A 57,671-nucleotide genomic window follows, 5' to 3' on the forward strand; every position below is an offset into this window, starting at 1 on the left:
GAATCCGCTCCTGGAAGCAGAGACCTGGCATCTGGACTCTGTCCGGTTCACCTGGAGGGCGATGAAAGGGTTCGATGAACTTAAGCTTGATCCCCGTTCTGCGGCATTGGAGGCGCATCACAGCTTCCGGCGGCTGGCAGTCCGGGATCAGGGTCTGGCCCGGCAGTTTCTTGAGGATGGGTTGCGGCTCTTCCGGACCTTGCCGGGCAAAGAGGGGGAGAATGGGGCCAGGGAGCTGCTGCAGGAGGCGGCCAATGAGCCTGAGATGCTGGATGCAGTGCTGAAGCTCGCTGCACGCGAAGGCTTCACCCAGCAGGGAGACTGGCTTTCCACCACCTTGTTCCGGGCCTGGCGTCCCGGGGATCACGTGCCGCAGCCGCAGCGCCTGATCACGTTTTTGGAAGCGGCGGGCGTCCTGGGGAATGCCAGCGATTTTACCCGGTACTGGCGTGTGGATGAGCCGCATGACAAGGGCTTTGTGAAGCGCATCCTGAGCACCTTCGCAGGCCGCCCCAGCGCGGGGAAAGTCTTTCTGCCTGTGTTGATGGCCCAAAAGCCTCGCACGTTTGGCGCGGATGTGCTGCAAGCGTTGCTCAATCCGGTGTATGAGCGGAATCTGACCCAGGTGGTGGCGGAATACCGGACTGAGTTAGAAACGCTGCCTGCGGACCGTCAGGCGGAGCTGGCTCGCTTTTTGACCCTCTGGGTCAGAGATCTGGATGCTCTGGCTCTAGCGGCCCCCGGACTTGCTGCCGGGCTGAAGCTGCATCAGTCAGAGAAGAATGAATCGGCACAGAGCCTGGTGGATCGCATCCTCAATGCCGCGCAGATGAAGGAGCTCTTTGATGGCAGTTCGCCCCACGACATGGAGATGCGCTCTGGTACGGGGTTGCCGTCTGGCCGTTCCGGGGCCGTCATGATCAGGGCCGCAGAGGCCATCGCCGCCGTTCACGCCAAGGATCCCAAGCGGGCTGGGGAGGCTTTCCAGAAGCTGACCCAACTGGTCGAGAGCGGCGACAACATGAACCTGCCTGCCACCACGAAACTTCAAAGCGGCTCCGTGGGGGCGTGGCTGCTGGTCGCGGCGGATCACCCGCAACTCCTGCCGTGGGTGGTGCAAACCGCGAACCGTATCTCCGCCAATCCCGAGTTCATCTGGATGCAGCGGGTGGAGGAGCGCATGTTCCCGGCGGCAGGTTTCCTCGATCCCAAGGCCGCGGTGCGGGTGCTGGAGAAGTATCAGCTGCTGGTGCAGGCTGACCAGTTTTCCCCGCTGGTCTTTGCCCCGGGGCGGCATCAGGCAGAGATGGTGGTGCGGCGCATCCGTGCCTTGCCCCCGGAGACCCGCGCGGCGCTGGCGGTTGAACTTCAGAAACGGCAGCCTGCCACGTTCGGTGCGGACTTCTTCGCCTCGTTGTGCCAGAAAGACCTTGAGGGGGCCTGTGCCGTGTTGAATGGCAGGTCGGCGGACATCGAGCGGGTGGATGGCGGCAGGAAGCAGATGCTGCTGCTTTCCCTGAACAGCGTCTTTCCCGGCCTGCTCAAGGACAAGTTTGAGATGCCGCGCGAGGGAGCGCTGGGTCTGCTGCTGAAGCATGAGGATGAACTGGAGCTGAAGTATCTGGAGGCCTTGCGTGCCCGCACAGCTCCGGGTTCGATGTTGCAACCACTCCGGGGCGTCTCCTCTGTGACCGGCAGGGAGCTCCGCAGGCTGCTCGATGCGGGAGACCGGGCGACGGCGGAGTCCTTCTTTGAAATGGCTGTGATGAGTGGATCCTCCGCGTCCCACGCCGAGCCCCATCGCATGGCAGTGTTCGTGCTCAATCCGGTGCCGGCCTCCATCCGGGTGCAGACGTTGTTGCGCGACGGGCGCGCCCGGATGGCCGGCTTTGTGTGGCAGCGGCTGCATGCCGACACTACGGGGCAGCCCGGCGTTCCGGGTCCTTCCGTGGCCTCGCTGGCGGCAGACGGACTGCATGACTCCTGGCTGGATGCCGGGGGGTGGGCAGACGCGGCCGGGGCGGCCCGCAGCATGGTGGCGGAGTTTGCCTCCGGGTTCAAGGATGCACAGCCAGTGGCGGCGGCACCGGTGTTGGGTAGTTTCATGAATCTTGTGCCTGAGCCATCCCGGAAGGAGATTCTGGCGTGGGCGCTGGCAGACCCGGGAAGCGGGCCGGAGGGCGCGTTGATCCGCGAACTGGCGGTGGCGGGTGCCTTTCAGCAGGCCCTCCAGAATGGCGACAAGGCGGGCATGGCGCGCGGGTGGGCGCACTATGCGGGCAAGCTGGCGGAAGCCCCGCGCCAGCAGCTCGGCCTGGCCGTTTATTGGTGCCAGCAGGCTGCTCCCGGGCAGGTGCCTTCCTCGCTGGTCCTCCCGGCCACACGGACGGCGGTGGAGTGCTGGAAGCGGGGGCACTATCTGCCCGTGGCAGAGTTTGCCGTGATGTTTGAGGCTTTTGCCACTGCATCGGGCGGCGCAGAGTGGGAGGCGGTTGCGCAGGAATTTGCCACGGAGTGGAAGAGCCATGCGCGGAATGCCGTGAAGGGCCGGATCACTTCCATTCAGCCGGACTCCGTGCATGCCACGCTGGGCATCCTGGCAAGGCTGGGAGACACCGCGGCGCTGGACCTGTGTGAGCAGGTGAACAAGTCTCCCTACGCACAGGAATCCTGGCCCGTGGCGGTGCTGGCCGCGCGGGGTCAGCCAGCGCGTGCCGCCGCGCTGCTCAGTGCGGGGTGGCACCGCATCGCGCCCGTCAGCCCCAAGTTTGTGCGCGAGGTCCCGGCCAGCCCGCTGCCGGGCAAGGATGTTGTGGCCGCCTTCGCCAGGGCCTTCCAACCGGAGCAGAGTGAGTTGGCTTTGTTGGGCGAGTTCGCCTTGCTGCAAGACTCACGGCCCCGAGGTGAGCAGAGGCAGGACGCTGCGGCGGCAAAGCAATGGGATGACCTGATGGCAGACTTTGTGAATCGTGTTGCCGGGACTCCGGCGCAGGAGGCCTCCGTGCGCAGAACTCTGCTCGCCCTGATCTTGCGAACCAGCCCAAGGCACCTCGCGCGTCTGGCTCCGCAGATCGCCGGGCAGGCTGAGCTGGCCGTGCCGGGGCTGGAGAAGTACCGGCCAGACGCAGCGGAGGCCTGGCCGGTCGAGATCCTGGCCCTGCATGCCGCGGCACGGCTGCTGGACGGGGCTGAGACCTCGGTTGTTTCCCAGGACCTGCGGCTTGTCAGTGACATGTTGCGCGGATCCAGTGCTTCCACGAGCGCCTCGTCCCGGAGCCGGGCCTCCCTGCACTACTTGATGAGGCTGGTGGAGGCTTTGGCCCCCGCCTGGCCTGATTTGTCCAGCGAACGCCGGAATGCCGTGATGTTGGTCGTGGCGGAGAGCCTGCCCACCTCGTCTTCCGCTATCTCCTCCCCAGAACTTGAGTCACTGAAGTGGCTGGTAGATACCTGGAGGGAGGCTTCCGGACAGCCGCCGCTACAGACCGACGCCAAGCCTTCCACCGGCCGGTTTGCGACGCCTACGCTGATCCGGCTGAAGGAACTGGTGGCCCAGATGGGGGCGGAAGGGAAGTCCCGTCTGCCGGTGGATTTCCGGTTGAAGTGGACGCTTGCAGTGCTCAACCGGCCGGAAATGCAGGTCGATTTGACCCAGCCATCATCGTCACTGTCGGGGGTTCTCGCCTCGCTCTCCCTGATCAGTACCGAGGAGGCGGTGGCCGCTGCGGGCCAACTCGTTGACGGCTTGAACCAAGGTGGTCGCACCGGTTATGATCTCGCCGCCATGGCGTTCGCGACGGCAGGGGCGCAGAAGGCGCTGGAGATGATGGAACTGGCCGGGCGTGAGGCGCAGGGGCCTCCAGGCACCGCACCAGGCCAGACAGTGCCAAGCGGTGAGGCCATGCAGCTGCGCAAGGCTGCGCTGCTGATCAAGCTGGGGCGTGCTCAAGAAGCGCAGATCCTGTTGAACGGAGTGCCGGATACGTCCCCGGTGCCGGGCAAGAAGGGGCTCGTCAATCTGGTGGCCAAGGCACCGCCTTCTACGCCTGTGAAGTGAGCTATGACGGACCGCTGCCGGTGGGGAAGCCGCTTCCGGGCGTGAGTACCTCGCCGGGTTTGGGCTCGCCTGAGGGTTCTGTGGGAATGGCGGGTTTGCTCTCTCCGGGCTCAGGCAGGACGTTGTTGGGCTGGGGTGGCTCAGGAGGCGTTGGGGGCTTGCACTGGCACAGTGCCAACAAGGAGGTGGCGATCACCGCGGAAAGGAGCTGGGTCTTCATGAAGCAGGACGGGGTTCTCTGAGAGATCGTCTTGCCCTGGCTGGGTGGTTCCCTTCCCCATCCATCAGCCCAGCAATGGGGCCAGCACAAACCAGAGCATGAAGGCGAGGGCGCGGAACAGCAATCCGTCGATGCGCCCGGCATGCGGACGCGCCAGATAGTCCAGCAGGCCGCGGGAAAGCCAGCCGGCATGCAACACCAGGGGCAGCGTGAGCCACCAGCCGCTGAAAGGGATGAGGGCCAGGTGCAGCAGGGTGGCGGTCACGGTCATGGCCAGGGCCACCTTGGTCACCGTGCGTCTGCCGAGGCGGACGGCCAGCGTATTCTTGGCCACCGCAACGTCTGCCTCCAGATCCGGCAAACCTGCCAGCAGGATGGCCGGCAGCACGGCAAAGAACAGGGGGGCGGAGAGTGCCCAGGGGATCAGGTTGGTCATCGAACCCGCCTGCGAGGCGTAGCCAATGAGGAGCACAATCACACTGTGGGTGAGGGCCACGGTGAGTTCTCCCAGCCCTCTCGAAGCGAGGCGGAGCGGGGGGGCGCTGTAGCTGAGGCCCAGACCAAGTGCGAGGCCCAGCAACAGTGCGAGCGGACCGCCCTGGGCCGGGCCGGCAAAACAGAGTGCTGCCATGGTCGCGAGCAACACGCCGAGCGCGAGATTCCGGCCGCGCAGCAGTCGCGGGATGCTCATGCGGCCCTCTACCAGCACGCGGGAGCCGCCGGTGAAGGGGCCGTGGTGTTTATTCCTCGAATCCGTGGGCAGGTCGTGCCACTCGTTGGTGAGCACGGAGATGAACTGGGCCATGGCCACCCCCAGCAGGGCAAGCAGCAACGAGCCCCAGTGCAGAGGGGCGGCGTTGAGCTTCGTTGCGGTCAGGGCACCGAGCACCACTGCCAGCGCGGGGAGGAGTTGGAAGTGGAGCCGGGCAATGTCTGTCCAGGCTCTCAGGGCGGGGCGCCAGCCCGTGCGGTGCCAGGCTTCAGCTTCACGTCCACATTGGGCGGACTCATCCAGCCAGCGGGACCGGGTGGCCGGAGTGCTGCCGCGTACGGGGGCCATCAGGATGATGCGAGGGTGCTTGATGCCGCAGAAGCCCAGGGTGGCATCCCGCACAGCCCGCACTGCCGGGGCTCCCAATACGGTGCGGAACACCCATTGTGGGGTGTCCATGGTCATCAAAAGATCAGCAGTGCGTCCGCCTAAAAGACCCTCCCAACCGCCCTCCTCCCGCTCCCGGAAGGCAAACTCCGGCCGGAAGACACGATCCAGAAATCCCTTGAGCAGCGCGGGTACAGAGCCCCACCACACCGGGGATACGATCACGAGATGATCCGCGTCGAGAATCTCCTGCTGCACTGCCTCCAAGGCTGGCTCGAGGGGTTGGCCCCGTTCATTGGGGTCAAACTCCAGCTCATGCAGCCGGATCATTTTCACAGGGTGTCCGGCGGCAAGCGCAGCGTCGGCGTAGGCCTCAGCGATTCCTTCACACAGGCTGCCGTCGCGGGGGTGGCCGCAGATGACGGCCATCCGCATCTTCTCCACCGTGGGAGGGAAAGCCAGCGGCTCGGCGGTGGCAAAGAGGAGATTGGGCTCAGAGAGTTCTGGAGGGGGCTCGGGGGCCAGTGGCGTGTTGAAGGGAGTGGGCAGTTCTCCCTGATCTGTCGCCTCCTCTTCATCAAGGGTGAAGATGCTGGTCGTTTTCAGCATCTCCTCCTCTGGCGCGACGCCAAGCGACGCTTCGCCCACCTCCGCAGCCACTTCGGCGGCTTCCGCTTCATCAGCTCCCGCCAGACGGGGGATGCGGATTTTAATGGGTGGGCTGTCGTCGGTCGCCTCGCTCATGCCTGGGAAGCTATTCTTCGAGGCTTGGGCCAGTTTCGACCTTCACGAACTCCTCCGGGGAATCCAACGGCTTGTTGAGTTCCTCTGGGGGCCAGTCGTCTTTTTCGATATCAATCATGGCAATGTTCCTTGTATGCTTAAGACATCGGCAGCGGAGAAAGTGCTGGATGGGAGTGGAATAGTTTTTGTTAATTAGTTATCAATCATTCAGTATCAACCGGTCCCACCTCCGGATTGCGCAAACTTTAGAACTTTTTGCGTATCACCCGGCGGAGGCTGGACATTCACCTGAAGTGCCGGTTTGCATGAGGCGCAGTCAAACTGGCGGCCTCATTTCCCGCGAAGACCATCCACCCACCCACCGTAGTAAGTCATTCAAGCACAGGCGGTCCACAGCCTGCTTCTCCCCTCAACATGAACACATTGCCACCTTCGTCTCCCGCTTCCGCCCAGGCCCGCACTTCCCGGCGGCACTTCCTCAAGACCAGTGCTGCTGCCTTGCTGGGGGCACCGTTTGTCACCAGCGGCCTGCGCGCTGCTTCTCCGAATGGCAAACTCCGCCATGCGGCATTCGGTGCCAGTGGCATGTCCTATGCGGACATCAGCTCCCTGTCGAAGCACCCGAAGTGGGAGTTGGTGGCCGTGTGCGATGTGGACACGTCCAAGTTCGACCGCATCAAGCAGGAGTTCCCCAATGCGCGTCTGTACCAGGACTGGCGAGAGCTGCTGGCCAAGGAAGAGGGGCAGATCGACAGCGTGAACGTCTCTGTGCCTGACCACATGCACGGCCCGATGATCCTGCCGTGCATCGCCAAGGGGCTGCATGTCTATGGCCAGAAACCGCTGACCCAAAACCTCTATGAGTGCCGTTTGGTCACCGAGAAAGCCAGGGCCAAGGGGATCGTCACCCAGATGGGCATTCAGGTGTCCTCCTCTTTCACCGAGCGCATGGCGGTGCAGATGATCCAGGATGGTGCGATTGGGAAAGTGAAGGAAGTGCACACCTTCTCCAACAAGAAGTGGGGCGATATGGCTCCCGTACCGGAAAATGCGGACCCTGTGCCGGACGCTTTTGCCTGGGACAAGTGGCTGGGCGTCGCTGCTGACCGGCCGTTTATCAAGGGGTACTACCACCCTGGCAACTGGCGCAAGCGTCGTGACTTTGGCACGGGCACTCTGGGCGACATGGGCTGCCACATGTTCAGCGGCTGGTATCGTGCGCTGAATCTGACGATGCCTCTCAGCGTGACCTCCACGGGCACGCCTCCTCCCAACGCCACCAACTGGGCCATCGACGGCAAGGTGGAGTACCTGTATCCCGGCACGGACTTCACGGCAGACAAGACCGTGAAAGTAACCTGGTACGATGGTGATCAAATGCCGCCGACCGAGGTGCAGCAGGCCATTGAAGGCAAGTGGCCGGGCCAGGGCAGCATCTACATCGGCACGGATGGCGTGCTCCTCTCCGCCCATGGAAGCACTCCCACGCTGCATGCCAAAGAGAAGTTCAAAGGCTACAAGTATCCCCGTCTCGAGCCCCGGGACCACTGGGGTGAGTTTGTGGATTGCGCTCTCGCTGGTGGTGGCAAGAAGCCCAGCGCGAACTTTGACTACAGCGGTCCGATGACGGAGGCGGTCTTGCTGGGGTGCCTGGCATCCATCTTCCCGAACAAGACGCTGGAGTGGGATGCTCCCACTCAGACCTTCAAGAACTCGCCTGAAGCGACTGCGTTTGTGAAACGCAGCTATCGTGCGGGCTGGGAACTGCCGGCGTAGAGCTGGACTAGAGAGGGAGTCGATCTGCTGAGGGTTGGCTCCGTCCAATACGGGCCACGGAGCCGCGTTGGTGCGGCACATGGTCAGGCCATGCTGGCTGTGGAAGGACGAGATATCGCGTGCGGCGAACGGTTGCTGTGGCTTGGTGAAGTCAATTCCCGCATTGCGATGCCTCCATGCCCGCTTCATAGGGATGGATGCCTTCTTTTCCCAGACTCGACCAGTTGCTTGCTTCACTTGGCTACGGTACCCGCCGCGAGGTGCGCAACATGGTGGATCGCGGGCTCGTGAAAGTGGGTGGGGTGGTGGCAGAAGACTTTGACGCCCGGGTGGATCCGACGACGGTGACGGTGAAAGGGGAGCCGCTCGATGCGCCCTTTGGGTTGGTGGCGGTGTTTCACAAGCCGGTGGGCTATGTCTGCAGCCATGCCAGCGATGAAGGTCCCACAATCTATGACCTCCTCCCGAAGCGCTGGCCCTTTCGCAATCCCACGGTGACCAGTGTGGGCAGGCTGGACAAGGACACGAGTGGCATTCTGTTGCTGACGGACCAGGGCAAACTGGTGCAGAAGTGGACCTCACCCAAGTCCGAGATGGACAAGGTGTATGAAGTCACGGTGGACCGGCCGCTGGAGGAGCGCCTGATCGGAGTGTTCGCCGAGGGCACGCTCCTGTTGGAGAGCGAAAACAAACCGTGCCTGCCGGCGAAGCTGGAAATCGTGGATGCTCTGCATGCCCGGCTGACCCTGCAAGAGGGGCGTTACCATCAGGTGCGCCGCATGTTCGCCAGCCAGGGCTGGCATGTGGAGGCCCTGCACCGGTCGCGGTTTGGTGAGTATGAGCTGGAGGGCTTGGAGGTGGGGCAGTGGCGGGTGCTGCCGGTTTAGGGCGGTGCGTCGGTGCGTCGGTGCGTCGGTGCGTCGGTGCGTCGGTGCGTCGGTGCGTCGGTGCGTCGGTGCGTCGGTGCGTCGGTTGGGGTTCGAGGTAATTGTGAGGGTTTGGGGTGTGATGGGGAAGTGCGATCCTGACCGCGTAAACGCGGAACTCCAACCCTGCTGTTGGGACGGAGAGGGTTGGAGTTCCGCATTTATGCGGTGAAGCTCTTCAAAGAACCTGTGGGATGCGTAAGCCGATGGATGTCCTTGAATCTCAGGACATCCATCACCTTGACCTCTGACGCACCGACGCACTGACGCACTGACGTACTGGCTACTAAGCGAGCGCCGCGCGCAGCTCCTTGAGCACGTCCAACGTCTGCTTGATGCCGTCCATCTCGCTGGCTTTTACGCCTTCGTGTTCGATGCCAATGTAGCCGTTGTACCCGGCACCGATCACGATCTTGAGGATGCGCTCAAAATCGAGCGTCAACTCACGACCTTCGCGACGGTCTTCGGTGTAGAATTTCCCTGCGCCGGTGTTCCAGTCGTAGGCTTTGGCGCTGACGGCCTGCTTCACCCAGGGCATGAATTCACGCATGCCTTGGTAGGGATTGTAGAGCTCGCCGGCATCCCGGTTGGTGTAGAAGTTGCCGAAGTCTGGGAGCACGCCTACGCGCGGGTGGTTGACCGCTTTCATCACACCGGTGAGCCACTTGCCGTTGGAGGAGGTGCCGCCGTGGTTTTCCACCACGACAAAGAGGCCGCGCTTGTCGCCTTCCACGCACAGGGCGTGCAGGCCGTCTGCGGCCAGTTTCATCTGCTCCTCGGCGGGCAGCTTGGGGTTGCTGGCGGCATTCACGCGGATGCTGTGGCAGCCCAGGAAGGCGGCGGCATCCAGCCACTTGAGGTGGTTTTCCACCGTCAGCTTGCGCTTGGCCTCATCTGGATCGCCCAGATTGCCTTCGCGGTCGCACATGATGAGCAGGCCTTTCACGCCCTCGCCTTCCTGGCGCTTCTTCATTTCGCCCAGGTAGGCCTGGTCCTTGGCCTTGTCGAAGAACATCTGGTTCACGTACTCCACACCATCAATGCCGAAGCTGCGGGCCACCTTCGCGAAGTCCAGGTGGTCCAGCGGCTCTTCCCCGCCGCGCTTGAGGATGCGCTTGTTCAGGGACCATTCGGCCAGCGAGATCTTGAAGAGCTCCTTCTTGCCCTCGGCAGCGGAGACCACGGGGGCGGCAGCCAGAGCAGCGGCGGAAGCGGTCGCCAGTTTCAGAAAGGAGCGACGGGACGGGGAGGGACGATGCGGTGTCATGCGACCTGCATTGAATGCCAGTCGCGGCAGGGATGCAAGCTTCCACCGTGCCCGGGCACGCCTGGCTCGTTGTCAGGACATTGCGGCGGGTGGCTCAGATTTCTGTGTCCAGAATGCGGGAGATCGGCTTGAATCTGCGTCCCTCGCTCTCGCGTCAGACCGTCATGCCCAAGCCCCCTCACAAGACCTACCTCGACTTTCTCCGAAAATCGTTTGGCCGGCATGATGTCGTCCTCAAGCATGCGAGTCCCCAGGGCGGGCGGGAGGTGTCTGTCTATGTCTTCCGGAACTTTCCGGAGCCCGGCATGATCACGGGTGTGACCTACGGCTTGAGTCAGGAGGCGGCCCCGAATGAGGAGGTGGGGCAAGCGCGGCGGGAACTCATGATCTCTGTGGAGTCAACCGACACCCTCTGGGCCTGGAATGCTGCTTATTTTGCGGCGGAATTTCGCGGGCAGCGCGGTTTTTTGAACGGGGAGATGTTTTTTGCGGATGAGCCGCTCGCCAGCGATACCCGCATGGATGGCCTGCTGGTGTATGCGCCCAGCATTCTGCGTGCGGAACAGGCGAGGGTGAGGACGCCGCAGGGCGTGATCCAGTTCACCCAGCTCTATCCCATCTACCGGAGTGAGCTGGTGGTCTATGAGCGCTACGGTCTGCCCGCGCTGTGGAATCATCCGGGGTTCGAGATCTACAATCCCAAGCGCGAGCCGGTGGTGATCTGAAAAACGGCAAACGCCGCCGGGGTCACGGCGCTCGCCGGAGGCTGCCCCTGACGGCGTAGTAGGTGGGGAGTTCCAAGTCGCCCACGTCATCCAACCGCTGGATCTGGGCCAGGCCGGGATTCAGCGTGCAGGCGGCATCCCAGTCTAGGAGAGTGGCTTCCCAGCGTGTGCCCGGCTCCAGCCCATCTGGCGCGGCGGGTTTGCGATCCCGGAGGTGATCTGAGTACAGCAGGGCCTTTTGCGCCGGCAGGCCCGGCGCTGGGGCGAGCTCGACCACGAAAGACCTGAGCACCGCAGGGTAAGGGGTCTCGTGCGGGGCGCTGGCCCTTGAGGTCTGTAGAATCTTGAACCTGCGGTTCGAGGAGGGGCCGGACTGGGGGTGTGGCGGAGCCGGTGATCCGGGCTCCCCGGCAAAAGTCAGCCGGTCCAGATGCAGCGGCGGCCAGGCCTCCAGCGGCAGCAGCAGGCAGCGTTCTGCAAACACCATCAGCACTGTCTGGCGGCTGGCACCATAGCCGGGCAGCATCTGGCAGCGACGGATGAACTCCCGCCGACAGGCGGCCGGACCGCCGCCGCTGATGGTGATGACATCCACACGGTGCCCTACGGCGCGTGCCACTTGCGAGGGGAAGCCCCCATGCACCCTGGCCTTGGAGGAAGGGGCCTCTATGGCATCAAACTCGTCGATGCCGTTGCTGTCGCAGAGCAGGGTCGAGGGGTTGCGGGCTTCCACCGGGTTTTGGGAAAGTACGGAAATCTGGAGGAGTGGAGGCGGCGTAATGGCATGCCGGCTGGGGGGCATCCACTCCCGGATGAATGCCTTGTCCGCAGGCGTGAACGATCCGGCCTTTGGGGCCAAGAGGGAGGCGACTGTGGCGGCCCCCACCTCTGCCCCCAGGGGCGTCCAGTGACTGTCGCCGTGGAAGTAGCACAGGGTGCCCTCTGTAGCGGCCTGACCCAGGGGACGGCTGAGATCCACAAACTCGATCCCGGCGGCACGCAAGGCCTCACCGAAAGCCCGGAGCTGGAGTGAGGCGTCACCTGGTTGTGGGCGGGGACCGGTCTCATCCAGCCCTGGCACCCGATCGGGGTGGATCGCATAGGCTGCGGGCACCGGCATGAGAATGAGACGGATGCCTCGTGCCCTGAGGAGCTGGTGAAACTCCACGAGGGAGGCTGTTTTTTCCAAGTACCGTGAGGTCGGGGCATTCAAGCAGGAGAGGCATTTTTTGTAGAGGCGGAACTCCTCTGTGGCCGGAATGAAATCCTCTCGTGGCCAGAGATTGGCGCGCAAGAGCGCAGCGCTGCGGGCGCGCAGGGCATTGATCCCGGCGAGCTGGGTGGGGGACAGTGTTTTGACAACCGCCGCGAGGTCAGGGTCCTGCTCTGCAGGAAGGTGGGCGGACTGCAGCCAGAGGGTGCCCAGCTGTCGCACCGCCGGCCATTTCCAGATGACGCCGGCAGCCAGCACCAAGAGCCCCAGCAGGAACAGCAGGCGGAGGGGGGGCGGACGCTTTCGGGAGCCGGGACTCATGTGCAAGAGCTAAACCCGGCTGGGGCGCTAGCGCAATGCGCCAGACAAAACACCCGGCCAGGAACAAGGTCCTGACCGGGTGCGGGTGCAATCAAACCCGGAGCCACCGGATCGGAAAAGGGAGGTGGAACTTAGAACTTCCAGGTCACGCTGGCACTGACGTTGAACGGCTTGCCGGGGAGCACGTACAGGGCGTCATAGGCGCCTACGAAGTGCCGCTTGTCGAACACGTTGTTGAAGTTAACCTGCACACGGAAGTCATCGCGCTCGTAGTAGAGGGCGGTGTCCACGATGCCGTAGCTGGGGAGGTCAAACGTGTTGTACGTGTCGCCGGACTGGCTGCTGTAGTAGCGGCCGCCCACGCCCACGCCGAAGCCCTTGAGAGGGCCGTCCTGCACGGTGTATTTCAGCCAGGCATTCACGGAGTGTTCCGGCACGCCCTGGAGCGGGGTGCCCACCGGGATGTCGTTGTCCTTGGTGACCTCGGCATCGATGTAGGAGTAGGCGGCGCTGAGCGTCAGTCCCGGGGCCAGCTCGGCCGCGGTTTCGAACTCGAAGCCACGGCTGCGCTGCTCACCGCTAACAGTGGCGTCGAAGAGATCCGGGGTGGCGAGGTTCGAGGTGGCGACATTCTCACGGGTCAGCTGGTACACGGAGAGCAGGCCGGTGACGCGCCCTTCCAGCAGGTTGTACTTGATGCCCGCCTCCCAGTTTTCACCTTCCTCGGGATCCACGGCAGAGCCGGTGGCGTCAGTGGAGAACCACTGCGGCTTGAAGGAGCGGCTGTAGTTGGCATAGACGGCAAGGCCGGGGCTGAACTCATAGGTGAGGCCGGCCTTGGGGGTGAAGGCGTCCTTGTCATCCTCCACTCCGGCACCGGTTTCATACCAGGCCTTGTCATAGCGGCCGCCGAGCGTCAGCGTGAGCTGGTCCGTGAGCCTGGCGTGCTCCTGGATGTAGAAGCCCAGGTTGGAGTACTCCGTACGGCTGGCGGTGTTGAAGCCGTAACCGGGGATGGTGCCCTGGTAAACGGGGCGGAACATGTCGATCGCGAAGTACGAGCCGGGATCGTCATAGTTGATCTGGCTGGACCGGTCCCGGGACTCAGACCAGTAGTAGTCCACCCCCAGGGTGACCGTGTGTTTCACCGAACCCGTCTCGAACCGGGCATCGAGCGCCGTATCCACGGCGAAGCGGTTCATCTTCTCCGAGTAGTCGTACGGGTACTGGTAGAGGGTGCGGCCATCTGGATCGAGATGGGAGTTGTAGAGCATGTCGTTCCAGTCCTGCTCCATGCGGCTGTACACCAGGTTCTGGCGGATGGTGAAGACGTCATTGATCTCGTGCTCGAAGTCATAACCCACGCGGTAACGGCGGAAGTCGAACTCGTTGGTGCCGTTCCCGGGGAGGCCAAGGTAGCGGCTCACAGGCACCTCGCCAAAGGGGCTGTGCAAGACGGTGCCTACGGCGGGGAGCGGCATGGCGTTGTTCCCGGTGTCCTTCATGAAGCTGGCCAGGAGGGTCAGGCGGGTGGTGTCATCCCACTCGAACGTGATGGCGGGGGCGATGAAGACGCGCTCCGTGTCCACATGGTCCACATACGAGCCGGAGTTGTTGTACAGAGCGGTCAGGCGGGCGTAGATGCCCAGGCCGGAGTCCGTGGTGGGAGCGGCCACCGGCTGCACCTGCTTGGCCCCCTTGGCCGCCGGGGGAACGATCGCATTGCTGGTGGGGACCAGGAGGGGGATGTTGATATCGAACGTGCCTTCATACCGGTCCCAAGTGCCACCGGAGAATCCCAGTTCGCCAAAGAACTCGTGCTTGGGGCGCTTGCTGACCAGGTTCACCAGACCGCCCAGAGGGGCTTGCCCGTAGAGGGTGGAAGCTGGTCCTTTGATCACTTCCACCCGCTCCAGGCCATAAAGCTCAGGGCTGCGGCCGTAGTCGTTGCGGAGACCGTCCCAGAAGGTGTTGAAGGCGGAATCGAAACCGCGAATGCGGTAATAGTCCCAGCCTTCGTAGGTGCCGCCAACGGAAACGCCCGCGACGTTGCGGATGACCTCCTCCAGCTTGGTGGCATCTTGATCCCGGATAATGGCCTCAGAGAGGACTGAGACGGCCTGGGGTGTCTCAAGGAGAGGGGTGTCAGTTTTCAGCCCGCCGGTGGCGCTCACCGGAGCGGTGTAGGTGACGGCGGCGTCGCGGGTGGCGGACACGGTGACGGTGTCAAGTTCCGTGGCTCCTGCGGCAGGTGCCGGGGACGTGCTTTGTGCCAGGGCGGGAAGGCCCAGCAGCGCAAAGGCCGAAGTGTAAAGAAGGTGTCGTGGTTTCATGCGTGTTGTTGACTGGTGGTTGCCAGTGGTACCAGCAGACCCGCGATGGGGAGTTCGAGGCTGCCAGGTGCAGATATTGCGTCTGCGTCTCAGCTTCAACATAAAACGCGGGGAGGAGTTGTGCGGAATTTCCGTCTTCTGCCTGCAATGGGGAATTGCTGTTGAAAATGAGGCATTTGCATCGACTTGCTCTCTTGCTGCGGACTTGCCCGGCGTTGCCATTGGTGCCACTTTGATGAACATGGATGCCGATTCCGCTCTGGCGGTGCTGCCTGCGCCTACCCCCGAAAATCTGTACCCGCCCTGTCGTCACGCGGGTTTTTTCGCCTACGGGGAGAGCTACCCCTTCCAGTCAGCGGCGGCGGATTTCAGTCTGGTGAATGCCTCCTGGCTGGCAGATGCGTCCCTGCTGGCGTATGACCCTGAGGAGGGCTACCTGAGTGAGGTCTGGGGGCAGGCAGGGTTTCGTCAGGTGCAGGTGCTGGATGGCCGCAGCTCGAGAGTGGTGGTTGCAGCGGGGCCGGATGCCATCATCGTGGCCTTTCGCGGCACCCAGGTGTTTTGGCCGGGGAGGCCCGCCGCCTTTGGTGCGGTCATGGCGGACTGGCTCACGGATGCACGCACCGGCCTGGTGGCCAGCGGTCACGGTGGGGAGGTGCACGAGGGTTTCAAGGCGGCGCTGGATCAGGTGTGGCAGCCACTGCACGAGGTGGCGGAGAAGCTCTGCAGCGAACATCCCGGGCGCACCCTCTGGGTCACGGGTCACAGCCTGGGTGGAGCGCTGGCCTCCCTGGCGGCGCAGCGCTGGGCAGAACGGGTTGCAGGAGTTTACACCTACGGTTCGCCCCTGGTGGGGGACGAGGGGTTCAGCCGCAGGTTCGCGGCCCCCTGTCACCGGTTTGTGCACCAGGCGGACCTCGTCACGGAGGTGCCGCTGTTTGGGCTGCGGCTGGCGCTTCCGAGCGGTTGGTCGCGCTACGCGCACGTGGGCGTCCGCCATTGGATCGATGCAGGCGGGCGTCTGCATGTGGGGCATGTGGAGGACTCCGGACCGCCGACGTCGCTGGCGGAGGAGGTGACGGCACTTTTCCGTGACAAACTCACCGGCACGGCACTGGCCCTGCAGCACCATGCTCCGCTGTACTACGCGCTCCGGCTGCGTCAAAACCTCGAACTCAGGAGGTGGCCCGCATCGGGGCTGCCGGCTCCAGGGAAAGATCGGATGCAGGGACCTCCACCCTGAGGCCGCTGGCGGGGGAGCTGCACTCGATGGATTCCACCGTGGTCTCGATGGCCACGAAGCCGGGGCGGTGGGAGTATTCGTTGAGGAAATAAGTGTGGGTCTTGTCCTCCACGGAACTCCAGACATGCTTGAGCGTGGCCGGATCCTCGATGATCCGGGCCTGCCCCCTGAGATGCAGGGTCATGCTGAGGTCCTTGTTGAAGAACATCCAGCTCACCCGCGGGTTGTTCCGGATCTGCTCGACCTTCCGCGAGTTTGCCGCAGTCAGGGTGTGGAAGACGGGGAAGTCACCAAAAGACAGGGTGGACATCCAGCGCATCTGCGGCTGGCCGGTGTCATCCGTGGTGGCGAGGACGCCGGGGTGCTGGCCGTTGATCAGGCTTCGGACGAGGCCGAGGAGGTCGCCGCTGTCTTCGATGTCGAAAGAGGTTTCATCGAAGCTGAAATCAGGGGACGTGTTCATGGCGATGAGGGAGGTGTGGCACCAGGGGCTGGGGGAGACCCCGGCCTCTGACACCAGCACCCTACCTCAACCCCTCGCTTGGTGATGCCCGCGCCTTGCGGAAGGGGCGGCAGATCTTGGCTTCAGGTGCTCCGGGGCCGCCGGTTTCCCCGGGACAGGGGCAGCAGGGCGCCGGCCGTCGCCGCCCGCCCAGCGGGGGGCGGGGCATGACGGTGCAAAACCGGGACGAGACGCGCTCGGGACTCTCCAATGAACGGTTGTTTAAAGGCATTCTTGAGCGCGAAGAATGGACGGCAGGTCCGGGATTCGATAAACATGTGATCAGAACTGATTGGAAAATGCGTATTCATGAATCCAACGCCAGCCTGACCTCCAGCATGTCCAACCGCCCCGGCCCCTCTCCCCAAGAACTGGAAACTGAACAGGCGGCGGAGGTGATCACGCCCGAAGCGGTAAAGGAGTGCCGCGAGATCTACTCAGCCATTCAGAAGGAGCTGGCGAAGGTGATCGTCGGCCAGACCAAGGTGGTGGAGGAGATCCTCATCTCCATCTTCACCCGCAGTCATGCCCTGCTGGTGGGCGTGCCGGGGCTGGCGAAGACGCTGCTCATCTCCACTCTGGCAGAGACGCTGCACCTTTCCTTCCGCCGCATTCAGTTCACGCCGGATCTGATGCCGAGTGACATCACCGGTACAGAGGTGATCTACCAGGATCAGGCCAGCGGGAGCAAGCAGTTCAAGTTTCTGGAAGGACCGCTCTTTGCCAACATCATCCTGGCAGACGAGATCAACCGCACACCGCCCAAGACGCAGGCAGCCATGCTGGAAGCGATGCAGGAGCGTCGAGTGACCGTGGGTGGCGTGACCCGACCGCTGCCCCAGCCGTTCTTTGTGCTGGCCACGCAGAACCCCCTGGAACAGGAGGGCACCTACCCGCTGCCAGAAGCGCAGCTCGATCGCTTCCTGTTCCTCATTCACGTGGGTTATCCCAGCGAGGAAGAGGAGCTGGAGGTGATGAAGCGCGGCTCAGGGGTTCAGACAGAGAAACCTCAGGCCGTGCTGGACGGGGACACCATCACCCGGGTGCAGAATGTGATCAAAGCCATCCCGGTGGCGGACCATGTCTTCCGGTATGCCCGGCAGTTGGTGCGCAGCACGCGCCCGAAGGAGGAAGGGGCTCTGCCATTCTGCAGCAAGTATCTCACCTTCGGCGCTGGCCCCCGCGCCAGCCTGGGACTGATCACGGCGGCCAAGGCGCACGCAGTGATCAACGGTCAGGTGTACGCCGGGTGTGAAAACGTCGCGGCGGTGGCCCCCTCCATCCTGCGGCATCGCATTGCACCGAACTTCTCCGCGCAGAGCGAGGGCATCACGCCGGATGTGGTGATTGCCAAATTGCTCGCGGAGACTCCCAAACACGAGGCCTGATCTTTTTTTACTTTGCATGAGCCGGGAGCTGCTGGATGCGGAGGCGGTATCGCAGGGTGAGTCGCTCGGGCTCATGGCCCGGCGCATCGTCGAGGGCTATCGCGTGGGGGAGCATCGCTCTCCCTACCACGGCTTTGCCATCGAGTTTGCCCAGCACCGGGAATACACCGCCGGAGATGACACCCGGCACCTCGACTGGAAAATCCTGGGGCGCACGGACCGCTACTACATCAAGCAGTACGAGCAGGACACGAACTTCATCACCCATCTGGTGGTGGATGGCAGTGCCTCCATGAACTACCACTCCCCGGCCGCTGATGGCAGCCGCCGGCTCAGCAAGCTGGAGTATGCCAAGGTCCTGGCGGCCTGCCTGGCCTATGTGATCCTCCACCAGCGGGATGCGGTGGCGCTGGCGCTGGTGGATCGCGAGGTGAGGGAATACCTGCGCCGTACGGACAGTCTGCAGCGCCTGCCACTGATCCTGGACCGGCTGGCGCGATTTCAAGGGTCTAAGGAAACCAGCCTGGGTGTGGCCCTGGATCAAGTGGCCGCCGAGGCCCGCCGACGCGGGATCGCCATGATCTTCAGCGATCTCTTTGATGATGAAGAGGCGCTTTTCAAGGGCATGGAAAAGCTCTCCTACAGCGGCCAGGAGCTGGTCGTCTTCCACGTGCTGGATCCGCACGAGCTGACGTTCCCCTTTGACGGCACCTGGCGTTTTCGGAATCTGGAGGGGGCCGATGAGATCCAGACGTCTCCAGCCGATTTCAGGGAGTCGTACTTGAAGAACTACCAGGCCTTCCGCGACCGGATCAAGGCCGCCTGCGACCGTTTTCAGGCCCACTACGTGCTGGTGGACACGAGCCGGAGCGTGGCGGAGACGCTGAGCGGTTACCTGGCCTTTCGCAGCTCGGTGAGGAGGAGGAAGTAACCTGCGCTCATGAATTTCCTCGCTCCCCTCATGCTCGCCGGGCTCGCGGCGGTTTCCCTGCCGGTGCTGATGCACCTCATGAACCGCTTCCGCGCCAGAACGACGGACTGGGCGGCCATGCGGTTCCTGGAAATCAGCGTGCGGCGCAATGAACGGCGGGTGCGGCTGGAGGATCTGTTTCTGCTGCTGCTCCGCTGCCTGCTGGTGGTGCTGGCGGTGCTGGCCTTTGCCCAGCCGGTGTTGAAAGGGCCGCCTGCCGCAGGGAGCGATGCAAAGGGGCCGGTGGCGGCAGTGATCCTGCTGGACCACTCTGCCAGCATGGCCCAGAGCACGGGGGCGGAGACGCGCTTTGACCAGGCCCGCAAGTCGATCCGCTCCTGGCTGGACGAGCATGAAAGCGGCTCGATGGCGGCGTTGTTTTTGGTCTCGAACCGCACGGAATCGCTCATGGCCCGGCCGGAGCCCCAGTTTGCCCTGATCCGGAGCTTGCTGGATCAGGCGGAGGTGACGGACCGGGGCAGTGAGTTGGTACAGGGCATCAGACTGGCGTGTGAAGCGCTCCAGGGGGTGTCCGGCCTGCCCCGGGAGGTGCACGTGTACACGGATGGGCAGGCCACGGCCTGGCTGAAGTCTGAGGAACTGCACCGCGTGGCGGAGGCGCATCCGGACGTGCTGATCAAGCCGGTATGGATCGGCGGCGCGGCCGCGGGTAATCTGGCAGTTGTTTCCTTGAAAGCAGAAGGGGGCATGCCCGCGGTGCGGCAGCCCTGCCGGTTCCTCGTGGAGGTGGCCAACTATGGGGCGGCCCCGGCGGAGAACGTGCGGGTGACCCTGGCGCTGGACGGCGGCGCGCCGGCGGCGGAGGCCATGATCCCCCAGATCGCCCCCGGAGGCACGCAGGCCGTGGGCCTGGTGCTGACCTTCCCGGAGGCGGGCTATCACTCCGTGGCGGCAGCCATTCCTCCAGATGCCCTGGCGGCGGACAATACACGGACGGCGGCCATCGAGGTGGCGGCACAGATGAACGTGCTCATCGTGGAGGAGGATCATGCAGGACCCGCCATGGACCGGGATGGTTATTTCCTGGCCAACGCGCTGGTGCCCACGGCGCGGGAGAGGGCGGCGCGCTACTATCTGGGGGCGGAGTTTGTCAGTCCCGCCAGCCTTGTCGCGGAGTTGCAGAATGAAAACAACCTTGCCACCCAGGCCGTGTTTCTCTGCAATCTGGGGCCGGTGTCGGCCAGCGTCACGAATGCGCTCCGCCAGTTTGTGAAAAGTGGGGGCAACCTGGTGGTGTTTCCCGGTCCACGGACCTTTGTTGAGGAGTGGCAGGCCAATGCGGCGTTCTGGGATCTGCTGCCTGCTGCATTGGAGGCTCCCGCGGCGGATGACCCGGCCCGGCCCCCGGTGGCCTGGCAGTCCAGCGGGCTCACTCATCCCGTGACCGCGTTTTGGAATGACAGCGCCCAGGGAAATCTGGGCGGCATCAAGTTTCATCGATACTTCCCGCTCAAGCTCAAGACACCCCGCACGGAGGCTCCGGAAAAGTCTGCGGCCCCAGCGACTGCGGAGGAGGAAAAGGTGCCGACGAGCGAACCGCGTGTGATCAGCCGGCTGGTGAACAACGAGCCATCGGTGGTGGAGTGGGGCTTTGGTGAGGGGAACGTGGTGCTGTTCAACAGCACGGCCACGCCAGACTGGAACAACCTGCCGTTGCACCCCGCGTTTGTGCCCTACCTGCAGCGGCTCATGGGCCACTTCAACCGGAAGAACGAGTCGCGTCTGGTGCTGGCGCCCGGGGACACTTTCCGCAAGCCCGTCGCCATAGAGTGGGACGGCAGGGAGTTTGCCGTGCAGGGGCCTGGTTTCCGCGAACCGCGGTCCGCCGGGCGGGTGGTATCGGACGACAGCGGGGCCTTTCTCCGCTTCGCTGGCACGGACCGCGCGGGAGCTTATCGGGTGACGGTGGCTGGCGAACCAGCGGCGATGTTCGCCGTGCAGATGGCCGCGCAGGAGTCGGATTTGCGGCTGGTGGACCAGGAGAAGATCAAGACGGCGCTGACGGTCACGCGGGCCCCCGGTACGCCGGTGCCCGCCACACAGCTGGTGGTGAAGCAGGAGTTCTGGACCCCGCTGATGTGGCTGGTGGGGGCCTTTTTCCTGATTGAAGCCTTTTTTGCCCATCGCCTCAGCCGGGCCCGATCAGCATGAGTTTCCCTTCCCCCAGTTTTGACTTTGCCCTGGCCGCAACTGCCCCGCAGTGGACGTTGGGGTTCGAGGGTATCTCACCCGGGCTGGCTGCCGGATTGTTCCTGGTGCTGGCGGTGGGTTGCGTCTGGGCCTATGCCCGCTGGTCATCGGGTGTGGGCATGGGGCGGCGTGTGGCCATGGTGATGCTGCGCGTGCTGGCGGCGCTGGTGCTCTGTCTGCTGCTGGCGCGTCCAGTGCTGCGGCTCTCGCTGAAGGAGCGCGTGCGGCAGCCCCTGCTGGTGCTGGTGGATTCCTCGGAGAGCATGCAATTCCCCGATCAACGCCAGCAGCGTGAAGACCTGCAGCGGGCGGCCATTGCCACTGGCATGGCTTCACCTGAAGGCGGTCTGGGGCAGAGTCTGCCACCGAGTGCGGCTGCTGAACTGGGTGAGGTGAGCCGGTGGGACCTGCTGCAGAAGCTGGCGGCCAATGATCGCCTGGCGCTCTGGCAGCGGCTTTCCGAGCAGGCGGATCTTCAGTTCTACCAGTTCGGACGCTCGGCCTTCGCCCCGGCGCAAGCTCCAGTGATGGATGATGGGCGACTGGGCACCCGGGAAGCGTCAGCTTTCTTCAGCCGGATGAAGCCGCAGGAGCAGGCCACCGCCATCGGTGAGTCCCTGAGACAGGTGCTGCAAGAGCCGCGGGCCCAGGCCCCGGTGGGCGTGCTCCTGCTCACGGATGGTGGAAACAACACCGGCACCTCGGCCATCGAGGCCTCGCAGATCGCCCTGGAGCAGAAGGTGCCTTTGTTCATCTACGGGCTGGGGGTGACCTCGCCGCTGGATCTCCTGGTGAAGGAGGTGCATGCACAGAAGCTCGCCTTTGCCGGGGAGCGCACGGAGGTGAAGGCGCATGTGCTTTCCCAGAGCCTGCCTGAGCAGCGGGTGGTGGCCGTGCTGAAGGCCAATGGCGAAACGGTGGATGAACAGGAACTCACGCTGGGAGGTGACCGCGATCTGGAGGTCGTGTTTCACTTCATCCCCCGCACGGCGGGCGAGCTGAAGCTGGAGGTCTCGGTGCCGCTGCTGCCCGGTGAGGCGGGGAAGGGAAACAACGTGGCGGCCAACACGATGCGGGTGACGGACACGAAGTTTCAGGTGCTGCTCATCGAGCAGGAGCCCCGGTGGGACTTCCGTTATCTCCTCGACTACCTGCAACGCGATCCGCGTCTGGAGGTGAAGTGCGTCATGATCGATGGCGAACCCGGCCTGGAACAGGCCCCGGGCTCGCCCTTCCTCCCCAAGCTGCCGGAGGACCGGGAGACGTTCTTCAAATCGCACGTGATCATCCTGGGCGATGTGAACCCGGAATCGCTGGGCCAGCAGCGCATGGAGATCATGGCCGAGTGGGTGGAGGCGGGCGGAGGCATCATTTTCCTCACGGGCTCGAATCACAACCCAAGGTCTTATGTGGGCACGCCGCTTGAGCCGCTCTTGCCGGTGGTGCCGGACACGGTGTCGCCGCGTGAGTGGGTGCGGCAGCGTGCGCCGGAGCCTTTCAAGCTGGAACTGACCCGCCCAGGCCGGGAGTCTGCCTACCTGCAGATGGACCCCAATCCTGAAGTGAGCCAGGAAATCTGGAGCCGCTTCCCCGGGGTGCGGTGGACGGCACCGGTGTCCCGGGTGAAGACCGGAGCGGAAGTGTTATTGGTGGATACCCGGCCGGATCGTGAGGGCCGCTACGGGCAGCTGCCGGTGTTTGCCATGCAGGGCTATGGCGCGGGACGGAGCGTTTACTTTGGGACCGATGAAACTTACCGCTGGCGGAGTCGCACGGGGGAAAGGTACTACTCCGTCCTCTGGGGGCAGATCATGCAGACGCTTTCCCTGCAACTGCTGGAAGGGGCCTCGCCTCTCACGCAGTTGAAGAGCGATCGCAAGCAGTATGTCGTGGGGGACCGGGTGGTGATCAGCGGCAATGCCTATACCGAAGGATTCAGCCCGTTGATCCAGCCCTCTCTGGATGGGATGCTGAAGGTGGAGGGGGCGGAGGGGCAGCAGCCCTTCAGCCTGCATGCGACGGAGCGGAATGCCTTTCGCGGTGATTTCGTTGCGGAGAAGCCCGGACTCTACACCTATGTGACGCAGCGGGATCCAGACGGCATTGTGAGTTTCGAGGTATTGGACGCCCGCCTTGAGCAGTCGCAAACGGCGCTGAATGACAAGCTGCTGAAGGCGATGGCGGATGCGGGTGGCGGGAAGTTTTTCCGTGAGGAGGATCTGCACACGCTGCCGGACCTGGTGGCATCCCGTGCGGCCACCGTGACGTCCTTCAAGAAGCTGGACCTCTATCACTCCGGCTGGTTCCTCACAGCGCTGCTGGCCTTCCTGTTTGGGGAATGGCTGCTGCGACGCCTGAGCCGCCTCAAGTAATATTTGAATACTGTCCTTTCCGAATGAGCACTGAAACCGCACCGCAACGACCCACTGCTGCCAGCAGGCCTGAGCTGCCCGTGGCCATCGGTCGCATGCTGGACCGCGTGCGCTGGCGGGAGGCCGGGCTGCAGGCGGCGGTGGGGCCGTTGTTGGTGCTGGCGGTGCTCGTGCTGGGGTGGGTGATTCAGGTGTGGGTGGACCGGCATCTCGATCTGTCCCTGCCGGTGCGGCGCTCTCTGTTGGGGCTGGAGGTGGTGACGGCGGTCATTGCTCTCTATTTCCTCGCTCTGCGGCCGCTGATGCGTCTGCGCTCCCGGCGGCAGGCAGCACACCTGGTGGAGGGGTTGCGCCCGCAGTTCCGCTCGTCGTTGATTTCTGCGGTGGAGCTGACCTCACCGCACGGCGCGGTGGAAACGGCTCCCCAGTCCCGGGCGCTCGTGGCGCAGATGTTGGAGGACGTCTCTGTAGAAGTGGGGCGGTCCGATCTGGCGGGGGAGCTGTTTCGAACCGACCGGGTGAAGCGGTGGGGGTGGGTCTTGATGGCCGCGTTGGTGTTGGCTGGTGGGCTCTGGCTGACGCAACGGCCGCTATCTACGCTGCTGGTGCAGCGGCTGTTCCTCTCCAGCGTGGTGTTGCCTGGCGATACCACGGTGGTGTCGCTTACTGGGGACCTGCGCCTGGATCCGGGTATGGATGCTCGACTGAGTGCCCGGGCGGAAGGCCGCGTGCCAACGGCGGGACGGCTGGTGGTGATTTATCCCGGTGGCCAGCAGGATCTGGTGGAGGTGCCTGCCTCTGCGGAAGATGGAGCCGTCTTCACCCACACGGTCAAAAATGTGCGGGGCTCGTTTCACTACCGGTTTGAGCTGAATGACGGCGTCGGTCCGGAGCATCGGGTGACGGTGGTCATCCCGCCCGCGCTGAAGGAGATCCGCTTCACCCAGATCTATCCTGCCTACACGGGGCTGCCAGAGACGCGCATGGCCCCCTCTGCCTTGCGACTGCTGCACGGTTCCAAGCTGCGCTTGGACGCGGTCGCAACCCTGCCTTTGGAATCGGCGGTTCTTGAAATAACGGGCGCAGAGTCGCGACCGCTGGCTGTCACGGGAGAAGATCGCACGGCCCTGACGGTTGAGCTCCCGGTGCCGGCCCGTGGCTGGACCGGGCTGAGCCTGCACCTCGAGAGCGCGGATGGCACCCCGTCCGTGAACGATCCGGTGTGCCGGGTGGAGATCGTGACGGACCAGCCTCCGATGGTGGCGCTGCTGCAGCCGAAGAAGGACCGTTTGAGTTTGTTGCCCCGGGACAAGGTGCCGCTCGCGTTTCGTGTGACGGACGACTACGGCTTGAAGCGGCTGGTCCTGCAGTACCGCATTTTCCGCCCGGGCCTGAGTGAACTGAGCGTGGCCACGGAGAAGGGCAGCGTGGAGGTGGAGTTCCCTGAGGGCGAAAAAGCCTTCATGCACAAGCTGGAGTGGGACCTCGGCCGCATGGTGCCGCCACTCACTCCGGGATGCCGGGTGACCTGCTGGATGGAGGCGGAGGACAACAACACGGTGACCGGACCTTCCGTTGCGAAGAGCCTCGAGAAGCTCATCGACATTGTGACCGAGGAGCAGAAGCGCCTGGAGCTGCTGGAACTCCTGGGTGAACGCGCCCGCGCCATTGAGAAGCTCTATGACATGCAGCGGGCCACCAATGAGAAGACGGACCAGTCCATTCGCTAGAGAGCGCCCGAAGAAAAGTCGCCTGCAGCCCCGTATTTATCCCCACTCTGAACGCCATGAAACCGCATCCCGCCCTGGCCACTGCGTTCGTCCTGCCCTGCTGCCTCACGGGCACTCTGCTGGCGCAGACCACCCTGCCGCCTCGCACGGCTGCTTACCAGCGCAGCGTGTCCCAGGAGCAATTGCGGCTGGAAACGCGCCGACAGGAGGTGGAGATGCTGGAGGTGCTGGGGGAACTGGGGCAGTACCAGTTCACCAAAAGCGAGCATGGCGAGCTGAAGGACGTGCTGGGCCAGCTGGACGGTGTGGCGGAGAAGAACATGCCTGAGGTGGTGCGGCTGCTGCGTGAAGCCAGCCGTCAAGATCAGGTGGATCAGACCAAGTCCCGACTGGTCTCTGCCAGCACCGGGCAGAAGACCATCCAGGCGCAACTGCGCGCCATGGCAGACCGCCTGCTGCTTCAGCGTGATGAAGCCACCCTGCGGGAGCGGCTGCGGGCGCTGGCCCTGCGGCAGAAGACCAATCAACGCGAGACCGAGCGGCTGGCGAAGCAGCATCACCGCCCTGAAGAACTGCCGGCGGAGCAAGCGGGGGCCCTGGCGCTCACGAAGTCAGAACAGACTGGTCTACAGGAGGAGTTGCGCCTCATGAAGGAGTCGCTGGACCGTCTGGCCAATCATGCGAGCCCCTCGCGAGATGCCTTCCGGGAGGCGCTCAATACGGCCAAGGGACGGGGTCTGGAGAATCTGCCCCGTGAGGCGGTGGAGAAGCTTCAGCGCAATCTCAACGAGGCCGCCCACGTCGAGGACCGCATTCATGAAGGGCTCATGGCGGTGATGGAAAACCTGGATGCGCGGAAGCCCAAGGAGCAGCAGTTGCAGGAGCTGGCGAAGGACTTGCGTCAGATGGCGGCCCAGCAGGAGCGTCTTGCCCAATCCACGCCGAAGGCCCAGACGGCCGACCAGCAGAGTTTGAAGAAGGAGCAGGAGAAGCTCTCCGATCAGATGGAGCTGGCCAGAAAGGCGCTGGAGAAGCTCGATCAACAGGCCGTGAGTGAGGCGAAAAAGATCGAGGAAACTTCCAACCAGCTTTCTGAGAAGCTGGACACCCAGGATCTGCTGTCCAAGGCCGACAAGGTGGCGGAAGTGGCGGACACCCAGCAGGCGCTCGCGGACAAGATGGAGGCCCTGGCAGAGAACCTCACCGCGCAGGCAAAACAGATTGCTGAGAATGATGCCTCACAGCCAGAGCGCCAGGCCCGGGCGCTGGCGGAGAAACTCCAGGATCTGGCCAAACAACAGGACGACCTCGCCAAAGCAACGGCGGAGGCCACCGGGGCCAAACAGGAGGACCTGAAGAAGCAGCAGGACCAGCTCGCGGCCCAGGTGGAGTCCGCGCAGCAGGCGATTGAAAACCTGAGCCCCGAAGCTGGCCAGAAGACGCAAGAAGCCGCCAAGGAATCCAACCGGGCGGAAGAGATGCTCGGGCAGCAGAATTTCCTCGATGCCCCGGAGAACAAGCCGCAGGTGGCGGATGCCCAAAAGAAGGTGTCGGAGCAGTTGCAGTCAGCCAGCAAGGCGCTGCAGGACAAGGCGCAAGCGCTGGCAGAAGCCCGTGCCCAGCAGCCGGATGCAGCTCAAATGGCGGAGCAGGCGGCCGCCGCGGCAGAGAAACTGAAATCGCTGGCCCAGCAGCAGGAGCAACTGGCAGAGGCGGCGGAAGAAGCTGCTGGTGCAGAGGCCCAGGCGGAGCTGCAACAGAAGCAGGCTGCTTTGTCGGAACAGATCCAGCAGGCGCAGACGGAAGCCACCAAACTCAATCAGGCTGCGGGGGCCAAGACGGCTGAGGCGGCCAAGGGTTCGCAGTCAGCTTCCGAGCAACTCAAGCAGCAGAACATGCTGGCTCAGGCAGACCAGAAGGCGAAGCTCGGCGAAACGCAGCAGCAGGTGGCGGATCAACTCAACGCTGCCGGTGAGCAGTTGCAGGCGCAGGCTGAAGCGATGCTGCAGTCCCAGCAGGATGTTGCCCAGCAAGCCCTGGCATCTGCGGTGAACGAGGTGATGAATGCCCGCAGTCAGGTGCAGCTCGCCCAGCGACAGACGGAGCAGGGGACGCCTGCGGAGCAGGTGCAGGAGCGCCTCGGCAAAGCGGCAGAGGCCTTCGACAAGGCGAACCAGATGGCAGCGGCTCTGGCCAGCCCTGTGCCCAAGAGCGTGGGCGAGGCTCTGCAAGAGGGCAAGGAGAACGCCGGTGAAGCCAAAGCGGGATTGGACAAGAACACTCCGCAGGCTCTGCCATCGGAAAAGGTGGCGGAGAAGACAGCAGAGGCGCTGCAGAATGCAGACCAAGCCCTGGCTGGCCTGCAAGAGGCTGCCGCCCAACTGGCCGCCCAGCAGGCGGCGGAGGATCAAAAGATGGCCCAGAACGCGGCCAAACCGGGCCAACAGCAGGGGAAGAGCCAGCCTTCATCTTCCAAGAATGCGAACTCGCGGGGCGAGTTCATGGAAAGCAGGTCAGAGGTGTCGGACTTCTCCGCGATCTCGAAGCTGCGTGGCGGCCAGCGGGATGCCCTGGATCTGCTCAAGCAGGAAAAGGTCTCCCCCGAGTACGAGGCGCTGGTCCAGCAGTACATTCGCAATCTGGCAGATGGCCAGGTGCCCACGCCCTGACAGCAGCGCATCAATGAAACAACTTTTGAGCCACCTTTTGATCGTGCTCGTCCTGGGCTGCTGCGTTGTCTCCAGGGCGGCAGAGGAGGATGAGATCCTCTTTGGCAGCAAGGAGAAGGATGCTGCCGGGCTGATCGCGATCATCTACGACCTCAAACAGACACAAGCACGCAAGCCGTCCAATGTCTCTGCGGGCGAGTATCCTGATGTCATCAAAGAGTTCCTTCAGAAGGGCTGGGATGAGCTGGTGCTGAACCGTTTCTTCCGCATCACCCGGCCGCTCTACTCCACCCAGATCTTCATTCCGCAGATCTCGGCCAACGTGGCCCCCAAGGCCTATGGCGTGGACAATGTGATGCGTCCCTCTGCCTGGGTCATCCACTACAAGGGACAGGTCTCGCCTCCGGAGGACGGCACCTACCGGTTCGTTGGTTATGCCGATGATGTGCTGGCGGTGGCCGTGAACAACAAGACGGTGTGCATTGGTGCCCGCCCCGACATGGAGATGAAAAGCGTCTGGAAATCCTCCGATCCACAAGAGGGGGCGAATGCCTTCAACGGCAATCTCGTGTATGGCGACTGGGTCCCGATGAAGAAGGACGAGCCTGTCGATCTGGATGTGCTGGTGGGCGAGCGCCCGGGCGGGGAGTTCGGTGCCTTCCTGCTCTTCCAGAAGCAGGGTGTAACCTATGGCAAGGACCGCCACGGCAAGCTCGTGCTTCCAGTGTTCCAACTCGCCCGGCAGAATATTCCCGGCAAGGACGATGGCCGGTCACCACCGTATTTGAAATCAGATCTGCTGTGGAAGCAGCATCGGTAGGGAGAAGACTTGAATTAACCACAGAGGCACAGAGACTGATTTTCAGACAGAATTAACAAAATTAACAGAATTCTGGTTTTAACTGCGAACAGGGGTGCGCAGACACGGTGATCCAGAAGTTGAACCCTAATTCCGTAAATTCTGTTAATTCTGTCTAAACCTCATCTGCATTATCTCCCTCTGTGTTCTCTGTGCCTCTGTGGTTTAACCGAAATTGCCGCCACATGAATCGAGTCCTTCTCCTCATCTTTATTTCCTTGATGCCCCTGGCCGTCCCAGCGGTTGTCGCGCAGGAATTGGGGCCGGCGGCGTTTGGTTCATCCGAGAAGACCGACGGTGCCATGATTGGCATCTTCTATGACTTGAAGCAGAATCAGAAGCGGGAGTCTGTGCCCAATGACTATCTGAAAACCTTGGGCGAATTTTTGGACAGCGGCTGGGATGAAAATGTCTTGAGCCGGTTCTTCCGGGGCACCAAGCCGGTCTATGCCACCGAGGTGTTGATCCCCACGATGAAGGCTGCGGCAGCTCCCCAGGCGTTCCATCTGGAGAACGTGGTGCGGCCTTCCAGCTGGTTCGTGATTTACAAAGGGCAGGTGTCACCGCCTGAGGACGGTACCTATCGCTTCGTGGGCGTGGCTGATGATGTGCTGGCGGTGGGGGTGAATGGCCGCACGGTGCTGGTCTCGCATTTCAGCGGCATGACGGATCACAGTCACTGGGTGGAACCGTCGCCCAAGGAGCGTATCCCCTGCTGGGCTGGCGTCATGAAGCGGGGCGACTGGTTCGAATGCAAAAAGGACCAGATCATCGATCTCGACATCCTCGTCGGTGAATTCCCTGGCAATCTCTTCGGTGCCTGGCTTCTTATCGAAAAGAAAGGGGAGACCTATCCAGTTGTGAAAGAATCAGGAGGGAATCCCATCCTCCCCCTCTTCCAGGTAAAAGCCCGTCCGGACAACGACAAGAAAAAGGACGTTCCCTTCAGCATCAATGGGAAGCCCTGGACGTGTCACCGGTAGGGATGGGTGAACAAGACGCTGGAGTGGCACTCGATCATTGCGAGATGACGGGTTGCCACAAACTGCGAAAAGCAGTTGAATTCACGACAGAGAATCATCATGTGCCAAAAGACCCCATAAGTTGATTGAACCATGAGAAGCTATATCAAAAATCTGATCATGCTGGTCGTGGCTCTGGCGATCCGTGGTCCTTCGCTCGCTCAGGAGTCAGAAGCATCCCACCGATGGGCTCCAGTGAGAGATCATTGGGTGCAGTTCTCCGAAGTCTTGGTTGAGGGAAAGGTAGTGCGCAATCTTACGGTCACATTTTACAAGCAAACCGCAAAACTGGAGGATCTGGATGTTGCCCTGTGGAAGCAAATAGTTGCTGACCGCGCGGTGCCGACGCCGCCTGAGCATAGAGTTATGGACTTGCACCGGGGAATGGTGCTGGTCGTTGCTGATCGTGTCGGCTACCTCCTGGTTCTGGGAGAGCATGATCAGATCAGTATGTTTGAAGCAGATTTTAGAGGTAAAAAGGATCCGGTGTACATGCCTAGTCTGGATGAGAAAAAGGGTTGGCACTTTCGCTCAGTGGAAGGAAGCAAACTACTTCTGGCCATGCCAGGGGTGGCGTTTTCAGCCGCCGAGATGGAACCTTGGAAGGTTGAAGCTGGTAGGAAATAGAAGTTGGCACTCCCCCCAAGAAAGGATGCCGCAAGCTGTAGCGTCATGAATGGACTTCAAAACCTATTTGGCGATGTGCGTGAGAAAAATGAAGCAATTTGCCGCTATCTAATTGATCAATTGGCCACCGCGGAAGATGAGGTGCCGCATCAAATTGTCCATCCGCCGCAGGAATGCATTCCGTCGCATATTCCTGCATTGGCCAAGGGAGTCTACAAGCCTGTCTCTCCGATGTTGCGCTGTTTGTACAGCTACACCAGTTGTTGGGAGCATGCGATTGTCGGCCAGATGATTCTTTCACCCTCGCAAATGGAAGGGCTGTGGTGCGGTAGCCCATGGATTACTGCGATTGAGATAAGAATGGACAACTGGCTGACCTCGCCGCCAGCAGAGCGTGAATGGAATCAGCTAAGCTTGTTTGCCATTGACGTTGAGGCGCAGGAAGAAACTTATCTGATCTGGCATGATGAGTCCGAAGAGCCTGGCGTCGTGAGCTATCAGGCTGGACTGGCAGAGGCGTATCCCAGCATCAAGGAGCTGTTTGAAGCGTACGTAGAGGCTCCGCTGTAGAAGCTCTCGTCACTGCCACTTGCTCAATGGCCAGTCCTCTGGCACATTTGTCCTGCGACATGCAATTACTATAGGAAAGTAGCTATGAAAGATCGTTTGTTGCTGGTTTGGCTTTGGCTGTTCGCGATTCCGGCACTGCTGATTGGCAACGTGGCATTGGAAAACTTGACTGCGTGGACTTCTCAAGTGCAACAGGCGCTAAAACTGCATGCAGGAAAGGATGCTCCAGATGTTGCGTTCTTGAGGGATGGAGTGGGTTGGTCATGGATCGCGGTGCGTTGGCTCTTGATGGGCACTCTCGTGTTTGGCTTGGTAGAGGCGATTCGAGCAATTTCTAACAGGGGGGCGTTTGGTGAACATGCCTCCCAGCAGAATGCCGGGGAATAGCTGGTTGTTCCCTCAAAACTCTCCTGAACCTACGAGGTGGCTGATCTCGAAATAGCCTGTCCTGTGGCATTGTCCCCTTCAGCATCAACGATAAGCCCTGGACGTGTCTTCGGTAGATGATCCAGTTTTGGACTCAAAAGCTGTAAGACCAGCTTTTGCATGCCTGACCCCACGGTCACGCGCATAGCGAGTTCAAGGAAATTGAAATATAAAAAACCCGCAGCTCGTGCTGCGGGTTGGGCCACCGGAAGGGGGGACTTACTTGCCGTCCCGGTCGGCATCACCTGGCAGGGCTCGTTCCGCCCTGTCCCACGCAGCTCGTGAGGCGTGTCTGGCTTTTTCCCACGCGAGCCGGGACTTGCCTTTTACGGACTCCCAGTTTCGCTCGAGATCTGTTTCCGCCTCGTCATATGACGCATACTGGCCCGAGCGATAGCTTTCGTATCCAGTCCGGTAGGCCGGTCCCAGATCATCATAGGTGGTGTCGGCATCCACGTATTCCTCGTTCCGGTAATTTTCGTTCCAGTAGGTGTCCTCAACGGTGGGATCCACCGCTTCTGCGACGCTTTTGCCCGCGAGGCCCCCTGCAACGGCACCAATTGCCCCGCCTACGATCACGCCTACCGGACCTCCGACCGCGCCAACCGCCGCTCCCACGGCGGCACCGCCGGCTGCACCTACTCCGGTGCCCACGGGATGGGAGCCCGGTTCACCCGTAATAGGGTCCTCGTTCCGGTCGCCCTCGGAAGGGTTCTGTCTCTGTGTTTGGGATGTGCTCATGGGAATTTTTTTGGTTTGATGTTCGTGTGCAGTTTTGATTGGGCTAAGCCATCCGGCGTCTGCCTGTCACCATCCGGTAGAGGACCAGCAGTAAAACAGCCCCGATCACGGAGGCGATGAACCCCACCGGTTCACCTTCATTGTACCACCCCAGCGTCCGGCCCAGAAAGCCAGCGAGAAAGGAGCCCACGACGCCGATCACCATGGTGATAAAGATTCCGCCGGGGTCTTTGCCGGGCATGAGAAGCTTGGCGACTGCTCCTACGATAAGGCCGATGATCAACATCCAGATGAATGACATATTTTTAGGTGGTTGAGTTTATGCGGGCGTGGGCCCGGTGCCATGAGATCGGCATGTTATGGCGGACCGCGCCTACATTATTTCCGCCAAATGAAGAAAAGGAGGGTAGGTTCATGGAACCCGGTGGAGACGGATGTCCCGCCTGTCAGCTGTTGATGGGATGCGGTGCGCCATGCGTGGCGTATGGATGGGTCAGCCCTCTGGGAGACTTTGGGGAGAGAATGATGTTGGAGCAGCCATCGTGGGAACGGGCACCGATCAGCTGGTGCATACGGCCTTGCTTCAACATGATTCCCACTCTGATTCTCCAAACCTGGCTCCTAAGTTTGATGTCCCTGGGCATCGTGGGGGCCGCCGCCTATTTCGGGTACAAGTGGCAGCAGGCTTGCTGGGGCTGGGATCCGGTTCTGTCCGTTTCCGTGTTCACGCCCAACTGGGGCTTCAATGGGCAGACGGCTTTGCTGCTGGCGGCAGTCTTGATGCTCTTACTGACTCTATGGGGTGGTGGAATCATCGGGGCAGTGCTTCGCGTGATCCGTCCCGCAAAAGGGAATACCGCGAAGGACCCGAGAAATGCGCCCATACCCCTAGCGCAACATCATCTGAAAAGGCCGGACGGTTCGGGCCTGTATGTGGAAGTGCACGGTACAGCAGACGGGATCCCGCTCGTGCTCACGCATGGGTGGGGACTGCACGGTGCGGAATGGAATGATCTCAAGCGTGATCTGGGAGATAGATTTCGTTTGATCGTGTGGGACGAGCCAGGATTGGGACGGTCGAGCCGACCTTCGAACCGCGACTACTCGATCGAAAAGCTGTCCCATGATCTGCACGCGGTGGTAGAGTTCGCTGGAGGCGGCAAGACACCCGTGGTTCTCGTGGGTCACAGCATTGGGGGAATGATCAATCTGACCTTTTGCCGCCTGTATCCTGCCTTTCTGGGAACGAAAGTGATGGGGATCGTGCTCACCCATACGACCCCTACAAATCCGACACGCACCACTTCCAGAGCGGCTTTGTACACTGCCCTGGAGACCCCCGTTTTGAGGCCGCTGATGTATCTTACAATTGCCCTCTCGCCTCTTCTTTGGATCCTCAACTGGTTGGCATACCGAAACGGACTGGCCCATCTCTCCGTGATGCGTGGATCTTTCGCCGGGACAGAAACGTGGGAACAGGTGGACTTTGCAGCTGGTTTCCAGACACAAGCATCACCGGCCGTCGTTGCACGTGGGATGCTTGGAATGATGAGTTACGACGCGCTCCCGACTCTGCCGGCCATTGGCATTCCTGCCTTGATCGTGGCGGCCGACAAGGACTCAACCACCCTGCCTGAGGCAAGCAAGGTCATGGAGGCGAACATCCCCAACGCTCGAATGATGACCCTCTCACCTGCCAAACACCTGGGGCTGATCGAGCACCATCAAACCTTCGCTCTCGCGGTAAGCGAATTCGCTTACATGTGCCGGGCGAAGTGGTCCGGGGGAATTGAAAAACAATGACCCATCCGCGGCCCTGTTGGGCCAGAGCGCCTTCCATAGCCGACGATACGGGCGACCTTGAGTTCGGGAGGGGAGGGCAGGAGGCAGACCTCCCATCCTTGAATATCACGAGTTTGGAGCCTTTGGATTGTCAGACCGACGGATGAGATGCCCATCGGGTGGGCAACGAATTGGGGCCAGGCAAAATCGCTTCTGCGATCACAAGGGTATGAAGGCACTTTGTTGGCATGGAAAGTCGGACGTACGGGTGGACACGGTTCCCGACCCGAAAATTTTGGAGCCCACCGACGCGATCATTAAAATAACAGCCACGGCCATTTGCGGCTCAGACCTGCATTTGTTCGATGGTTTTATGCCCACCATGGAGGCTGGAGACATCCTTGGGCACGAGCCCATGGGCGTGGTTGTGGAAGTGGGGGCTGGGGTGAAAAAACTCCGCCCCGGTGATCGGGTGGTGGTGCCCTTCACCATCTCCTGTGGAAGCTGCTTCTTCTGCAATAGAGGTCTGTACTCCTGTTGCGACACCTCCAATCCCAATGCAGAGATGGCCCGCAAAGTGATGGGGCAGTCGCCTGCGGGCCTTTTTGGCTACTCTCATATGTTGGGGGGCTTTGCCGGTGGTCAGGCGGAGTATTTGCGCGTCCCCTATGCGGATGTGGGGCCGGTGAAGATCGAATCCGACCTCCCGGACGACAAGGTGCTTTTTCTTTCAGACATCTTCCCCACGGGCTACATGGCTGCGGAAAATGCGGAGATTGAGCCGGGCGATACTGTGGCGGTCTGGGGCTGTGGTCCTGTGGGCCAGTTCGTTATCCAGAGCTGCTGGATCATGGGGGCGGGCCGTGTGATTGCCATCGATCGCGTACCTGAACGACTGGCGATGGCAGCGGGTCACGGCAAAGCGGAGACGCTCAACTTCGACCATGATGACATCTACGAGTCCCTCATGAGCATGACCAACGGCCGAGGGCCGGACCGGTGTATTGATGCCGTAGGAACGGAGGCCCATGGAACGGGTAGCTGGGATGCGATCATCGACAAAGCCAAGGCGGCTGTCATGCTGGGGACGGACCGGCCTCACGCATTGCGGCAGGCCATCCAGTGTTGCCGGAAGGCAGGCACCATCTCCATCCCCGGCGTCTATGTGGGATTGCTGGACAACATGCCCTTCGGTGCTGCAGTGAACAAGGGGCTGACGTTCAAGATGGGGCAGACCCACGTTCAGAGGTATCTCCGCCCCCTGCTTTCTCGCATTGAGAGTGGAGAAATCGATCCCTCCTTTGTGATCACTCACCGGCTGCCTCTGGAGCAAGCTCCGGATGCCTACAAGATGTTCCGCGACAAGCAGGATGGCTGCGTGAAAGTGGTGCTGAGCCCATGACGGGGAGACTTTTGCAAAAGGCCCGTTCCGGTCACCTGGTCAATGCCTTGGCAGGTTTGTTTCATGAAATCTGGGCACGTTTCTTCACCCAGGCGCAACCGGCCTTGACCGATGACCCTGCCGCCATTCTTGCCTTCCCCGCGTGACTCCGGCCGTGGTCGTGGGGGAAGGGCTCAAATTTGCCGCGCCAATGCTGCAGCACGAGTGATGAGATCGGACCCGGGACGAATGCCGGTGTAGAGCACGAACTGCTCGACCGCTTGCAGGACGATGACGTCCGCCCCTGAAATGCACGGTTTGCCAAACTTGCCTGCAAGCTGGATCAGCGGTGTTTCAGCGGGAATCGCGACCACATCAAAAACGGCTTGTGCCGTCCGCACTTGTGCTTCTGAGAAAGCCAGTCGCGCAGCCTCTGGGCCGCCGGTCATGCCGATAGGCGTGACGTTGATGAGGAGGCCTGGAGTTTCATCCCCGAGTTCCTGCTTCCAGGCATAGCCGTATTGGGAGGCAAGCGCGGGCCCCGCAGTTTCATTGCGAGCCACGATGATGCCCTTGGCAAAACCAGCATCGCGCAGAGCACAGGCCACGGCCTTGGCCATGCCTCCGCTTCCGCGCAGGGCAAAATCAAGATCGGTAGAGATGCCGCGTGACTTCAAAAGAGAGAAGACAGCGGTGTAGTCCGTGTTGTAGCCTTTGAGCACCCCTACAGTATTGACGATCGTGTTCACTGACATGATGCCTGCGGCGGATGGTTCCAGCCCGTCGAGGTATTCGATGCAGTCTTCCTTGAAGGGCATGGAGACGGCACAGCCCCGAATGCCCAAGGCTCTGATTCCCGTGATCGCCCCCGCGAGGTTCCCCGTGGTGAACGCCTTGTAAACAAAGTTCAGCCCCAGCTCCCGATAGAGGAAATTGTGAAACCGCGTGCCGAAGTTTCCCGGCCGGCCCGAGAGGGACATGCAAAGCTGGGTGTCTCTGTTGATGTAGGATTCCATAAGAATCGGTTGCTGGGTTTGTTGCTCCGTCGAGTCTTCGGGCTCAACGTTAGGCCTTGGTGAGTTGATTTGAAACCTCCCTTCCGGAGGTTAAGGCCGGCAAGTCCGTGTTGTTTGCTTGTTTGGGGCCTAGTCCGTCTTCGATAAACTTGGCGCTTGCCAGTTTGACTGACCTTCGGGTGGTGATCGTGCACTCACCTACGAAGTCGCTGCCATTTGCTTTCAGGAGGCAACGGGTGCCACGAATTCTCAGGTGCAAGTTGCCTGCCTGCACTCCCCAATCGCCGGTCTGATTGCCTGAGGGATCTGCGACCAGGCCGGTGGATTGCAGCGTTACAGTTGTGCTCAAAGCGTTGGCTCTTTTGCTGATGCCGGAAATGGAGAGGGCGTAAAGGGCGTCCTTACTGACTGCACGGTGGATCTGGTCGTCTCCATCTGAACGCTCCGATAGAAGTGAGCCATGAAACTCGCCTTGTGTGACCCCTTGCCAATCTCCTTGAGCGTCGTCAATGCAAGCAAACTCCCAAAAGGCATGATCGTGAGTCTGAAGTACAAGCCGTGACCCGTGGGGGTGCCACCAACGAAAAGTTCCTGAGGGGTCATCGACCTCGCCATCTTGCCGAAAGCTGAGAAAGTGGCACCCACCATTTTTCGATTTGAGCGTGCAATGCTTTCCCTCTTCGAATTGACGAAGGATCTTTTTTTCTCCGTCATGCTGTCGGCGATGAAGGCGTTCGACCCCAGTGGGCCAAAGCTGACGCAATTCCGACAGGTGGGTCAGGCATTCTTCTTCAGCATTGAAGCTGTGAATTCTTGGGTTGTGGCTTATTCGCCACTTCGCCCCGTGTCGGTGCTGGAAGAGAAGCTCGCCGGTGGTGGGGTGGAACTGGATCATCGTCCATTGCTGTAGCCTTTGCATGGGGTGTGGGGCCATGGCGAAGGGTTCATTGAGCAACTTCCACGCAAAGTAGAAGGACTCCTTGTCCCCATAGAACAGGCGGTAGTAGTAGTCCGAGTGTTCATTGAGGTGCATGGCGAGGTTGAGCGCTCGCCAATGCCTTCCTTTGTTGACCAGCACCTGGCCACTCTCGACTTCCCAGTCGTCCTCCGGTGGAATGCCGAAAGCTCGCCAAGCGTTGCGTCCCCGCGCATGACGGTTCTGATCGGGCCAGAAAAGCGCTCCTCGGTCCAAATAGGCAGGGTTCTGGAACACTGAGGTCGGATCGACCATGGGTACGTTGTCGGCATCCAACAGCAATACCTCCTTGAAAGAACAGTGTAGCATCGCGAACACCTTGAGTTCCCATCCCTTTAGGATCTTCACAGGGTGCTTTTCACGAACAGCAAACGCGTCAATGAGCGTGGTGAAAGGAAATTTTTCACTCAGCAGCTTTCGTATGTCCCCCGGCATCTCGTCCTCTCCCAGGTGCCATACTTCCACAGGCAACGAGCAACCCGTGGCTCGGAGTCTGTGCAGGAGCACCCACAGGCACGGGAGCAAGGTGTCCCCACCGGCGGCAATCACGATTCCTTGGCCGGAAAAGTGGGAAGGGCAGGGGGGGGATAACCTCAATGAATTGCCGGCGGATGTCCGCCATCGCCTGTATTTCTGATTCCTCGGCCGCACTCACGTTGAAGATTTTAGGATGGATTTGGCGGAGTTTTTTTGTGAGCCGCCTAGTTGGTGCCAAGTCGCGAAAGCGACTGCCTTCGACTGCGTTGCCCCAAGGTTCGCGTGATCGCCTCAGGAGAGGTCTGATGTGGTTTGCCATTCACCACGGGTACCAGGAGATTGCCGTGTTTTCTCTGGTGAGCAATATCGAAGCCCTGCGTGACGTCATCAGGTCTTACCCCCTGCATCAGAGTAATCATCCTTCCGTTGCTGAAGTGGTAGTACACCACCTCCTTCAACCATTGCTCGTCGAACGGATAGTAGGGATAGCATTTGTGTCCGACGCGTTCGTGCGGGAGGGGGCCAAAATGCCCGCGTTGGCTGCGTTTGGACAGCGGTTCGACCTTGGCGTCATCTCTTCCAGCAACAGGTTCGTGACAGAAGTTTGTGAGACGATCCTCGTGCAGAATATTCAATGTGATGTACCCGAGAATGCTTCGTGAGCAGTCGAAGTCGACAGCGGCGGGGCGCACAGCAAAGTCATTTCCCAAGATCAATGCCATTTCGCCATTTTTAGAGGTGAATTGCAGGGGTCTTGAGATGGCTGCGTTCGGTCTTAGCTCAAAAAGTTTGATCAAACGCTCGGCACGTTGAGCTTGGAAAGGGCGGTCCGTGTCCTGGAGATAAGTGTATTCGCACGGCAAGTTGAAGCTCAAGTAGCGCCACAGTGCACCAGGACATTCTGCAATGCTTTCATGCTTCATGCGTATCACAACGAACCCCGCTTCGCGCAATTTCGGCTCCAGATGGCGAAGGTTGCTGGAGAGATAGAGGACTGGGACCCAATCGCGGAAGTCACTCTCAAGCACGGGGTTGAGATAGTTCTGGAAGAACGTGCGTTCATGACGGTGTGAATTCTCCCAGATGGGGTGCTGCACGCGGTTGAGCTCCGACTCAAGGATCTGCCCTTCGTGGTCGGTCTGAGGCTGCACTTTACGCCTCGCAAAGTTGGACGGTTTGAAGAAAAGGGACATGGCCACGATCTTCCTCCCGCGGATGCGATCCAGATCCTCGGGGGACAGCGGCTCATGTTCGAATGAGCTGAGAAGGTGGTAATCCAATCGTCCAGTTCTTTCCAGATACTTTGAAGCCTCCATCAGATAGTCTTCATACATGACTTCCAGCAACTTTTTGGAGTAGCGGGGATACACATGTTGGATTTGCTCAGGACAGAGTGTGGGGTGATGGGTTGAGATCACAAGTTGGCTCCTTGGTGCAGGGTGATGGAGGGATGGATGTGACTCCAAGAGTTGACAGGCGAAATTGCTTGAGAAGACGTGCTGATGGCAGATGCAGCCAGATCAGGCCGAGGCTTCAGGTGAGGGAAGCAGACGCAGACTGATGTGATGACCCCGTGGGGTGTGCGTAGTCGCAGGTGATGGGCGCTCTGGTAGGGCGGGCAATCCACATAGTTGTCAACTGGGCTGTCGCCGGGGAATGCTCCTGTTGAAGGGTTGCTCAATTGGGATGCAGAAGCATGCTCACCATCTGGATCCAGCCATTCTCTGACTTCCAGCAAGGTGCGCGGGGGAGGGCCGTTGCGAGAGTTCGCTGCGATTTCGGCAGGCTCAATCGATACGTCAAACACGAGAACCGCCAGCAGACAATGCGGTACGGTGGCGGCAAGTTGATCAAGGCATTGGGTGTCACCGCTGCTGCTGTGGCGCTTCTTAAAGGGGTTGTGCCAGATGATGACCGTGTGTTCCGGATCATCATTTTCTTCCTCCGGGATGGCACCACCCGAATCCCATACTCGCACTCTTTTTTCGAACACCTGCCAAGGGGTGATGCCCCTCCGGTTGAATTCCCGCTTTGCGCTCAGAAGCTTGTTCCTCCGATGGCTTGGAGGAAGATCGCTCCAATCCTGATCCAAGGCACACACCACCTCCAGCTCCAGATTCGCCAGCCCGTCCACCAACGAGTCGTCTGTGGGGCTTAGGACGATGATGCGATTTAGGTTCTGGCTTACCTTCAGATGCTCCACGAGGAGGAGCGTGGTGATCACCTCCCATTGGCGGCGATGATATCGGCTCTTTTCGCGGATAGCCTTGCACCAGCGTTGAAAATCGTCAGACTCCCAGTCTCGGTGCGACGGGAAAAGCATCCCTGACATCGCACGAGAAACAAGCGATGCTGGTGATTGCTCCGTCGAGTGAGTCCGCAGGGGACGCAAGGTAATGACGGGTTCTTTTTCATTGATCCAGGCACCTTCCCAGAAGCCGGCTGGATTCCAGGTCATGCGGGTGGTGAGTTGATCCCAATTCCGAAGATGCAGAACGGTTTGTCCCTGCTCGTCAGTGAGCAGTTGCCAGTACATTTCCATGTGCCCGGCACCTTCCCCGATCACACCGTCCGCCCGTAGCGTCAGGCTTCGTTGCAGGCGGCCCTCGATACGCAATGCCCATGGTTGGGAGATCAAGGAGCGATACGCGGGAAGCGTGACCTCGCTGTGGGGGGCCTTCCGTATTTGGGAAACACCGATGCGCTTGCGATCTCCGCCAACGGTGCAGATTCCGATCCAGTTGCCTTGAGGGTCCTTTTCCAGTTCTGCGACGGGACCTTTCTCGGACGAAAGCACGAGCCGAGGGCGGTTGATGGCCTTCTTCATATCCCAGTAGAGAAAGCGGGCGGACGAGGGGTGGGAGACGACGCGTCCCTCAGCGTTCAGCTTAACCATGCAGCTTTCCCCGCCTTCATGGTACAGGTGCCAGGCTTTCGACTGGAGAGCTGCGGCAAACGCATTCATCATGCGTGTGCGGTCTGGATGCTCATGCCAGCGGGGAACGGTCGCAACCCTTCCTGGCCACAGCGTCTTCAACTGTTGAAGGCTCTGTAGCGCTTCGGTTTCCAGCTCAAATCCCGGGATGGGAGTGTTCCTGCCATGAAGAGACCACTTGGCGAGATTGCGGTGCTGGAAAATGCGTCGACCTGAGAAGTCATGCTGGCACATGGTTTTGTTGGCCAGATTCTCGATGGCAAATGGAGGCATCGAGTACGGCACCTCCAGGTACCTGAAGGCAAAGTGGAAGGTTTCCTTGTCCCCGAGGAAATAATGACGGAAGAAGGCGGCGTGCCGGTTGAACCAAAGAGCAAGCTGCAGGGGTCGCCAATGGCGGAGCTTGTTCACCAGGATCTGTCCGCTTTCAAACTCAGGTTCGTCGCGGTAGTCTACACCGCAGATCTTCCAGATGGGGTCATCTTCTACGAGGCTGGTGTAGTCGGGCCAGTAAACGGCGCCAGTGTCCCGGTAGTGTGGATCATCAAAGAGATATTCCGGATCGCGCACCGCCATGTTGTCGGCATCGAGAAAGAGCACTTCCTCAAATGTGGAGTAGAGAATCGCCAGCGGCTTCAGTTCCCAGCCGCTACCCACTCGAGGCAGGCCCAGGATGTCCATGTGTTGATGAGCATCGATGCAGGTGACGCCAGCGTCGCCTAGTAGTTGCTTCATCGTCGGATCTACTTCACCAGGAAAGTGCCAGAGTTCCACCGGCAGCTGGCAGCTATGGCGGCGCAGCATCTGGACATTGACCCAAACTGACGGAAGGTAAGAAAGCCCTCCACCACAGATGACCACTCCTCGCTGTTCCAGGTGTTTGCCTGCCACGGGTTGAGGTAGCTGTTTGATAGCCTGCGTTAGCCTTGCGGGAACATTCGCAGGGGTCAGAGGGGCTTCACCGTGGGCCGTGCCAGTCCATCGAGTGTCATGCGCATGGGTGCGGGATCGGCGAAAGCGCAACTCTCTGCGGTCCCATCCCATCGGGCCAGCCAGTTTGTCGGCCTCGTCCGGAGTAAGGTATCTCCATGGGCCACCCGCATGGAAGTAACTTTCGATCTGGGCCACCACCTGCTCGGGAGTAATGATGTCCATGCAGCGTGGAAGGTTGCCAACCACGTCCAGGCAAAGGTTCTGGGGTAGGTCTTTCTCGTCCCCGTCGTTCAAAGGTATAGTGCGGGAGCGCCAACAGCCGCCGTTGCTGCAACATGACAGAGCTCCCATGGTATGGATGAAGCGATGTCCGGGATAGGCCTCCCAATGGGGAGGCTCCCTCCCTCCCGCCACCACCACACAAGGTCGGGTGAGTTCTGCGGGCCGAGTTTCAACGGCGGCAGCCAGATGCATCAACGATGTCACGGGGCAGAGCACTCCCTGCGCATGGTGGACCAAGCGAACCAACTGGCGCAGGCAGGTCTTGCCTCTGAGATCCAGCACGCCACGAAGCGGCGGGTGATGGTGCCCTTCTTCACCTACCTGCACAAAATGAATGCGTCCCTGAAATCGGTCCACCACCTCCTGCCAGCGGGGAGTGTCCCACCATTTGATGGTGAAGTCCTGCTTGCCGCCTGCCGCGATAATCCAGAACGGGTGGCTGCTGCCGGTTATCTCAGCGACCTGTGATGCCCATTCCCGCTCGAGGTTGCCGAGGTGGATGTCGCCTTTGAAGAGAGTGGGTTCAATGGGCAACCCTAGCGCTTCACCGAGATGTTGGGTAAATCCATGGATGAAGTGGTAGGGCGCGGAGTTGCTCCGGTGGATGAGAGGGTAGCGGCATTCAATCCGGCGGACCCCTCTTTCATTATCCCGGATGGGGGTGATGTACGGATTGCTCGCCCACAGGGCCGGGCATGGCGTACGCACATCGGTGAGAAAGCGTTTGGGGTACGCACGGTGAAGATCCCGCACCGCGGCCGTCATCATGACGATGTCACCCGGAGCGAGTGGATTAGACAGGATAAGCTTTTCCATTATGGTCTGATGCCCATGATGAGCCGTATGCTCCTTTATTTCAGATAGAAACTAGAGAAAAGTTTAATTTTCACAAAACATGTTGCGTGAGGCAAGATTATGTTTTGTAGTTTAAATTCCCAATTTTAGATAGGCGTAAAACGCTAAGCAAAAACCCTATGTCATCTGAAAATTCCTCCAGTTCATCGAGTTCGTCATCGCGCAGTTCCAAAGGGCCGACTGATCCGACTGATGAAAAGACCAAGCCATGTGGATGCGATTCTCCTCCGTACGAAGTGTGCGTGAATGGCCTGACGGACAAGCCCGTACAATATGCGACGGGTGCGCTCCGTTTGACCTCGGTAGATCTTGCGTCTGATGCCTTTGGGCTGCCGTGGGGGCATACCCGCAGCTATACGAACCTGCTTTCTGTTCCCAGTGGCGGTGTCAATGGGGCTGGTTGGCTGGTGCGGGAGCAGAAATACTTGGTATTTGTCGACTGGACCCCTGGTCCGACGCAGCCTGAGGAGATCGCAGTGGTAGTTGGTGGAGGCCAGAGCCTCTGGTTCGTGAAAACACTGTCTGGCGGCTACGAGCCCCAGTTTGGCGGTCTGGAGCAATTGGCATGGGATGAAGCGCTGCACGAATACGTACTGACCGACAGGCGCGGGTGGCGAACCACTTTCTTCGATCACACTACAAGCGCCGCGGCGGGGCTCGAGGGGAGACTCAAGCAAGTGATCGATCCGGCGGGACGGGTCACCAACGCAAGCTACGACAGCAACGCGTTGATGACCTCTTTCGAGCAAGACCAGGAAGGGCAGAAAAGCGGTTACTACTATACCTACACTACCGCATTTGGTAGTCCTGTCATCTCAGAGGTACGGCTGGCTATAAATGGTCAGAATGTACGTCGTGCGGTGTTCAGCTACTACGGCAGCAGTGTCCCCTTCGGCTCCACTGGTGACCTGCAACTTGCAACAGTTGAGGAGTATGATGTGGGCGGGGCAGTTTGGCGGGCGGTTCGTCGTCAGCACTACCGATACTACAAGAGCGGCCAGCCCAACGGGTTTGAGCATGGGCTGAAGTATGTGGTGGGCTCAGGTGCCTATGAGTTGATGGTGGCTGCTGGCCTCAATCCTCTGACGGCTTCAGAGGCGGAGGTCGCCAACTTCGCCGACAACTATTTCGAATATGACAGTCAACGGCGAGTGACGGTGGAACGGGTGTATGGTGGGAGGGAGACAACTTCGTTGGCCTATGTCGCCAATCCAACGGATCCTGGAACTGAGGAGGTCAACGTCTGGGCCACGAAAACCACTGAAGTCCGCCCTGATGGCAATGAGGTGCGAGTCTATACAAACAAGGCTGGACAGGTTCTTGTTAAGATTTTGGAAGAAACTGCCACAGGAAATACGTGGAGTGAATACTGGGAATATGATGAGGGCTTCCGGCTCCTCTTGCAGGCTTCGCCCTCGGCAGTCGAGAGCGTGACAGAACCGTCTGGTGGGAGCACTGATCTCATTGTGGTGCTCCGGGAGAACGAGGGGTTGCTTGAAGTCTGGGAATACTATGCGGATAGCGATCCCGAAACCGGTGCAGTCGAGGGCCGTCTGTACAGGCGGGGTGTGCAAAAAGGAAGTGAGGGAGCCGTGGAAACCAATCTCAAGCTTCAATACACGACGCAGACTGTAGGGGGCACTTCTATCAATCCAGTTGCTGCTAAGCTTGTCTATCCCGTTTTAGGTGCTCCAGACGAGGAGGCATCAAAGACTGCGTATGGTTACACATGGTATTTGGACGGACTGGGGATGCCAACGTTTCAAATCTTGCAGCAAACCACCACTTTGCCGGAGGTTTCTGAAGCTCAGAACGGCACAGGCGAGTCGTACGTTGAAAAGACAGTGTATGATGTCTTTGGTCAGCCGGTGTGGTTAATGAATGGTCGCGGGGTGATCACCTATAAGGCGTATGAGGAAGCTACTGGTGCCTTGCGGCAGGTGATCCAGGACGTAGACACCACCCGGATGACAGGGGTGCCATTGGGATGGGAAACACTGCCCGGGTTCGGGTTGCACCTCGTGACGGACTACATCTCGGACAGTCTCGGCCGTGTGGTGCAGGAGCGTGGGCCGTGGCACGAAGTGCAGATCGATTTGAGGGACACGTCGGCCACACCGGTGCGGCGTGTGCAGTACACGGTGTACAATGACGTAGCTCACGAGGTTCGTCGTGCGCAAGGGTACATGACGGGGCAGGGGGTGACACCGGATCTGCAGGTGGTGGGTGGCGTGTCGTTGACAAGGCTGGGTGCCAATGGCCAGGTGACGGACGAGATTGTCTCCTCGCGCACCTGTGGTTGCGGACCATTGAGCAACTCCGAGGCGCTTCCCCAGGAGAAGTGGTCAAGGTGGGCGCACTTCATGTATGATGCGTGGGGGCGCAGTGTCGGTATACGTGTATATCACTCGATCCCTGCAAGCGGGGAGGGGGAGATGGGGACCAACTATCTGGAGACTTCTGTCAGTTATGACATAATGGGTCGTATCAACCGGACGGTGGACGCTACTCAAACGATCGACCGCCGAGTATTTGATGTCCGTGGTCTGGTGGTGGAGGATTGGGTGGGCACCAATGATGCAGGGGCGACGGAGAGTGATCCCGCGGGAGGTGGTGCTGGGGGCAACAACATGCGTCAGACCACTGCCAATCAATACGACAACGGGTTGGACGGGGGCGATGGCAACCTGACCGAACTGACAGTAAAGGTGGATGCTGACGCGAGCCATGACCGGATCTCTACGTTTGGGTATGACTATCGCAACCGTCAGACAGCGGCTACGGCCGGCGATGGGGCTGTAGTATTTATCAGCGCATTGACCTATGACAACTTGGACAAGCCGCTGCAAACGACGCGTTATCACACGAGCGTGGCATCGGGCAACCGGACGGCCCAGTCTCGGGTGGTCTATGATGCTATGGGTCGGATCTACCGAGATGAAAAAGACGGCGTTGATCTGGCCACGGGCGATGTGACCCAGACGTTGGCGGCGCAAAGCTGGTATGATGGGGCCAACAACGTCATCAAGGCCTCTCAACAGGGTCAAAACTCCTTCACCAAGACTGCGTATGACGGTCTGAACCGGATAACGGCAACATACATTGCCTGCGTGCCGGGGACGATAGGGGTGCCGTCCGGCGACACTAACGATGTATCGGCTGACACGGTGCTTGAGCAAAAAGAGACTGTCTATGATGCCGGAGGCAATGCCATCGTGCAGACGGAGCGCAGGCGTCTGCATGATGCTACGGGAACAGGGGCGCTTCAGGGGCCCACAGGCGCGCAGCCGCAAGCGAGAGTCAACTGGGTGGCGAACTGGCCGGACGTGATCGGGCGGGAGCGGGTGGTGGCCAACTACGGAACCAACGGAGGGGCGGTGTTGAACCGTCCAGAAGTAGCACCTGAGCGATCTGAAACCTTGCTGGTGACAACCACGCTGTACAAGGACACTGGGGAATCCAACCGGGTCATTGATCCGATGGGGCATGAAACCCGGTGGGACAATGACAACGCCGGGCGCCGCGTGCGTGTCATCAAAAACTATGTGCCCGGATGTCCCGAGCAGTCGCAGACCAGCGAGTATGCCTGGCATGCCAGCGGGCAACTTGAGCGTCTTACGCTCCTCAACGAGGTCACTGGCAACCAGGTGACGCGATGGATCTATGGAACAACTCTGGCGGACTCGGACCTGGCGAGCAACAATCTGCTGCGGGCGAAGATCTATCCTGAGTCTGATGACCGGCCTGCCCCGTTGAATGCCGGGCCGGACGGCATCTACGCCCGACTGCAGTATGGTTACAATCGACAGGCACAGTCAACAACGTTTACCGATGCCGATGGCACGGTGCATGAGTACGTTTATGACAAATTGGGCCGACTTCTCGACGACCAGATAACCACCTTGGCGGCACATCTGGATGGAGCCGTTCGTTGTATTGGAAATGGGTATGATCTACGGGGTCTTCCAGCCAAGGTGACCAGCTATGATGCGGCGAGCGGTGGCAGCGTAGTCAACGAGGTGGAGTTTGTCTACGATGCGTTTGGAAACCTCAAGGAAGACTGGCAGAGTCACTCAGGGGCGGTGAACGGCAGCACGCCCAAAGTGGGTTACACCCGGACCAACGGTGCCAACAATACTCTAAGACTTACCCGGCTGACCTATCCCAATGGAGAGACCGTGGATCCGCATTATGGGCCGATGCATCAGGCGTCTTCGCACTTCAACCGGGTGGAAGCGCTCAAGGCACCCGGAGACTTCGGAGACATGGTGGAGTACACCTATGCTGGGGTGGGCTGGCAGGTGGAGGCGATCTACAATGGTCAGTTTGGCGATGAGATCTGCCGATTGACCTACAAGAAACTGGCGGGAGAGCCCACTGGAGATGCCGGAGACATCTATAATGGCTACGACCGGTTTAATCGGACCGTCGACATTCGCTGGCGCAAAGATGATGAGGATGTTGAACGTATCCAATACGGGTTCAATGCCAACTCGTGGCGCACCTGGCGTCGCCGCAATCTGTCCCAGTCCTGGGATCAGTACTTTGGTTATGACGGGTTGGGACAGGTAACCCAGTCACAGCGCGGTGACCTCAACTTGAATCTCACTGCGGTGGGGGCGATCCCGCAGCAGGCGGAACAGTGGCAGTACGATCCGACGGGCAACTGGCAGCGGTACCAGACCTTTGCTGACGGCATTGGAGTGCTGGACCAGCCACGGGTGTATGACCGGGGCAACCGGTTGATGCAGGTGGGTGATGGGGCTGGCGAGATCCGTGTGGACCGTGCCGGACGGATGCTGGAGTTGCCTCCAGACGGTGCCGGTGACTGGGCGCAGTCATTGCAGGTGAAGTGGGATGCCTGGAGCCGGATCGTTGAAGTCAAGCAAGCGGGGACGACCCTGGCGAAGTATGGGTACGACGGGCTGACCCGGCGGATCACGCGGGAAGTGGATGGAGTGGTGTGGCATTGCTATTACTCTGACCAGTGGCGACCGCTTGAGGAGAGTGAGGATGAGGTGGGGAGCCCGACCATCCAGTACTATTGGGGCGCTAGACATCGAGACGATCTGGTGAGGCGCGATCGGGCCACAGTGAGCCCCGGAGACCTTGACGAGAGGCGCTATGTAATGATGGACTATTACAGCCCGGCCAGTATCGCGGACGAGAGTGGAGCAGTGACGGAAAGGTACGCGTTTAGCTCATTTGGCATCCGGCAGATTCTTACTCCGACGTTCGGCGAGAGGAATGATAGCGAGTGTGCCTTTGAGTTTGCATTCCAGGGGCAATTCCTGGATGCGGAGAGCGGGTTGCTGGACTACGGACACAGGTACTATTCTCCGCAATTGGGAAGGTGGCTGAGTAAAGATCCGATTGGGGTGAAGGGTGGATTGAATCTATATGCATATGTCCGTAACAATGCCGTTAACCTTGTTGATTTTCTGGGATTTGTGGATAACGGTATTGATCCAGGCTCAGGCTTGCCGCTAAATGCCATGGGATGGCCTATTTTGCCTCCACCTGGTCAAAGTGCCGAAGAATGCCTTTGCCTTCAAAGGGGGGGGAAGTTTTTAAGTCTTGCACAACGTAGTTTTAATGGAAGCGTCCTGGATTGCATGAATAGTCAGAAATCCACCCAAGTGCTACCATCTGTGTTTCTTGCTGGCTATGGCTACGGTGTTGGCTTGGTGCACGCTGAAGCGGGCGCTGGCGTGGGATTACTGGGTATTATGGCCGCTTTCACCGAATGTTCTGCTGGACGTTGCTGGTATGAATGAACGTAATAAAGTTGCATTAATTGCCGCGCTTGCCGGACTGACGGCAAGTCTCTCAATTAAGTTCTTCTTGCTACAGAAGCATTACTTTCTTGGTGCTATATTTCTGTTTTGCGTGGGTATAGCTGCGTGGGTTTGGACGAAAAACAGGAAGAAATAAGCATTCCATATACTGCATCGCTTTTGGAATAAGGTTCTGAAGGCGATGTTTGTAGGCATTTCAGGATTGAAATTTCTGCATGATACAATTTAAAGTCAGACCAATGGCGGTTGTCTGGGTTTGCTATGCCGGTGTTTGGCTGACAGTCTCCATATTTAATTTTTAGTTAAAATGCTGGATCAATGATATTTAAAATCGTGTCAAGCCTTTCGGTATAATAGTAGTTTGATCTAGTTTGTTGGTTTCTTAAGGTAATATTAATGATGCGCGACAATGCGAACACTTCAGCTTAATGAAAAATAAGTGGTGTTATTGCTTGATCGGCTTCAGATTTAGGGATGAGAGGGTGCGCATGTAGTGTTTAACATTGCCTGTGGCTAATTTTAAGGCTGTCATACTACAGTTCAAAGTATGCAAACATATCGGTCAACTAATAGCGTTTTTATTCACAATTCAATCCTTGTTCATCGTCACTGATGCCTCATTCTTTTCGGGGGCTTCTAGTGACGGTGGAAGTTGTTCGACAGATGTGACGCCAACTGAGGTGACAATTTGAATGAGCGGGAGCTTATCCCTAGAGACGATTGCAATGCACGTTGAGCTCCGCAATACAAAGGATGGTGAAATCGCAGATGAATCTGCTGCGAGCAAAGATGGTGGCGCGTTTGTGATGACAATGTCTTCTGAAGCTCCAAATGAACTTATTTCCCGCATGGAAAGGTATACCCAAGGCCACGGGCACCATTTCGTTACATGCGAACCTGTGTCAGGTGTAACGGGCGATTGGATAGCCTGTTGCGCGATAGAGCGACTACTTCAATCGTATACGTGCGTTTTTTGGATGCCTAGACAATGTGTGATCACTAACGCGGGAGTTATGCTGCAGGAGATAGCGGATTTGAAGTCAAATGAGCCAATGCACTTGGTGCGATCAGCGGCTTTTGGCAGCGTGGAAGCCTTGCCAGACAAAGGGCTGCTTTCTGATTGTTTGGCAGTACGAAGATGTCCGGAAACAATGCGCTTTTTCAGTGAATTGCTCGCGCTCAAACATTGGAGTGGCGTGACTGGCGGGGTTGACCGTGCGGTGGACGAACTCATGACGAAGGATCCCAGTTTGCGGAGTTTGGTAAGGTGGGCATGGACTCCCAAGCCCAAGTCATTCCGATCTGCGGTAAGCTCTCCGGAAAAAAACAAGGAAGCGAGTGTCAGGCAATCGTGGAAGTATGGCGACTTCATTGCCCGTCTGCCGAAAGGCGTGGATGATGCTTGTGCGCCCGAGGTGGAAAGACTCCTTTCGGCGGTTTCGGATCACGGCATTGCCTGGCAGTCCAGAAAGCTGGCAAGTCGCATTGGCCCCATGGCCACCGACAAAAGGCACATCGGCTGGATGCGTACTTTTCTGCTGTCGAAAAAGTGGAGGACTAGCCTGGAAATCGGCTGTCTCGGTGGAGCATCCTCGGTAGCCTTTGTAGACGCCGTCAATGAGCAAACCTTGCTCCACGCGCATTTTTGCGACAGGAGATTCACCCCAGAGTTTCGGGAGGTGATCAACTCGTGTCGAGGTGCCTACACTTTACACGAAGAGGACAGCTGTGCATCTTTCTCCCGTTTCGGCAGGCATGAACTGGAGTTTGTGTATGTGGATGGGGATCATTCACTTGAAACATTGCAACGGGAGTGCCATCAACTGGCAAGACTGAAGCCTGCCGTGGTGGCAGCGCATGACGTGGTCGGGGATGAAGGGCCTGGATACTTGATGGTCCAACTTCAGCGAGATGGATACTACTGTTTAATCGACTTCAAGCGGAGGAAGGGAGAGGGCACGCATCGAGGGTTCCTTATCGCCTGTCGCGAATTCGAAGATTATCAACTCGCCCTCGAAGCCTATAAACGACACATCTGGTAATAGTGCTCCCATTCATGACTCCTCCCTTGTTCATTGTTGTCACAGATGCTCACTTCTTCCCGGGGGCATTGGTCGCTGTGGCGTCGATTCTTGCCTATCATAGCACTGCTCGCATCGTGGTGGTGGAGAGTGGGATTTTGGGCAAGAAGCTCAGTGGCTGCCAAAAGAGCATGCTGAAGGCGCTGGGGGCTGAGGTAGACGAGACTGGTGTCTATGGTCAAGGTGACCGCAAACAAGGGGCGTGGGAGCTCAAGGCCTATGCGGCCGAACGCTACGCGGACCAAGCACCTGTCATCGTTGGAATTGACGCGGATTGCACCCTCTGCGGGCCGGTGGACGACATCCTGCTGCAGTGTGAGCGCACGGGTGAGTTCCTAGGAGGCAAGGATGGCGATGGGGTGGTGTACGACAAGTCTTACGAACCCTATGGGTTCCCGGTGCCTGCCCGAAATGACGCCTACATGTCAACTTCACTGTATTTCTGCAAGACCACGCAGATCGCGAAGGAGGTCCTCGCTGAATGGGCAGATTGTTGTGCGAAGTCCGTCTTTGGCTCCAATGGCATCTTTCATGGACATGGAGACCAGGGGGTGCTCAATGCGATCCTTTACAAGCGGCGCGCCGACGTCTCAGTCAGGCTGTTGGAAAACGATCTGTGGAGTCAGCACTGGGTCTATTGGCAGCGGCCGCTGGAGATTCGTGATGGACGGCTCTTCAATCTGACTCTTCAAAAACATCAACGATCACTGCATGGATCAGGGGGCGAAAAGCCGTGGGATCTGTCATATAGGGCGAGACTTGAAAAGTACCCGCATGTTCAAGTCAGCTATGCCTGGTTTTTGGCGTTTCTGGAGCGGGCATGGAAGATGGCGGGGACTGACCCGGCAAAAACCTTGGAAGTGCAGAGCCAGCACCTGATTCGTGACTTGGACCTCTACAGAGGGACAATTGAGCAGTTGGTGCTTGATGGACCTTTGCCTGTGCTGCCGGGGCAACCGCTGGTGAAGCGGGCTTTTCGTCAGGGGCTGTCAAAGAAGAAGCGGGTAGATGAGCAAGTTCAGCCGGCCGCCCATGAAAGTTGACTATGTGTGCTTGAACCTCTTGAGGCGGCCAGATCGTCGATTTTTGGTGGAGTCGACGCTCCCCCAGGAAATGGCTGGACTGCTGCGATTTGTTCCAGCGGTTGATGGGGGGATGATTCCGTCCTCACGTGTGCGGCGTTGGAAAATTGGAAACACCGGGTATGCCGTCAACTTGAGCAAACGCCTTGTACTGCGAGAGTTCTTGCGGGGCGATAGTGATGTCCTGTTCTTCTTTGAAGATGACGTGAAGTTCGAACGAGACTTCTGGGAAAAGTATCAATGGATGCTTGCGAATGCGCCGTCTGATTGGGCCATGTTGTTCTTGGGGGGAGATCATTCTCAAGCGCCGCAGTCCACAAGTGTATCCGGGATAGTGAAGTGCGTCAGGACGCATCTGAACCATGCGTTGCTCATCAAACGTGATGCGGCCCGGGAAATTCTCCGCGAGATCAACCGCAAGCCGTTCCGCCATTGCTTAAGTGACCAGACGATTGCCTGGCTCCAGGATAAACTGCCGACCTATGCGCCGGCCAAGTTCGCTGCGGGTCAACGAAGGAGTCGGAGCGACAACAATGGGGGCGTGAAAGGCGATCAACTTTGGCGTCCGTTTTCAGACTGTGCCACCAGGATGGACGACGATGAATTGGCCGTTCTGTATGGATCAACTCGTCCGGGTTCGCGGATTACACAATGGGGGGCGAGCGGTGCCACCTTGCTCCTTGCCAGATGGGTGGGGGATGCTGGACTGGTGCACTGTTTCGAGAATGATCACCGCGCGAGCACTTCAGTACAACAGGCGTTGGCGAAGGAAGGACTGACGTCCCGGGTGAAGTTCCATCAGACCTCGTTGACCTTGGGAGTCCGCCCGCGGCGTCCGATGAGAGAAGGGGCGTTCACTTCTTACCCACTTCGTTGTCTGGAAGCGGCAGGTGGTAGGGTGTTTGACATGGGCATTGCAGACGGGCCGTACCGGGTGGAATGCGCGAAGATTGCTGCAGCCTTTCTTGGTAGTGGGTCGCTGTTCTTTTTGCCGGGGTGGAGGGCTGACGAGGCGGGCCGACATGCGAGACGGCAAAGAGAGTTGGAAGTGGATTATCACTTGAAGTTTGAAGTCCTTCATACACCTGGCACTATGGCCGTCTTTGAACGTCGCTGAAGTAGCGGAAGCGCGAGAAAATTTGGGAGGAAGGTTTGGGTGCACTTGATCCCTAGTTGGGTTTATGCACTTGTTCGAGATCTTTCCACGTGTACCCAAGCTGCTGCATGAGCCGTTCATCGAGAATTTCCTTCACATTCTGAAGCATCTTCGGAGTGTATTGTTCCAGGTATCGGCGCTCCCAGTACTTGTGGGAATCCATGGGGGCGCTTGAGCTCGAGCAGTTGTTGGTCATGCGGTTGGCGACCAGCAGCTTGTCGACTTCCACCTCCATAAAGGGATCATAGTCCGACAGCAGGTTGTGAAACGTCTTTGACTGCAAGGCCAGGGATTGGAGCATTTCTGCTCGTACAATCGTGCCCGATCCAGTTTCGTGAACACGGTTCAACCAATGTTGGTTCATGACATTCCATCGCTCAGCTGGAGAGGGCCAGAAGTAGTGGGGGCGGCGGAGGAACTCCTCAAAGGTCCAGGTGGGGGAGAATTGTGAACAAATAGTAGTGTCCTTGCCATGCTCACGTACGAAATACTCGTAGCAGGCCAACATCCAATCCAGAGGATGCCTGACGCAGATGATGATGAAAGTGTTCCCTAGCGCATTGGACGAGGGCAGCCATCCGTGTTTCCAGTAAACACTGCCAAAAAACTGAGTTGTACGGGGAGCATTTAGCTGTCGGCTGAATAAGAATTCTATCACATTCGTGCAGGTCCTTTGAAGACCGTGAACGAGGTATCGACGACGTGTATCGTGCCGTTCGAGCTGCCATGGCGGGGTGCATGAGTCAACGAAAACGCTCCCTTCCGGTCGAAGAAGTGCAGTGAGACCGCGTTCGCCCAAAAAGGCCAGTTGGCCTTCCGTGATGGTCCACCCTCTGAAACGAGGACTCGATCCAGGACCGATGGAACCGTCCGAAGACAGGGACAATGGCAACGGGGTGTCGTCGCCACGACTCAGTCGATAGTGCGGCCTTAACGTAAGTTGCTTGGTGAGGAGATCATCGGAAGGGTGGCTCGGCATCAATCTGATCATGCTGGCGCTGCCCCGCTCGACAGAGATCCAATGGCCGGGGTGGGCTTTGTCTTTGGCCAATTGTCGGGTATGTCCATTGGCCCAGCCCAGGTGGAGTTTACCGTTGAGGACGTGCCATCCTACTACGCCCGCATAATTGGTCTGGGTGGCATGTTCCTCCAGTAGGACTAGACGGTGGACCGACGCCCCGGTGCCCGCTAGCTTGTACACACTCTGGCCGATCAGTAGTTGGGCTAGTTGGGCATCTTCCTCAGAAATACTAGCAACGGGATCGTACAGCATGGGTTTCCAGGCTGCCGCGAGTTCGAGAAGATGCTGCAGGCAAGTTGCTCCGTTGGTGAGTGCGGCACGGGAGGAGGATTCGTCTAACAGCCAGGGGCGAGACGAGAGATCATTCCATGGGAAGGATGTTTTTTCATCGCTGCTTTCTCCTTCTGTCCCCCGAGGGGGATTGGTATCAATCTCATGAAACGGACTGTCCGTGGAATACCATGCCAGATTCAGAAGCTGTGCCTGAGCGGGGATGACTTTCTCAAGTTCTCTCGAGTGGTCGCAAAGATGTTTGCAGAAATACAACGCTTTCCAGTGCCGGAGCCGGTCAATCAATGCCGGAGCCGCCAGCGTGTCGACGCCATCGCGTGGTGCGAGGTCTAGTGTTCTCCAGATGAGGTGATTCTTGTTCCATTTGCGCGCCCCCCGCCAGAAAACGGCGCCAGAAGTGCGGAAACCTTCTGTCTCAAACAGTGTTTCCGGGCAGGCGAGGGGAGTGAGGAAAGGTGTGACGACCAAAACCTCATGGAATTTGGTATTGAGTAAAGCAAAAGTGTGCAAGTCCCTTGTGGTCGTCAGGACTGCAGGAAAGGTTTTTCGTATCGCTGCTGCGTCGAATACTTGCACATTGGGGATTCGAGCCAACAATTCTCGCATGCGGGTGGTGAGAGGACTGATCGCGCTGCAATACCATACCTCCACTGGCAAGGTGCTCCCCAGTCTGCGGAGTTCGCGCAATTGTACCCAAAGTGAGGGAAAGCTCTCCAGGCCGCCTGCGATGACGACAAGGCCCCGCCCTTGTGCAACTGGACTTGTGGGAGGGACGTATTTTCGGAGGAAGCTATCCCGAATGCGAAGGGGTGAAGATGCCTGGCTGGTGGAATTTGGTGTGGCCATGCAGATCGGTACTAGGGATGGAGAAATCTCGCCGGCCACTCTTAGCGACCGAGGTATTGAAACTGTTTGCAAACAACGGGGCCGGCGCGGAGTGGGAGACTCATTGTGGATAGGGGTTGGGGATTGGTTGCGCCGCACTGCGGCAGTCGCGGATGTGAAAACTGACGGATGCGATCGCCGGGTGAAGATGCTTCTTGTGCATCAATGAATGCCCAAATAGTATTTCTTGGCCACAAGAGCAACTGCAATCAGAATTCTTCCATGCGCGATCTGTTTTGCTTCATCTGGGGAACGTCAAGATCTGGCGATTTCGTTGCGAAGCGAGAATCGCAACCTTCGCCAGACAATGGACTCTGAGTACGTATGGAGGATCACGGTTCGAGACTTCGTTGCCGTCGGTCTGACCCATGGCAATGGCGTGACCGAACGCATTTCCGTCGAGCGGAAAAGTTTGACCGACGATAGTGTAATGAATTGACGAGCGTTAGGTAATGAACGCGATTGGAACATCAAGCATGACAAACATCTATCCCCGATATTCCAAAAACTTGCTGGAGGTCATGGTTGATGACTATCTGGACGACGTCGAAGCCTACCTGGCCCGAACGGGAAGGGCTGAATATCGATTGCGCAAGTCGTTTCAGATGGAGAACCTTCAGGGGGACGAGCTTTCGCGTATGCGAAACCGGAAGGTGTGCTGCATGTCACTTTTTTTCAAGCCGGCGAAGCAGGAGCAGATCAAGAATTCGCCTCAACGATCTTCTTCTGGGGAGATCATTGAGGAAGAGCTCCACAAGGTGCGGCATCCGGCATTTCAGGGGTCCCCGCGTTACGAATCAAGTTTCTGGAGCAGCTACCTCGAGAAGATCCTGAATTCGGACTTTGCAGACTGGGTGCCAGTTGCGTTTCTGGCGCGGGATCTTGGTTTTCTCCGCGATTCCCTCAAGGAGAGAGGCTGGATCGTAGTGCAGATGCGGCATGACAGCGTGGCGCACAATCCCGGAGCAATGTGGAGATACCTGGGTTTCAATTTTGACGCCAGATGCTGTTATTTTCAGGACACAGACCGGTCCTTTTCAAGCGCTCGGGCCGACAGGATGGCGAACCTGCTGACTTTGAGCCCGCGAGTGGCATTGGCGCGGCCCCTGCAGTGGTCGAACCACGGGGAGATGTCGGTCATCCTGGGCAATGATTTTGCCGTGAATCCGAGTCAAGTTCCCTTCGACTCGGCAAAAATGATGTTGGGCTACATCCTCCTCAGCATTTTGCACGAAGACCGGCTCAACAATTTCTGCTTTGAACCTGTGAGGAAACGGAACCTTGAGAAGGTGGCGCCCCTGAGTGCCCGGCACTTGAGAGAACACTTTGGCCCATTGCATCATGAAAGGGTGGGGGGCAAATGCTACCCTTACTACACATTCGACGAGCAATGGCTTAAGGAGTTTGTGTACTACCAGATGACCGAAGGGAGAATGGCTACCCTTTTGCTGGACCGGGTAAAAGAAGGTGATGAAGTTCAGGCTGCGGATATCGCGTTTCAGCGGGAACATGGGAATCTGTTGGTTTCCACGGAACCCAAAGGAGGTTCTTCAGATGCCATTGGCGGCTTGGGGCTCCCGTCAAAGCCTGCGAGGAGCCGCGGCATGAGTTTGGTGGGGCGACGGACGCCCGCTTGAGCAAGAAATTCACCCGGCATTCAATAATTTACTCTAGACAACACTAAAAAAAGTTCCGTACTTGGTTGCATGAAAAAAATCCTCGTTGCCTTGTTTGCTGCGTTGCTCCTGACTGCAGTGGTGCCGTGTGTGCAGGCTCAACAGCCTGCCAACAGACCAGATCGGACATTGATCGAGGTCTTGCCCTTTGCCCGGGAGTTCATGAACGAGAAGTTCAAACCCAACGATCGCGAGGTGCCGGACGAACTGAGAGCTACGACGACTGACAAGCTGCGCATCTTTGGGAAACGCAAACTCAACAAGACTGCTCCTGTTCGTGGGAGGGGATCGGCGCACTTTGGAAAAATTGTGCTCGTTCCTGTTGGAAACTGGAAGGGTGTTATCAACGTGAAGAGTCCTTCTGCGGACGATGTCACCTACTACTATGCCTCCATTGAGTTGGAGGGGGGGAAACTGGATACCAAAATCATCCAACTTTCGACTGGTGTGGACTACGCGTGGTCGGTCGTCAAGGGGCCCGCCCAAACCACTTTCAAAATCACGGACGGTGCGAAGGAAGTAGTGAGCCTTTCGGGGCCTGCAGCTTCCGTGAAAAGCGTCGGGTTCGCGTCAACGGTGCGCTACTTGGGCAATGAGGCCGACATCAGCGTGACCTTCGAATAGATGTTCCAGGATCATGCGGGGGCTTCACTCAGGAATCTCCCTGGTGAATATCCCCTTGGTCTCGCCACAGAGAAGTAGTCGACGAGAGTCAGTTGCCTAAGGTAGAGAGGACGTTGGATTCGTCCAGCGGCAGGCAGGAGATGACGGCGAGGAACGTTCTCACGAGGCAGTAGTATAGCCAGACGAGAATGGCACTGACTCAAGCTGCATCCTTTTTGCGAATCTGGCGCTGGGCGCGGTGCGGGATCTCCCTCATCTCGTGCCGGGGTTTGGTCATCAGCTGGTAGTTTTTGGGCCGTCGTGTCTTGCATCGCGGCTCCCGTCGATGTGGCCTTTGCTGGAACGGATTGTTGGGAATGCGCTCCAGTATTTCTGCCGAGTCGGTGTTGGGACTGGCAGGCGCTGGAGG

The 57,671-nt window shown here is 59.5% G+C and carries 37 protein-coding genes (1 of these 37 running past the window's edge); 24 read left to right on the plus strand and 13 right to left on the minus strand.

The features are described from left to right. Positions 1-4,057, plus strand: the 3' portion of a protein-coding gene (locus VSP_RS04245; RefSeq protein WP_009958984.1) for a hypothetical protein. It extends 1,070 nt beyond the left edge of the window; only the last 4,057 of its 5,127 coding nucleotides appear in the window; its start codon lies beyond the left edge, outside the window; its stop codon occupies positions 4,055-4,057. A gap of 1 nt (position 4,058) precedes the next feature. Here VSP_RS04245 and VSP_RS04250 read toward each other — a convergent pair whose 3' ends face one another. Continuing rightward, entirely contained in the window at positions 4,059-4,277 is a 219-nt protein-coding gene (locus tag VSP_RS04250) for a hypothetical protein (RefSeq protein ID WP_009958985.1), read from the minus strand. A 64-nt stretch (positions 4,278-4,341) separates the two neighbouring features. Next, on the minus strand, positions 4,342-6,120 hold the full coding sequence (locus VSP_RS04255) for an NAD(P)H-dependent oxidoreductase (RefSeq protein ID WP_009958986.1): 1,779 nt from the start codon (positions 6,118-6,120) through the stop codon (positions 4,342-4,344). A 414-nt stretch (positions 6,121-6,534) separates the two neighbouring features. Between VSP_RS04255 and VSP_RS04265 the strand changes: the two genes are divergently transcribed. Then, positions 6,535-7,896: a Gfo/Idh/MocA family protein gene (locus VSP_RS04265; RefSeq protein ID WP_009958988.1), complete on the plus strand. Its 1,362-nt coding sequence runs from the start codon at positions 6,535-6,537 to the stop codon at positions 7,894-7,896. A 197-nt stretch (positions 7,897-8,093) separates the two neighbouring features. Beyond that, positions 8,094-8,783 (plus strand): pseudouridine synthase, encoded by a 690-nt coding sequence (locus VSP_RS04270; RefSeq protein ID WP_009958989.1) that lies wholly within the window; start codon positions 8,094-8,096, stop codon positions 8,781-8,783. Positions 8,784-9,108: 325 nt separating this feature from the next. Here the strand turns inward: VSP_RS04270 and VSP_RS04275 are convergent, their stop codons facing one another. Next, the gene (locus tag VSP_RS04275) at positions 9,109-10,089 is read right to left on the minus strand and encodes a sugar phosphate isomerase/epimerase family protein (protein WP_009958991.1); all 981 of its coding nucleotides are present in this window, start codon (positions 10,087-10,089) and stop codon (positions 9,109-9,111) included. Positions 10,090-10,121: 32 nt separating this feature from the next. On the opposite strand from VSP_RS04275, the gene VSP_RS04280 reads away from it, so the two are divergent. Continuing rightward, the gene (locus tag VSP_RS04280; protein WP_157210730.1) at positions 10,122-10,814 is read left to right on the plus strand and encodes a suppressor of fused domain protein; all 693 of its coding nucleotides are present in this window, start codon (positions 10,122-10,124) and stop codon (positions 10,812-10,814) included. A 22-nt stretch (positions 10,815-10,836) separates the two neighbouring features. Here the strand turns inward: VSP_RS04280 and VSP_RS04285 are convergent, their stop codons facing one another. Both VSP_RS04285 and VSP_RS04290 read right to left on the minus strand, forming a co-directional pair. Continuing rightward, positions 10,837-12,348, minus strand: coding sequence for an alginate O-acetyltransferase AlgX-related protein (locus tag VSP_RS04285; protein ID WP_009958994.1), 1,512 nt, complete (start codon positions 12,346-12,348; stop codon positions 10,837-10,839). 131 nt (positions 12,349-12,479) lie between these two features. Continuing rightward, complete coding sequence (locus tag VSP_RS04290; protein ID WP_009958995.1) at positions 12,480-14,681, minus strand: TonB-dependent siderophore receptor; 2,202 nt, start codon at positions 14,679-14,681, stop codon at positions 12,480-12,482. Between the two features lie 241 nt (positions 14,682-14,922). On the opposite strand from VSP_RS04290, the gene VSP_RS38900 reads away from it, so the two are divergent. Continuing rightward, entirely contained in the window at positions 14,923-15,924 is a 1,002-nt protein-coding gene (locus tag VSP_RS38900; RefSeq protein WP_081452390.1) for a lipase family protein, read from the plus strand. Here the strand turns inward: VSP_RS38900 and VSP_RS04300 are convergent. Next, positions 15,857-16,387 (minus strand): pyridoxamine 5'-phosphate oxidase family protein, encoded by a 531-nt coding sequence (locus VSP_RS04300; RefSeq protein WP_009958997.1) that lies wholly within the window; start codon positions 16,385-16,387, stop codon positions 15,857-15,859. The genes VSP_RS38900 and VSP_RS04300 overlap by 68 nt on opposite strands. Positions 16,388-16,725: 338 nt before the next feature. On the opposite strand from VSP_RS04300, the gene VSP_RS04305 reads away from it, so the two are divergent. The 11 genes from VSP_RS04305 (at position 16,726) to VSP_RS04355 (ending at position 31,231) form a co-directional block, all read left to right on the plus strand. Next, positions 16,726-17,814 (plus strand): AAA family ATPase, encoded by a 1,089-nt coding sequence (locus tag VSP_RS04305; protein ID WP_232289541.1) that lies wholly within the window; start codon positions 16,726-16,728, stop codon positions 17,812-17,814. Positions 17,815-17,830: 16 nt separating this feature from the next. After that, the gene (locus tag VSP_RS04310) at positions 17,831-18,745 is read left to right on the plus strand and encodes a DUF58 domain-containing protein (protein ID WP_009959001.1); all 915 of its coding nucleotides are present in this window, start codon (positions 17,831-17,833) and stop codon (positions 18,743-18,745) included. 9 nt (positions 18,746-18,754) lie between these two features. Further along, positions 18,755-20,956, plus strand: coding sequence for a BatA domain-containing protein (locus tag VSP_RS04315; RefSeq protein ID WP_029190169.1), 2,202 nt, complete (start codon positions 18,755-18,757; stop codon positions 20,954-20,956). After that, on the plus strand, positions 20,953-23,367 hold the full coding sequence (locus VSP_RS04320; protein ID WP_009959003.1) for a hypothetical protein: 2,415 nt from the start codon (positions 20,953-20,955) through the stop codon (positions 23,365-23,367). The genes VSP_RS04315 and VSP_RS04320 overlap by 4 nt, the downstream gene beginning before the upstream one ends. Before the next feature lie 23 nt (positions 23,368-23,390). After that, positions 23,391-25,097, plus strand: coding sequence for a DUF4175 family protein (locus tag VSP_RS04325; RefSeq protein WP_009959004.1), 1,707 nt, complete (start codon positions 23,391-23,393; stop codon positions 25,095-25,097). A 56-nt stretch (positions 25,098-25,153) separates the two neighbouring features. Then, entirely contained in the window at positions 25,154-27,766 is a 2,613-nt protein-coding gene (locus VSP_RS04330) for a coiled-coil domain-containing protein (protein ID WP_009959007.1), read from the plus strand. A gap of 13 nt (positions 27,767-27,779) precedes the next feature. Next, positions 27,780-28,586: a PA14 domain-containing protein gene (locus VSP_RS04335; protein ID WP_009959009.1), complete on the plus strand. Its 807-nt coding sequence runs from the start codon at positions 27,780-27,782 to the stop codon at positions 28,584-28,586. A 224-nt stretch (positions 28,587-28,810) separates the two neighbouring features. Continuing rightward, entirely contained in the window at positions 28,811-29,608 is a 798-nt protein-coding gene (locus VSP_RS04340) for a PA14 domain-containing protein (protein ID WP_009959011.1), read from the plus strand. A 132-nt stretch (positions 29,609-29,740) separates the two neighbouring features. Next, positions 29,741-30,274 (plus strand): hypothetical protein, encoded by a 534-nt coding sequence (locus tag VSP_RS04345; protein WP_009959012.1) that lies wholly within the window; start codon positions 29,741-29,743, stop codon positions 30,272-30,274. A 45-nt stretch (positions 30,275-30,319) separates the two neighbouring features. After that, a complete protein-coding gene (locus VSP_RS41915; RefSeq protein ID WP_156345861.1) occupies positions 30,320-30,844 on the plus strand; it encodes a hypothetical protein in 525 nt (174 codons plus the stop codon). A gap of 84 nt (positions 30,845-30,928) precedes the next feature. Further along, positions 30,929-31,231: a hypothetical protein gene (locus VSP_RS04355; protein WP_009959015.1), complete on the plus strand. Its 303-nt coding sequence runs from the start codon at positions 30,929-30,931 to the stop codon at positions 31,229-31,231. Between the two features lie 258 nt (positions 31,232-31,489). Here VSP_RS04355 and VSP_RS04360 read toward each other — a convergent pair whose 3' ends face one another. Both VSP_RS04360 and VSP_RS04365 read right to left on the minus strand, forming a co-directional pair. Then, on the minus strand, positions 31,490-32,011 hold the full coding sequence (locus VSP_RS04360; RefSeq protein WP_009959016.1) for a hypothetical protein: 522 nt from the start codon (positions 32,009-32,011) through the stop codon (positions 31,490-31,492). A 43-nt stretch (positions 32,012-32,054) separates the two neighbouring features. After that, entirely contained in the window at positions 32,055-32,312 is a 258-nt protein-coding gene (locus VSP_RS04365; RefSeq protein WP_029190170.1) for a GlsB/YeaQ/YmgE family stress response membrane protein, read from the minus strand. A 479-nt stretch (positions 32,313-32,791) separates the two neighbouring features. Here VSP_RS04365 and VSP_RS33840 point away from each other — a divergent pair, with 479 nt between their 5' ends. Together VSP_RS33840 and VSP_RS04380 are read left to right on the plus strand one after the other, a co-directional pair. After that, positions 32,792-33,814, plus strand: coding sequence for an alpha/beta fold hydrolase (locus VSP_RS33840; RefSeq protein WP_425509795.1), 1,023 nt, complete (start codon positions 32,792-32,794; stop codon positions 33,812-33,814). A gap of 208 nt (positions 33,815-34,022) precedes the next feature. Next, positions 34,023-35,195, plus strand: a complete 1,173-nt coding sequence (locus VSP_RS04380) for a zinc-dependent alcohol dehydrogenase (RefSeq protein ID WP_009959022.1) — start codon at positions 34,023-34,025, stop codon at positions 35,193-35,195. A 173-nt stretch (positions 35,196-35,368) separates the two neighbouring features. On the opposite strand, the gene VSP_RS04390 is transcribed toward VSP_RS04380, so the two are convergent. From VSP_RS04390 to VSP_RS40490, 4 genes are all read right to left on the minus strand, one after another. Continuing rightward, positions 35,369-36,190 carry a shikimate 5-dehydrogenase gene (locus VSP_RS04390; protein WP_009959024.1) on the minus strand — a complete coding sequence of 274 codons (822 nt, stop codon included), beginning with the start codon at positions 36,188-36,190 and terminating at the stop codon, positions 35,369-35,371. 49 nt (positions 36,191-36,239) lie between these two features. Beyond that, entirely contained in the window at positions 36,240-37,715 is a 1,476-nt protein-coding gene (locus tag VSP_RS04395; RefSeq protein WP_009959026.1) for an alpha-mannosyltransferase, read from the minus strand. A gap of 152 nt (positions 37,716-37,867) precedes the next feature. Then, on the minus strand, positions 37,868-39,013 hold the full coding sequence (locus tag VSP_RS04400) for a hypothetical protein (RefSeq protein WP_232289542.1): 1,146 nt from the start codon (positions 39,011-39,013) through the stop codon (positions 37,868-37,870). Between the two features lie 44 nt (positions 39,014-39,057). Beyond that, positions 39,058-42,609: a glycosyltransferase family 9 protein gene (locus VSP_RS40490; RefSeq protein WP_009959029.1), complete on the minus strand. Its 3,552-nt coding sequence runs from the start codon at positions 42,607-42,609 to the stop codon at positions 39,058-39,060. 281 nt (positions 42,610-42,890) lie between these two features. Here VSP_RS40490 and VSP_RS04410 point away from each other — a divergent pair, with 281 nt between their 5' ends. The 4 genes from VSP_RS04410 to VSP_RS04430 all read left to right on the plus strand — a co-directional run bounded on the left by VSP_RS04410 (position 42,891) and on the right by VSP_RS04430 (position 52,726). Then, positions 42,891-48,425 carry an RHS repeat-associated core domain-containing protein gene (locus VSP_RS04410; protein WP_029190171.1) on the plus strand — a complete coding sequence of 1,845 codons (5,535 nt, stop codon included), beginning with the start codon at positions 42,891-42,893 and terminating at the stop codon, positions 48,423-48,425. Positions 48,426-49,171: 746 nt separating this feature from the next. Then, positions 49,172-50,488, plus strand: a complete 1,317-nt coding sequence (locus VSP_RS04420) for a class I SAM-dependent methyltransferase (RefSeq protein WP_157210732.1) — start codon at positions 49,172-49,174, stop codon at positions 50,486-50,488. A gap of 170 nt (positions 50,489-50,658) precedes the next feature. Then, a complete protein-coding gene (locus VSP_RS04425; protein WP_156345869.1) occupies positions 50,659-51,570 on the plus strand; it encodes a hypothetical protein in 912 nt (303 codons plus the stop codon). Continuing rightward, entirely contained in the window at positions 51,560-52,726 is a 1,167-nt protein-coding gene (locus VSP_RS04430) for a hypothetical protein (RefSeq protein ID WP_009959033.1), read from the plus strand. The genes VSP_RS04425 and VSP_RS04430 overlap by 11 nt, the downstream gene beginning before the upstream one ends. 52 nt (positions 52,727-52,778) lie before the next feature. Here VSP_RS04430 and VSP_RS04435 read toward each other — a convergent pair whose 3' ends face one another. Continuing rightward, positions 52,779-54,923 (minus strand): alpha-mannosyltransferase, encoded by a 2,145-nt coding sequence (locus tag VSP_RS04435; RefSeq protein WP_081452394.1) that lies wholly within the window; start codon positions 54,921-54,923, stop codon positions 52,779-52,781. 515 nt (positions 54,924-55,438) lie between these two features. On the opposite strand from VSP_RS04435, the gene VSP_RS04440 reads away from it, so the two are divergent. Continuing rightward, positions 55,439-56,599 (plus strand): hypothetical protein, encoded by a 1,161-nt coding sequence (locus VSP_RS04440; RefSeq protein ID WP_029190175.1) that lies wholly within the window; start codon positions 55,439-55,441, stop codon positions 56,597-56,599. A gap of 69 nt (positions 56,600-56,668) precedes the next feature. Then, the gene (locus VSP_RS04445; protein ID WP_009959037.1) at positions 56,669-57,262 is read left to right on the plus strand and encodes a hypothetical protein; all 594 of its coding nucleotides are present in this window, start codon (positions 56,669-56,671) and stop codon (positions 57,260-57,262) included. The last annotated feature ends 409 nt before the right edge of the window (positions 57,263-57,671 follow it).

The organism is Verrucomicrobium spinosum DSM 4136 = JCM 18804, from assembly GCF_000172155.1.
GTDB classification, from domain to species: Bacteria; Verrucomicrobiota; Verrucomicrobiia; order Verrucomicrobiales; family Verrucomicrobiaceae; genus Verrucomicrobium; species Verrucomicrobium spinosum.

Excerpts from the sequence above, each read along its gene's own strand:
- VSP_RS04250 (WP_009958985.1), bottom strand. The coding sequence starts at position 4,277 with ATGAAGACCCAGCTCCTTTCCGCGGTGATCGCCACCTCCTTGTTGGCA.
- VSP_RS04255 (WP_009958986.1), bottom strand. The coding sequence starts at position 6,120 with ATGAGCGAGGCGACCGACGACAGCCCACCCATTAAAATCCGCATCCCC.
- VSP_RS04265 (WP_009958988.1), top strand. The coding sequence starts at position 6,535 with ATGAACACATTGCCACCTTCGTCTCCCGCTTCCGCCCAGGCCCGCACT.
- VSP_RS04270 (WP_009958989.1), top strand. The coding sequence starts at position 8,094 with ATGCCTTCTTTTCCCAGACTCGACCAGTTGCTTGCTTCACTTGGCTAC.
- VSP_RS04275 (WP_009958991.1), bottom strand. The coding sequence starts at position 10,089 with ATGACACCGCATCGTCCCTCCCCGTCCCGTCGCTCCTTTCTGAAACTG.
- VSP_RS04280 (WP_157210730.1), top strand. The coding sequence starts at position 10,122 with ATGCAAGCTTCCACCGTGCCCGGGCACGCCTGGCTCGTTGTCAGGACA.
- VSP_RS04285 (WP_009958994.1), bottom strand. The coding sequence starts at position 12,348 with ATGAGTCCCGGCTCCCGAAAGCGTCCGCCCCCCCTCCGCCTGCTGTTC.
- VSP_RS04290 (WP_009958995.1), bottom strand. The coding sequence starts at position 14,681 with ATGAAACCACGACACCTTCTTTACACTTCGGCCTTTGCGCTGCTGGGC.
- VSP_RS38900 (WP_081452390.1), top strand. The coding sequence starts at position 14,923 with ATGGATGCCGATTCCGCTCTGGCGGTGCTGCCTGCGCCTACCCCCGAA.
- VSP_RS04300 (WP_009958997.1), bottom strand. The coding sequence starts at position 16,387 with ATGAACACGTCCCCTGATTTCAGCTTCGATGAAACCTCTTTCGACATC.
- VSP_RS04305 (WP_232289541.1), top strand. The coding sequence starts at position 16,726 with ATGCGTATTCATGAATCCAACGCCAGCCTGACCTCCAGCATGTCCAAC.
- VSP_RS04310 (WP_009959001.1), top strand. The coding sequence starts at position 17,831 with ATGAGCCGGGAGCTGCTGGATGCGGAGGCGGTATCGCAGGGTGAGTCG.
- VSP_RS04315 (WP_029190169.1), top strand. The coding sequence starts at position 18,755 with ATGAATTTCCTCGCTCCCCTCATGCTCGCCGGGCTCGCGGCGGTTTCC.
- VSP_RS04320 (WP_009959003.1), top strand. The coding sequence starts at position 20,953 with ATGAGTTTCCCTTCCCCCAGTTTTGACTTTGCCCTGGCCGCAACTGCC.
- VSP_RS04325 (WP_009959004.1), top strand. The coding sequence starts at position 23,391 with ATGAGCACTGAAACCGCACCGCAACGACCCACTGCTGCCAGCAGGCCT.
- VSP_RS04330 (WP_009959007.1), top strand. The coding sequence starts at position 25,154 with ATGAAACCGCATCCCGCCCTGGCCACTGCGTTCGTCCTGCCCTGCTGC.
- VSP_RS04335 (WP_009959009.1), top strand. The coding sequence starts at position 27,780 with ATGAAACAACTTTTGAGCCACCTTTTGATCGTGCTCGTCCTGGGCTGC.
- VSP_RS04340 (WP_009959011.1), top strand. The coding sequence starts at position 28,811 with ATGAATCGAGTCCTTCTCCTCATCTTTATTTCCTTGATGCCCCTGGCC.
- VSP_RS04345 (WP_009959012.1), top strand. The coding sequence starts at position 29,741 with ATGAGAAGCTATATCAAAAATCTGATCATGCTGGTCGTGGCTCTGGCG.
- VSP_RS41915 (WP_156345861.1), top strand. The coding sequence starts at position 30,320 with ATGAATGGACTTCAAAACCTATTTGGCGATGTGCGTGAGAAAAATGAA.
- VSP_RS04355 (WP_009959015.1), top strand. The coding sequence starts at position 30,929 with ATGAAAGATCGTTTGTTGCTGGTTTGGCTTTGGCTGTTCGCGATTCCG.
- VSP_RS04360 (WP_009959016.1), bottom strand. The coding sequence starts at position 32,011 with ATGAGCACATCCCAAACACAGAGACAGAACCCTTCCGAGGGCGACCGG.
- VSP_RS04365 (WP_029190170.1), bottom strand. The coding sequence starts at position 32,312 with ATGTCATTCATCTGGATGTTGATCATCGGCCTTATCGTAGGAGCAGTC.
- VSP_RS33840 (WP_425509795.1), top strand. The coding sequence starts at position 32,792 with ATGCTCTTACTGACTCTATGGGGTGGTGGAATCATCGGGGCAGTGCTT.
- VSP_RS04380 (WP_009959022.1), top strand. The coding sequence starts at position 34,023 with ATGAAGGCACTTTGTTGGCATGGAAAGTCGGACGTACGGGTGGACACG.
- VSP_RS04390 (WP_009959024.1), bottom strand. The coding sequence starts at position 36,190 with ATGGAATCCTACATCAACAGAGACACCCAGCTTTGCATGTCCCTCTCG.
- VSP_RS40490 (WP_009959029.1), bottom strand. The coding sequence starts at position 42,609 with ATGGAAAAGCTTATCCTGTCTAATCCACTCGCTCCGGGTGACATCGTC.
- VSP_RS04420 (WP_157210732.1), top strand. The coding sequence starts at position 49,172 with ATGCACGTTGAGCTCCGCAATACAAAGGATGGTGAAATCGCAGATGAA.
- VSP_RS04425 (WP_156345869.1), top strand. The coding sequence starts at position 50,659 with ATGCTGAAGGCGCTGGGGGCTGAGGTAGACGAGACTGGTGTCTATGGT.
- VSP_RS04430 (WP_009959033.1), top strand. The coding sequence starts at position 51,560 with ATGAAAGTTGACTATGTGTGCTTGAACCTCTTGAGGCGGCCAGATCGT.
- VSP_RS04435 (WP_081452394.1), bottom strand. The coding sequence starts at position 54,923 with ATGGCCACACCAAATTCCACCAGCCAGGCATCTTCACCCCTTCGCATT.
- VSP_RS04440 (WP_029190175.1), top strand. The coding sequence starts at position 55,439 with ATGACAAACATCTATCCCCGATATTCCAAAAACTTGCTGGAGGTCATG.
- VSP_RS04445 (WP_009959037.1), top strand. The coding sequence starts at position 56,669 with ATGAAAAAAATCCTCGTTGCCTTGTTTGCTGCGTTGCTCCTGACTGCA.